At 71.3% G+C, this 53,989-nt stretch carries 61 protein-coding genes and 1 riboswitch; of the genes, 30 read left to right on the forward strand and 31 right to left on the reverse strand.

Translation table 11 applies throughout. From position 1 onward, the window contains the following. Positions 1-8: 8 nt before the first annotated feature. The 4 genes from IEX89_RS01350 to IEX89_RS01365 form a co-directional block, all read right to left on the reverse strand. Positions 9-500 carry an RDD family protein gene (locus IEX89_RS01350; RefSeq protein ID WP_188908690.1) on the reverse strand — a complete coding sequence of 164 codons (492 nt, stop codon included), beginning with the start codon at positions 498-500 and terminating at the stop codon, positions 9-11. Between the two features lie 18 nt (positions 501-518). After that, a complete protein-coding gene (locus tag IEX89_RS01355) occupies positions 519-1,757 on the reverse strand; it encodes a threonine ammonia-lyase (RefSeq protein ID WP_188908692.1) in 1,239 nt (412 codons plus the stop codon). 22 nt (positions 1,758-1,779) lie between these two features. Further along, complete coding sequence (locus IEX89_RS01360; protein ID WP_188908694.1) at positions 1,780-2,436, reverse strand: MBL fold metallo-hydrolase; 657 nt, start codon at positions 2,434-2,436, stop codon at positions 1,780-1,782. A 74-nt stretch (positions 2,437-2,510) separates the two neighbouring features. After that, complete coding sequence (locus tag IEX89_RS01365) at positions 2,511-3,035, reverse strand: winged helix DNA-binding protein (protein ID WP_244645047.1); 525 nt, start codon at positions 3,033-3,035, stop codon at positions 2,511-2,513. A 146-nt stretch (positions 3,036-3,181) separates the two neighbouring features. Between IEX89_RS01365 and IEX89_RS01370 the strand changes: the two genes are divergently transcribed. Both IEX89_RS01370 and IEX89_RS01375 read left to right on the forward strand, forming a co-directional pair. Continuing rightward, the gene (locus tag IEX89_RS01370) at positions 3,182-4,294 is read left to right on the forward strand and encodes an LLM class flavin-dependent oxidoreductase (RefSeq protein WP_210317545.1); all 1,113 of its coding nucleotides are present in this window, start codon (positions 3,182-3,184) and stop codon (positions 4,292-4,294) included. Between the two features lie 59 nt (positions 4,295-4,353). Further along, positions 4,354-4,938: a flavin reductase family protein gene (locus tag IEX89_RS01375; RefSeq protein WP_188908698.1), complete on the forward strand. Its 585-nt coding sequence runs from the start codon at positions 4,354-4,356 to the stop codon at positions 4,936-4,938. Here the strand turns inward: IEX89_RS01375 and IEX89_RS01380 are convergent. Further along, the gene (locus IEX89_RS01380; protein ID WP_188908700.1) at positions 4,904-5,680 is read right to left on the reverse strand and encodes an SDR family NAD(P)-dependent oxidoreductase; all 777 of its coding nucleotides are present in this window, start codon (positions 5,678-5,680) and stop codon (positions 4,904-4,906) included. The genes IEX89_RS01375 and IEX89_RS01380 overlap by 35 nt on opposite strands. Positions 5,681-5,961: 281 nt before the next feature. Here IEX89_RS01380 and carB point away from each other — a divergent pair, with 281 nt between their 5' ends. The 3 genes from carB to IEX89_RS01395 all read left to right on the forward strand — a co-directional run bounded on the left by carB (position 5,962) and on the right by IEX89_RS01395 (position 10,683). Continuing rightward, positions 5,962-9,438, forward strand: a complete 3,477-nt coding sequence (gene carB / locus IEX89_RS01385) for a carbamoyl-phosphate synthase large subunit (protein WP_188908709.1) — start codon at positions 5,962-5,964, stop codon at positions 9,436-9,438. A gap of 120 nt (positions 9,439-9,558) precedes the next feature. Then, positions 9,559-10,032 (forward strand): transcription elongation factor GreA, encoded by a 474-nt coding sequence (gene greA, locus IEX89_RS01390; protein ID WP_188908711.1) that lies wholly within the window; start codon positions 9,559-9,561, stop codon positions 10,030-10,032. 123 nt (positions 10,033-10,155) lie between these two features. Next, positions 10,156-10,683 carry a hypothetical protein gene (locus IEX89_RS01395; RefSeq protein WP_188908713.1) on the forward strand — a complete coding sequence of 176 codons (528 nt, stop codon included), beginning with the start codon at positions 10,156-10,158 and terminating at the stop codon, positions 10,681-10,683. Between the two features lie 2 nt (positions 10,684-10,685). On the opposite strand, the gene IEX89_RS01400 is transcribed toward IEX89_RS01395, so the two are convergent. Together IEX89_RS01400 and IEX89_RS01405 are read right to left on the reverse strand one after the other, a co-directional pair. Beyond that, entirely contained in the window at positions 10,686-11,504 is an 819-nt protein-coding gene (locus IEX89_RS01400; protein WP_188908715.1) for an SDR family oxidoreductase, read from the reverse strand. A 103-nt stretch (positions 11,505-11,607) separates the two neighbouring features. Then, the gene (locus IEX89_RS01405; RefSeq protein WP_188908717.1) at positions 11,608-12,897 is read right to left on the reverse strand and encodes a coiled-coil domain-containing protein; all 1,290 of its coding nucleotides are present in this window, start codon (positions 12,895-12,897) and stop codon (positions 11,608-11,610) included. A gap of 143 nt (positions 12,898-13,040) precedes the next feature. On the opposite strand from IEX89_RS01405, the gene IEX89_RS01410 reads away from it, so the two are divergent. Next, the gene (locus tag IEX89_RS01410) at positions 13,041-13,301 is read left to right on the forward strand and encodes a hypothetical protein (RefSeq protein ID WP_188908719.1); all 261 of its coding nucleotides are present in this window, start codon (positions 13,041-13,043) and stop codon (positions 13,299-13,301) included. On the opposite strand, the gene IEX89_RS01415 is transcribed toward IEX89_RS01410, so the two are convergent. Next, a complete protein-coding gene (locus tag IEX89_RS01415) occupies positions 13,274-14,512 on the reverse strand; it encodes an NAD(P)/FAD-dependent oxidoreductase (RefSeq protein WP_188908722.1) in 1,239 nt (412 codons plus the stop codon). The genes IEX89_RS01410 and IEX89_RS01415 overlap by 28 nt on opposite strands. A gap of 134 nt (positions 14,513-14,646) precedes the next feature. Here IEX89_RS01415 and IEX89_RS01420 point away from each other — a divergent pair, with 134 nt between their 5' ends. The 8 genes from IEX89_RS01420 (at position 14,647) to IEX89_RS01455 (ending at position 21,490) form a co-directional block, all read left to right on the forward strand. Continuing rightward, the gene (locus tag IEX89_RS01420) at positions 14,647-15,603 is read left to right on the forward strand and encodes a sodium:proton symporter (RefSeq protein WP_188908724.1); all 957 of its coding nucleotides are present in this window, start codon (positions 14,647-14,649) and stop codon (positions 15,601-15,603) included. Positions 15,604-15,714: 111 nt separating this feature from the next. Further along, on the forward strand, positions 15,715-16,353 hold the full coding sequence (locus tag IEX89_RS01425; protein ID WP_188908727.1) for an inner membrane-spanning protein YciB: 639 nt from the start codon (positions 15,715-15,717) through the stop codon (positions 16,351-16,353). 79 nt (positions 16,354-16,432) lie between these two features. Next, complete coding sequence (gene rpe, locus IEX89_RS01430; RefSeq protein WP_188908729.1) at positions 16,433-17,110, forward strand: ribulose-phosphate 3-epimerase; 678 nt, start codon at positions 16,433-16,435, stop codon at positions 17,108-17,110. A gap of 20 nt (positions 17,111-17,130) precedes the next feature. After that, the gene (locus IEX89_RS01435; protein ID WP_188908731.1) at positions 17,131-17,922 is read left to right on the forward strand and encodes a hypothetical protein; all 792 of its coding nucleotides are present in this window, start codon (positions 17,131-17,133) and stop codon (positions 17,920-17,922) included. A 75-nt stretch (positions 17,923-17,997) separates the two neighbouring features. After that, positions 17,998-18,105: riboswitch (TPP riboswitch) on the forward strand. Next, on the forward strand, positions 18,095-18,886 hold the full coding sequence (gene thiM / locus IEX89_RS01440; RefSeq protein WP_188908733.1) for a hydroxyethylthiazole kinase: 792 nt from the start codon (positions 18,095-18,097) through the stop codon (positions 18,884-18,886). It overlaps the preceding riboswitch by 11 nt. Continuing rightward, positions 18,883-19,560: a thiamine phosphate synthase gene (thiE, locus tag IEX89_RS01445; RefSeq protein ID WP_188908735.1), complete on the forward strand. Its 678-nt coding sequence runs from the start codon at positions 18,883-18,885 to the stop codon at positions 19,558-19,560. The genes thiM and thiE overlap by 4 nt, the downstream gene beginning before the upstream one ends. Before the next feature lie 36 nt (positions 19,561-19,596). Beyond that, entirely contained in the window at positions 19,597-20,406 is an 810-nt protein-coding gene (gene thiD / locus IEX89_RS01450) for a bifunctional hydroxymethylpyrimidine kinase/phosphomethylpyrimidine kinase (RefSeq protein WP_188908737.1), read from the forward strand. Then, entirely contained in the window at positions 20,393-21,490 is a 1,098-nt protein-coding gene (locus IEX89_RS01455) for a TRAP transporter substrate-binding protein (protein WP_188908739.1), read from the forward strand. Before thiD ends, IEX89_RS01455 begins: the two co-directional genes overlap by 14 nt. Before the next feature lie 4 nt (positions 21,491-21,494). On the opposite strand, the gene IEX89_RS01460 is transcribed toward IEX89_RS01455, so the two are convergent. Continuing rightward, on the reverse strand, positions 21,495-22,139 hold the full coding sequence (locus IEX89_RS01460; RefSeq protein ID WP_188908742.1) for a DUF998 domain-containing protein: 645 nt from the start codon (positions 22,137-22,139) through the stop codon (positions 21,495-21,497). A 154-nt stretch (positions 22,140-22,293) separates the two neighbouring features. Between IEX89_RS01460 and IEX89_RS01465 the strand changes: the two genes are divergently transcribed. From IEX89_RS01465 to IEX89_RS01480, 4 genes are all read left to right on the forward strand, one after another. After that, on the forward strand, positions 22,294-23,199 hold the full coding sequence (locus IEX89_RS01465; protein WP_188908744.1) for a bifunctional helix-turn-helix domain-containing protein/methylated-DNA--[protein]-cysteine S-methyltransferase: 906 nt from the start codon (positions 22,294-22,296) through the stop codon (positions 23,197-23,199). A 115-nt stretch (positions 23,200-23,314) separates the two neighbouring features. Then, a complete protein-coding gene (locus tag IEX89_RS01470; protein ID WP_188908746.1) occupies positions 23,315-23,758 on the forward strand; it encodes a YeeE/YedE family protein in 444 nt (147 codons plus the stop codon). 17 nt (positions 23,759-23,775) lie between these two features. Then, positions 23,776-24,219 carry a DUF6691 family protein gene (locus IEX89_RS01475; RefSeq protein WP_188908748.1) on the forward strand — a complete coding sequence of 148 codons (444 nt, stop codon included), beginning with the start codon at positions 23,776-23,778 and terminating at the stop codon, positions 24,217-24,219. A 16-nt stretch (positions 24,220-24,235) separates the two neighbouring features. Next, entirely contained in the window at positions 24,236-25,993 is a 1,758-nt protein-coding gene (locus IEX89_RS01480) for a SulP family inorganic anion transporter (RefSeq protein ID WP_188908750.1), read from the forward strand. 35 nt (positions 25,994-26,028) lie between these two features. Here the strand turns inward: IEX89_RS01480 and IEX89_RS01485 are convergent, their stop codons facing one another. From IEX89_RS01485 to IEX89_RS01535, 12 genes are all read right to left on the reverse strand, one after another. Further along, positions 26,029-27,579: a 2-isopropylmalate synthase gene (locus IEX89_RS01485; protein WP_188908752.1), complete on the reverse strand. Its 1,551-nt coding sequence runs from the start codon at positions 27,577-27,579 to the stop codon at positions 26,029-26,031. Positions 27,580-27,682: 103 nt separating this feature from the next. Further along, positions 27,683-27,805 carry a hypothetical protein gene (locus IEX89_RS24590; RefSeq protein WP_280513900.1) on the reverse strand — a complete coding sequence of 41 codons (123 nt, stop codon included), beginning with the start codon at positions 27,803-27,805 and terminating at the stop codon, positions 27,683-27,685. 83 nt (positions 27,806-27,888) lie between these two features. Then, complete coding sequence (locus tag IEX89_RS01490; RefSeq protein ID WP_188908754.1) at positions 27,889-28,365, reverse strand: MerR family transcriptional regulator; 477 nt, start codon at positions 28,363-28,365, stop codon at positions 27,889-27,891. A gap of 46 nt (positions 28,366-28,411) precedes the next feature. Then, positions 28,412-28,726, reverse strand: coding sequence for an integration host factor subunit alpha (locus IEX89_RS01495; protein WP_188908756.1), 315 nt, complete (start codon positions 28,724-28,726; stop codon positions 28,412-28,414). Positions 28,727-28,819: 93 nt separating this feature from the next. Further along, positions 28,820-29,797, reverse strand: a complete 978-nt coding sequence (locus IEX89_RS01500; protein ID WP_188908758.1) for a beta-ketoacyl-ACP synthase III — start codon at positions 29,795-29,797, stop codon at positions 28,820-28,822. Between the two features lie 7 nt (positions 29,798-29,804). Continuing rightward, positions 29,805-30,839, reverse strand: a complete 1,035-nt coding sequence (gene plsX, locus IEX89_RS01505; RefSeq protein ID WP_188908760.1) for a phosphate acyltransferase PlsX — start codon at positions 30,837-30,839, stop codon at positions 29,805-29,807. A 158-nt stretch (positions 30,840-30,997) separates the two neighbouring features. Beyond that, positions 30,998-31,321, reverse strand: a complete 324-nt coding sequence (locus tag IEX89_RS01510) for a type II toxin-antitoxin system RelE/ParE family toxin (protein ID WP_188908762.1) — start codon at positions 31,319-31,321, stop codon at positions 30,998-31,000. After that, complete coding sequence (locus IEX89_RS01515) at positions 31,318-31,647, reverse strand: hypothetical protein (protein WP_210317546.1); 330 nt, start codon at positions 31,645-31,647, stop codon at positions 31,318-31,320. Before IEX89_RS01515 ends, IEX89_RS01510 begins: the two co-directional genes overlap by 4 nt. Positions 31,648-31,665: 18 nt before the next feature. Continuing rightward, on the reverse strand, positions 31,666-32,829 hold the full coding sequence (gene tgt, locus IEX89_RS01520) for a tRNA guanosine(34) transglycosylase Tgt (RefSeq protein ID WP_188908764.1): 1,164 nt from the start codon (positions 32,827-32,829) through the stop codon (positions 31,666-31,668). Beyond that, positions 32,826-33,404, reverse strand: coding sequence for a hypothetical protein (locus IEX89_RS01525; protein ID WP_188908766.1), 579 nt, complete (start codon positions 33,402-33,404; stop codon positions 32,826-32,828). The genes tgt and IEX89_RS01525 overlap by 4 nt, the downstream gene beginning before the upstream one ends. Next, positions 33,401-34,495 (reverse strand): tRNA preQ1(34) S-adenosylmethionine ribosyltransferase-isomerase QueA, encoded by a 1,095-nt coding sequence (queA, locus tag IEX89_RS01530; protein WP_188908768.1) that lies wholly within the window; start codon positions 34,493-34,495, stop codon positions 33,401-33,403. Before queA ends, IEX89_RS01525 begins: the two co-directional genes overlap by 4 nt. Positions 34,496-34,624: 129 nt before the next feature. After that, positions 34,625-35,965 carry an OmpP1/FadL family transporter gene (locus IEX89_RS01535; RefSeq protein ID WP_188908770.1) on the reverse strand — a complete coding sequence of 447 codons (1,341 nt, stop codon included), beginning with the start codon at positions 35,963-35,965 and terminating at the stop codon, positions 34,625-34,627. 381 nt (positions 35,966-36,346) lie between these two features. On the opposite strand from IEX89_RS01535, the gene IEX89_RS01540 reads away from it, so the two are divergent. The 3 genes from IEX89_RS01540 to IEX89_RS01550 are packed head-to-tail and all read left to right on the forward strand — an operon-like array spanning position 36,347 to position 38,387. Beyond that, positions 36,347-37,195, forward strand: a complete 849-nt coding sequence (locus tag IEX89_RS01540; RefSeq protein WP_188908772.1) for a fumarylacetoacetate hydrolase family protein — start codon at positions 36,347-36,349, stop codon at positions 37,193-37,195. Positions 37,196-37,215: 20 nt separating this feature from the next. Continuing rightward, positions 37,216-37,758 (forward strand): metallophosphoesterase family protein, encoded by a 543-nt coding sequence (locus IEX89_RS01545; protein ID WP_188908774.1) that lies wholly within the window; start codon positions 37,216-37,218, stop codon positions 37,756-37,758. Further along, the gene (locus IEX89_RS01550) at positions 37,755-38,387 is read left to right on the forward strand and encodes a pyroglutamyl-peptidase I (RefSeq protein ID WP_188908776.1); all 633 of its coding nucleotides are present in this window, start codon (positions 37,755-37,757) and stop codon (positions 38,385-38,387) included. The genes IEX89_RS01545 and IEX89_RS01550 overlap by 4 nt, the downstream gene beginning before the upstream one ends. On the opposite strand, the gene IEX89_RS01555 is transcribed toward IEX89_RS01550, so the two are convergent. Then, positions 38,369-38,845: a PaaI family thioesterase gene (locus IEX89_RS01555; protein ID WP_188908778.1), complete on the reverse strand. Its 477-nt coding sequence runs from the start codon at positions 38,843-38,845 to the stop codon at positions 38,369-38,371. The genes IEX89_RS01550 and IEX89_RS01555 overlap by 19 nt on opposite strands. 121 nt (positions 38,846-38,966) lie before the next feature. Here IEX89_RS01555 and IEX89_RS01560 point away from each other — a divergent pair, with 121 nt between their 5' ends. Together IEX89_RS01560 and IEX89_RS01565 are read left to right on the forward strand one after the other, a co-directional pair. Next, complete coding sequence (locus IEX89_RS01560) at positions 38,967-39,779, forward strand: enoyl-CoA hydratase (protein ID WP_188908780.1); 813 nt, start codon at positions 38,967-38,969, stop codon at positions 39,777-39,779. Continuing rightward, on the forward strand, positions 39,776-40,303 hold the full coding sequence (locus IEX89_RS01565; RefSeq protein WP_188908782.1) for a CoA-binding protein: 528 nt from the start codon (positions 39,776-39,778) through the stop codon (positions 40,301-40,303). The genes IEX89_RS01560 and IEX89_RS01565 overlap by 4 nt, the downstream gene beginning before the upstream one ends. Positions 40,304-40,318: 15 nt before the next feature. Here IEX89_RS01565 and IEX89_RS01570 read toward each other — a convergent pair whose 3' ends face one another. After that, complete coding sequence (locus IEX89_RS01570; RefSeq protein ID WP_188908784.1) at positions 40,319-41,245, reverse strand: polyprenyl synthetase family protein; 927 nt, start codon at positions 41,243-41,245, stop codon at positions 40,319-40,321. Positions 41,246-41,350: 105 nt separating this feature from the next. Between IEX89_RS01570 and IEX89_RS01575 the strand changes: the two genes are divergently transcribed. Further along, positions 41,351-42,073 (forward strand): biosynthetic peptidoglycan transglycosylase, encoded by a 723-nt coding sequence (locus IEX89_RS01575; protein ID WP_373290543.1) that lies wholly within the window; start codon positions 41,351-41,353, stop codon positions 42,071-42,073. Positions 42,074-42,095: 22 nt separating this feature from the next. On the opposite strand, the gene IEX89_RS01580 is transcribed toward IEX89_RS01575, so the two are convergent. Next, complete coding sequence (locus IEX89_RS01580) at positions 42,096-42,620, reverse strand: ATP-binding protein (protein ID WP_188908788.1); 525 nt, start codon at positions 42,618-42,620, stop codon at positions 42,096-42,098. Positions 42,621-42,868: 248 nt separating this feature from the next. Here IEX89_RS01580 and leuD point away from each other — a divergent pair, with 248 nt between their 5' ends. From leuD to IEX89_RS01595, 3 genes are all read left to right on the forward strand, one after another. Next, entirely contained in the window at positions 42,869-43,471 is a 603-nt protein-coding gene (gene leuD, locus IEX89_RS01585) for a 3-isopropylmalate dehydratase small subunit (protein WP_188908791.1), read from the forward strand. Between the two features lie 112 nt (positions 43,472-43,583). Then, complete coding sequence (locus IEX89_RS01590) at positions 43,584-44,357, forward strand: enoyl-CoA hydratase (RefSeq protein ID WP_188908792.1); 774 nt, start codon at positions 43,584-43,586, stop codon at positions 44,355-44,357. A gap of 14 nt (positions 44,358-44,371) precedes the next feature. Continuing rightward, entirely contained in the window at positions 44,372-45,346 is a 975-nt protein-coding gene (locus IEX89_RS01595; RefSeq protein ID WP_188908794.1) for a threo-3-hydroxy-L-aspartate ammonia-lyase, read from the forward strand. 4 nt (positions 45,347-45,350) lie between these two features. Here the strand turns inward: IEX89_RS01595 and IEX89_RS01600 are convergent, their stop codons facing one another. From IEX89_RS01600 to IEX89_RS01630, 7 genes are read right to left on the reverse strand one after another with little or no spacing between them, the layout of a single operon-like run. Further along, on the reverse strand, positions 45,351-46,301 hold the full coding sequence (locus IEX89_RS01600; protein WP_210317547.1) for an HpcH/HpaI aldolase/citrate lyase family protein: 951 nt from the start codon (positions 46,299-46,301) through the stop codon (positions 45,351-45,353). After that, a complete protein-coding gene (locus tag IEX89_RS01605) occupies positions 46,298-47,371 on the reverse strand; it encodes a cysteine protease StiP family protein (RefSeq protein ID WP_188908797.1) in 1,074 nt (357 codons plus the stop codon). Before IEX89_RS01605 ends, IEX89_RS01600 begins: the two co-directional genes overlap by 4 nt. Further along, the gene (locus IEX89_RS01610) at positions 47,371-48,141 is read right to left on the reverse strand and encodes an HAD family hydrolase (protein WP_188908799.1); all 771 of its coding nucleotides are present in this window, start codon (positions 48,139-48,141) and stop codon (positions 47,371-47,373) included. Before IEX89_RS01610 ends, IEX89_RS01605 begins: the two co-directional genes overlap by 1 nt. Beyond that, on the reverse strand, positions 48,138-49,250 hold the full coding sequence (locus tag IEX89_RS01615) for a phosphoribosyltransferase domain-containing protein (RefSeq protein ID WP_188908801.1): 1,113 nt from the start codon (positions 49,248-49,250) through the stop codon (positions 48,138-48,140). Before IEX89_RS01615 ends, IEX89_RS01610 begins: the two co-directional genes overlap by 4 nt. 10 nt (positions 49,251-49,260) lie before the next feature. Continuing rightward, on the reverse strand, positions 49,261-49,791 hold the full coding sequence (locus IEX89_RS01620) for a DUF1523 family protein (RefSeq protein WP_188908803.1): 531 nt from the start codon (positions 49,789-49,791) through the stop codon (positions 49,261-49,263). Then, positions 49,788-50,036, reverse strand: coding sequence for a hypothetical protein (locus IEX89_RS01625; RefSeq protein ID WP_188908805.1), 249 nt, complete (start codon positions 50,034-50,036; stop codon positions 49,788-49,790). Before IEX89_RS01625 ends, IEX89_RS01620 begins: the two co-directional genes overlap by 4 nt. Continuing rightward, on the reverse strand, positions 50,033-51,115 hold the full coding sequence (locus IEX89_RS01630; RefSeq protein ID WP_188908807.1) for an ATP-grasp domain-containing protein: 1,083 nt from the start codon (positions 51,113-51,115) through the stop codon (positions 50,033-50,035). Before IEX89_RS01630 ends, IEX89_RS01625 begins: the two co-directional genes overlap by 4 nt. A 350-nt stretch (positions 51,116-51,465) precedes the next feature. On the opposite strand from IEX89_RS01630, the gene IEX89_RS01635 reads away from it, so the two are divergent. The 3 genes from IEX89_RS01635 (at position 51,466) to IEX89_RS01645 (ending at position 53,949) form a co-directional block, all read left to right on the forward strand. Continuing rightward, the gene (locus IEX89_RS01635; RefSeq protein WP_188908809.1) at positions 51,466-52,056 is read left to right on the forward strand and encodes a TerD family protein; all 591 of its coding nucleotides are present in this window, start codon (positions 51,466-51,468) and stop codon (positions 52,054-52,056) included. 74 nt (positions 52,057-52,130) lie between these two features. Next, positions 52,131-53,438 carry a TerD family protein gene (locus tag IEX89_RS01640; protein WP_188908812.1) on the forward strand — a complete coding sequence of 436 codons (1,308 nt, stop codon included), beginning with the start codon at positions 52,131-52,133 and terminating at the stop codon, positions 53,436-53,438. Positions 53,439-53,496: 58 nt separating this feature from the next. After that, complete coding sequence (locus tag IEX89_RS01645; protein ID WP_210317548.1) at positions 53,497-53,949, forward strand: tellurite resistance TerB family protein; 453 nt, start codon at positions 53,497-53,499, stop codon at positions 53,947-53,949. Positions 53,950-53,989: the final 40 nt, after the last annotated feature.

A 53,989-nucleotide genomic window follows, 5' to 3' on the forward strand; every position in this document is an offset into this window, starting at 1 on the left:
GGCGCGCGTCAGGTGGTCGCGTCGGCGCGGGTGACGATGATGTCGACGAGGAGATCGTGGCCCATCCGGCGGTCGTCGCGGGCGACGCCGACGACGACGTCGAGGAGCCACAGGAAGAACGTCGAGGTCGCGACCCAGAACAGCAGCGCGTGCACGGCGGCCGTGATGCCGTCGACGCGGCCGCTCGACTGCACGCGCGCGACGCGAAGCCCCATCATCCGCATGCCGATGGTCGCCTGGTTCGGCCCACCCACCGTCATCGCCGAATAGAGGAGGCCCACTGCCGGCACCAGGATCGCGAACAGCAGCCAGGCGAGGCCCAGCGTCAGAACGCCGAGCACCAGGATCGCCAGCGAGAACAGGATGACGAGCGCGCCGATGACGATCATGTCGAGACAGAAGGCGAAGAGGCGGCGCGAAAGCACGCCGTCCGTCGCGATGCGGATCTCGTAGCTCGGCCGCGGGGCCGGGAGGTCGGGATTGCGCTCGGTCGTGCTCATGTCGGTCGCGTCGCTCTCTCAGGGTCCGAGGTTCGAGAGGCCTCGGGGGTCGATGCGCGTCGGGGCGTAGCCCTCCCGCGCCAGCGTGGCGAGCACCTCGGAGGTGTGCGCCGCGCCCCGCGTCTCGATCGTGACGTCCACCGTCACGCCCTTGGCGGGAACATCGAGATAGAGACGACCGTGCGAAACTTCCAGGATGTTGGCGCCCAGAGCCCCCAATCGCGTTGCGATGCGCCCGAGCAGGCCCGGCCGGTCGTTCGACCAGATGCGGAAGGAGACGATGCGTTCCTCGCGCTCGAGCTCGCGCACCATGACGGAGGCGAGGATGCGCGGATCAATGTTGCCGCCGCACACGACGACCCCCGCCGCGCGTCCGTGGAAGAGCTCAGGGCGCGCCAGCATGGCGGCGATGCCGGCGGCGCCCGCGCCCTCGGCCATGATCCGCTGCGAGGTGGCGCACAGGTTCACCGCACGCTCGATCTCCGGCTCGTCGACCAGCACGATCTCGTCGACGAGGTCGCGCACGATGGGCAGCGTCAGCCCGCCGGGGCGCTTGACGGCGATACCCTCGGCGAGCGTCGCGCCGCCGACGGGCAGCGTCTCGCCGTGAATCGCGTTGCGGAAGGAGGGGTAGAGCCGCGTCTCGACGCCGACGATGCGGATCGCGGGCGCGATCGCCTTCGCGGCCACGGCCATGCCGGCCGCGAGCCCGCCGCCGCCGATGGGCACGACGAGCATCTCGAGGCCGGGCGCGTCCTCCAGCATCTCGAGGGCGATCGTCCCCTGCCCCGCGATGACGCGCGCGTCGTCGTAGGGGTGGACGAAGACGAGCGCCTCCGCCTCGGCGAGCCGCCGCGCCTCCGTCTCGGCCTCCGCGACGGTCTCGCCGGAGAGGACGACGCGTGCGCCGTGCGAGCGGGTGTTCTCCACCTTCACGAGCGGCGTGCCCTCGGGCATCACGATCGTCGCCGGCACGCCGAGCCGGGCCGCGTGGTAGGCCACCGCCTGCGCGTGGTTGCCGGCCGACATGGCGACGACGCCGCGGGCGCGCTCGTGCGCGTCGAGCGCCGCGAGGCGGTTGGCCGCCCCGCGCTCCTTGAAGGCGCCCGTGGGCTGCATCGTCTCGAGCTTCAGCCACAGCCGCGCGCCGAGACGCTCGGACAGCCGCGGGGCGGCGACGAGAGGCGTGCGCAGGACGTGGGGCGCGATGGTCTCGGCCGCCCGCCGCACGTCGTCGATGGAGACCGCGTAGGTCATGCGGGATGCGCCTTTGCACTCGTCAGCCGACGAGGAACGGGTTCGTCTGCCGCTCCTGGCCGAGCGTCGACATCGGTCCGTGGCCGCACAGGAACGCGATGTCGTCGCCCAGCGGCAGGAGCTTCGTGCGGATCGTCTCGATGAGCTGGTCGTGGTCCCCGCCCGGCAGGTCGCTACGGCCCACCGAGCCCGCGAAGACCACGTCGCCCACGAGCGCGAAGCGATCGGCTTTGGAGACGTAGGTGACGCTGCCCGGCGAATGGCCGGGGGTGTGGAGCACGTCGAAGACGATGCCGCCGACCTCGACCGTGTCACCCTCGTCGAGCCAGCGGTCCACCGTCACCGGGCGCGCCGGCGGCAGGCCGTAGGCCTGAGCGGTGCCCGTGAGCTGCTCGCCCATGAACATCGCATCCGCCGGATGCGGGCCGATCACCGGCACGTTCAGCGCGTCGCGCAGCTCCTCGACGCCGCAGACGTGGTCGACATGGCCGTGGGTGAGCAGGATCGCCTCGATCGTCGCCCCGGTCTGGCGGATCGCCTCGAGAATGTTCGGCACGTCGCCCCCGGGATCGACGACGACGCCGCGCATCGTGTCGCGCGCGAAGAGCACGGAGCAATTCTGCTGGAACGGCGTCACCGGCACGATGATCGCGCCGAGCCTCGGTTCCTGTTCGGCCATCGGGGTCTCCCGCGAGCTGGAAAGCCAGATTTGTCGCACGCCCGTCGACCGGTGACCACCCCGGGGCTGCCCCCCTACTCCTCCGGCGGGCGGCGATGCGTGGCGGCGACGCGGGCGACCTCCTCGTAGATGCCGGCGAGGAGGTTGAGCGTGCGGGTGGCCTCCGCCATGCGCTCGGAGAAGCCCGGCACGCTCTCCACCGCCGAGACGAGGAGCGCGCGACGGATGCGGGCATAGGCGTCCGTCACCTCGCGCCCGCGGTCCGTCACGGCGTAGACGACGCCGGTGCGCCCCGAGCCGGAGCGCGCCACGAGGCCCGCGCCGATGAGCTTGCGCAGGCTGTATTGGATGTTGGGCACGTCGTCGCGATTGGCGAGGCGGGCGAGCTCCTTCACCGATTTCGGCCGGTCGTTCATGCGGATCATGTGCAGGAGCGCGTTCTCCGGCCCGCTCGCGGCGAGATCGATGGCGCCCGCGAGGCATTCGGACTGCCAGCGCCCGAACGATTCGAACGTGCGCATGATCGCGAACTCGAGCTCGGTGAAGGACACCTCCTCGCGCGTGCGCGCCAGGTGCCAGCGCCGATCGAGCGCCTCCACGTCCTCGCTCCCGCTCCGCCTCTCCCGCGCCATCCGCTCCCCCGTCTCGACAGGCCGCGACGATAGCCGCCGCGACAGCTTGTTTCAAAATCGAATTTCAAATAGACTTTCTATTCTAAAATCCATCGGAAAACCGAGGGGAACACATGCCTACCAGCCACAATCCGCAGACGCGCAATCCCATGTTCGCCGAGAAGCGGTTCCTTCTGGGGACCTTCTCCTCGAACTGCTCCTCCGGCATGTCGGTCACGAAGGTGCCCGAGCGCTGGGTCAACTCGTTCGAGAACAACGTGCGCCTCGCCAAGCTGCTCGACGAGGCGGGCATCGACTTCATGCTGCCCATCGCCCGCTGGATCGGCTACGGCGGCGAGACGGACTTCCACGGCTCGGTGCTGGAGACGATGACCTGGGCGGCGGGTCTCCTCGCCCACACCAAGGACATCGCCGTCTTCGCGACGATTCACACCGCGGCGAACAATCCCGTCGTCGTCGCCAAGCAGATCGCCACCATCGACCAGATCGGCCAGGGCCGCGCCGGCCTCAACATCGTGGCCGGCTGGAACAAGCCGGAATACGAGGCGCTCGGCCTGACGCTGCCGGACGACCACGAGACACGCTACGGCTACGCGCAGGAATGGTTCGACGTCGTGCGCAAGCTCTGGCGCGAGACCGAGTATTTCGACTGGGAGGGGCGCTACTTCAAGCTCAAGCACGTGCGCGGCGACCCGCGCCCGGTCTCCGGCACGCCGCCGATCCTCAACGCCGCAGGCTCGCCGCAGGGCCGCGAGTTCGCCACGCGCAACGCCAACTTCCTGTTCACGCCCGCCATCGACCTCGCCCGCTCCAAGGACGAGATCGCCGAGCTAAAAGGGCAGGCGGCGACGCACGGGCGCGAGGTGGGCGTGCTCACCTTCTCCCACGTCATCTGCCGGCCCACCGAGGAGGAGGCGCTCGCCTATCTGCAATACACGGCGCGCGACAACGCGGATTGGGAGGCGGTGGACAACCTCGTGCGGCTCCAGTTCGCGCACGCGCATTCCTTCCCGCACGATCTCCTCGCGCTCATCCGCGACCGCTTCGCCATGGGTCACGGCGGATTTCCCCTGATCGGGACGCCGCAGCAGGTGGCGGACGGGATCACGTCGCTGGCGGAGGCGGGCTTTCGCGGGACGACGCTCTCCTTCGTCGACTACGTGGCCGAATTCCCCTACTTCCGCGACACGGTCCTGCCGATCCTCGCCGAGCGCGGCCTGCGCTGAGGGAGGCGATCCCGGGCGGCCGCGCGCCGTCCGGGCCCGCCCGACGACGGAGATCAACGATGCATTCGCCATCCCCCGCAAAGCCCGCCGCGCACGTCGAGGACAGGCGCACCTCCCCCCACGACGATCCGGCCTCGGCGCACGACTTCAAGCGCGCCATGCGCCTTCACGGTTCGCAGGTGGTCATCGTCACCGCCGGCACCGGCGAGGCGCTCACCGGCATGACCTGCACCTCGCTCTCGTCGCTGAGCGTCTCCCCGCCCGCGGTGACGCTGTGCGTGGCGACGAGCGCGTCCATCCATCCCGTCATGGCGCAGACCCGCCGTTTCGGCATCAGCGGCCTCGCCCCGCACCACGCGTGGCTGGCGGATCGATTCGCCGGGCGGGACGGGTCGAAGGGCGCGGAGCGCTTCACGCAGGGCGCATGGGAGGCGCTGTCCTCGGGCGCGCCCGTTCTCAAGGACGCGACCTTCGCGCTCGATTGCGTGGTCGATTCGATGATCCCCTGGCGCACGCACGCGATCGTCGTGGGGCGCGTGCTCGCCATCGCGGTCGCAGGTGGCGAAAGCCTCCTGCACCGCGACGGCGCCTATGCGGGAGCGGTGCCGCTCACGCCTGCATCGCCCCCGCCGCGCGGCGCATGATCGCGCGGGGCAGGAGGCGGTTGAGCTCCTTGACGAGCTTGTTCTGCGCGCCGGGCGTCGAGACGGCGTGGCCGGCGCGGTAGGCCTCGACGCCCGCCTTGGCGACCTTGGTCGCGTCCATGCGCCCGCTGCGGAACAGGCGCGAGCCCTCCATGCCGGCGCGCGCGCCGAACTCGCTCTCGGTGGCGCCGGGGCACAAAGCCGTGACGGTCACGCCGAAGGGCTTGGCCTCCTCGTGCAGCGCCTCCGACAGCGAGAGCACGTAGGCCTTCGTGGCGTAGTACACCGCCATGTGCGGCCCCGCCTGGAAGGCGGCCAGCGAGGCGACGTTGAGGATGCCGCCCTGCCCGCGGCCGATCATGTCGGGCAGGAACAGGCGCGAGAGGCGGGTGAGGTTCGTGACGTTGAGCTCGATCATCGCCACCTGCTCGTCGAGCCCCAGATCGACGAAGTCGCCCCGCAGGCCGAAGCCCGCATTGTTGACCAGCGTGTGGACGACGATTCCCTTGTCGGCGACGGCGCGGTGGAGCGCCTCGGGGGCGTCGGCGCGGCCGAGATCGAGCTCGATCACCTCGACGAAGCCGCGATCGGCGCTCGTCAGCTCGCGCGCGAGCGCCTCCAGCTTCTCGCGCCGGCGTGCCACGAGGACGAGATTGTGCCCGATCTTCGAGAATTGACGGGCGATCTCCGCCCCGATCCCGCTCGAAGCTCCCGTGACGATGGTCCAGCGCGTGTTCGGCATCGGCTCGTCTCTCCATGAATTCGCGGCGCTGCGGGAAAGCTAGACCCTGGCGGCGCGCCTGCCAATGCGACGCGTGATGGAGCGGTTCCGCTTCGCCGGCGAAAGAGCCGCTGGACGGGTGCCGTCCACGCCCTTCCCTCCCGCGGGAACTCGGTCTATAGACCCCCCGAACAAATGCGATCCCGGCCGTTCGCACGGCCGGGCCGCTCGGCACGAGGCTCACGTGTTCGCGCGCGGGCCTCTTTTTACGTGCGGGCGGCCCCATCGAGCACGAGACCGCCATGCCCAGACGCACCGATATCTCCTCGATCCTCATCATCGGCGCGGGACCGATCATCATCGGCCAGGCCTGCGAGTTCGACTATTCCGGCACGCAGGCGGTCAAGGCGCTCAAGGAGGAGGGTTACCGGATCATCCTGGTCAACTCCAATCCCGCCACCATCATGACAGATCCGGAACTCGCGGATCGCACCTATGTCGAGCCGATCACCCCCGAGGTGGTCGCCAAGATCATCGAGAAGGAGCGCCCCGACGCGCTGCTGCCGACGATGGGCGGGCAGACGGCGCTCAATTGCGCGCTGTCGCTCGAGCAGATGGGCGTGCTCGAGAAGTACGGCGTCCAGATGATCGGCGCCAAGGCGGAGGCCATCGACAAGGCGGAGGACCGCCAGCTCTTCCGCGAGGCCATGGCCAAGATCGGCCTGGAGACGCCCTCCTCGCGCCTCGCCAACGCGTCCTCGCTCAAGAAGCGCCACAAGGACCAGTACAAGGCCGAGCTCGCGCGCATCGAGGCCATGGACGTCGATGCCGACGAGAAGGCGCGTCTGACGGCCGAGTTCGAGCGCACCTGGCAGGCGGGCGAGATCGAGCGGCGCAAGCGCACGATCGAGTACGCGCTGGGCGAGGCCTTGATGGCGCTCGCCGAGATCGGCCTGCCGGCGATCATCCGTCCGTCCTTCACGCTCGGCGGCACCGGCGGCGGCATCGCCTACAATCGCGAGGAATTCCTCGACATCGTCGAGCGCGGCCTCGACGCCTCCCCCACCGGCGAGGTGCTCATCGAGGAGAGCGTGCTCGGCTGGAAGGAATACGAGATGGAGGTCGTCCGCGACCGCGCGGACAATTGCATCATCGTCTGCTCCATCGAGAACATCGACCCGATGGGCGTGCATACGGGCGATTCGATCACGGTGGCGCCGGCGCTGACGCTCACCGACAAGGAATACCAGATCATGCGCGACGCCTCGATCGCGGTACTCCGCGAGATCGGCGTCGAGACCGGCGGGTCGAACGTGCAGTTCGCCATCAACCCGGCGAACGGGCGCATGGTCGTCATCGAGATGAACCCGCGCGTGTCGCGCTCCTCCGCGCTCGCCTCCAAGGCGACGGGCTTCCCCATCGCCAAGGTCGCGGCGAAGCTCGCGGTGGGCTACACGCTCGACGAGATCGCCAACGACATCACCGGCGGCGCGACGCCCGCGGCCTTCGAGCCGACGATCGACTACGTCGTCACCAAGATCCCGCGCTTCGCCTTCGAGAAGTTCCCCGGCGCCGAGCCGATCCTCACCACCGCCATGAAGTCGGTGGGCGAGGCCATGGCCATCGGCCGCTCCTTCCCCGAGAGCCTGCAGAAGGCGCTGCGCTCGCTCGAGACGGGGCTCACCGGCCTCGACGAGATCGAGATCGAGGGCATCGGCAAGGGCGACGACTGGAACGCGGTGAAGGCCGCGCTCGGCACGCCGACGCCGGACCGCCTGCTCAAGGTCGCGCAGGCGTTCCGCATGGGCGCCTCCGTGGAGGACGTGCACGCCTCCTGCAAGATCGACCCTTGGTTCCTCGAGCACATCGAGGCGATCGTCGCGACGGAGGGCAAGATCAAGTCGCTGGGCCTGCCCACGACGCCCGGCGCCTTCCGCCGGCTCAAGGCCATGGGCTTCTCCGACGCGCGCCTCGCGGTCCTCGCGAACGTCGAGGAGGCGGAGGTCAAGGCCAAGCGCCGCGCGCTCGGCGTGCGCCCGGTCTTCAAGCGCATCGACACCTGCGCGGCGGAGTTCGCCTCTCCGACGGCCTACATGTACTCGACCTACGAGATGCCCTTCGGCGGCGTCCTCGCCGACGAGGCGCTGCCGTCGACGCGCGACAAGGTCGTCATCCTCGGCGGCGGCCCCAACCGGATCGGCCAGGGCATCGAGTTCGACTATTGCTGCTGCCATGCCTGTTTCGCGCTCGGCGACGCCGGGTACGAGACGATCATGATCAACTGCAATCCCGAGACCGTCTCGACCGACTACGACACGTCCGACCGGCTCTATTTCGAGCCCCTGACCGCCGAGGACGTGCTCGAGATCATCGACACGGAGCGCGAGGCCGGGCGTCTCCACGGCGTCATCGTGCAGTTCGGCGGGCAGACGCCGCTCAAGCTCGCCCGCGCGCTCGAGGACGCGGACGTGCCGATCCTGGGCACCTCCCCCGACATGATCGACCTCGCCGAGGACCGCGACCGCTTCAAGCGCCTGCTGGACAAGCTCGGGCTCAAGCAGCCCAAGAACGGCATCGCCTATTCCGTCGAGCAGGCGCGCCTCGTGGCGCAGGATCTCGGCCTGCCCTTCGTGGTGCGCCCCTCCTACGTGCTCGGCGGGCGCGCCATGGCGATCATCCGCGACGAGAGCCAGTTCGAGGACTACCTCCTGGGCACCCTCCCCTCGCTGATCCCCTCGGACGTGAAGGCGCGCTACCCCAACGACAAGACGGGGCAGATCAACACGGTGCTGGGCAAGAACCCGCTCCTGTTCGACCGCTACCTGACGGACGCGACCGAGATCGACGTGGATGCCCTGTGCGACGGCAAGAGCGTGTTCGTCGCCGGCATCATGGAGCACATCGAGGAGGCGGGCATCCATTCGGGCGATTCGGCCTGCACGCTCCCGCCCCGTACGCTCTCGGACGAGACCGTGGCCGAGCTCGAGCGCCAGACGAAAGCGCTCGCGCTGGCGCTCGACGTGGGCGGCCTGATGAACGTCCAGTACGCGCTCAAGGACGGCGCGATCTACGTGCTCGAGGTCAATCCGCGCGCCTCGCGCACGGTGCCCTTCGTGGCGAAGGTCATCGGGCAGCCGATCGCCAAGATCGCCTCGCGCATCATGGCGGGCGAGGCGCTCGACAGCTTCGGGCTCGGCGAGCGCGCGGCGCCGCGCGACCACATCGCCGTGAAGGAGGCCGTGTTCCCCTTCGCGCGTTTCCCCGGCGTCGACGTGCTGCTCGGCCCGGAGATGCGCTCGACGGGCGAGGTCATCGGCCTCGACCGCTCCTTCGGCATCGCTTTCCTGAAGAGCCAGCTCGGCTCGGGCACGATGCTGCCCAAGGTCGGCACGGTGTTCGTGTCCGTGCGCGACGAGGACAAGGCCGGCATCCTTCCCGCCGTGCGCATGCTGGCGGAGCGCGGCTTCACCATCCTCGCGACCTCCGGCACGCAGCGCTTCCTGGAGGGCGAGGGCGTCAAGGCCAAGCGCATCAACAAGGTGCTCGAAGGCCGGCCGCACATCGTCGATTCCATCAAGAACGGCGACGTCCACCTCGTCTTCAACACGACGGGGGGCGCGAGCGCGCTCTCCGATTCGCGCTCCCTGCGCCGGGCGGCCCTCTTGCATAAGGTGCCGTACTACACCACTCTCGCAGGAGCGATCGCAGCCGCGGAAGGCATCCAGGCCTATCTCGGCGGCGATCTCGAAGTGCGGGCGCTCCAGGACTACTTCGCCTGAAGCGCGACGCGCGCACCGTCGAGACGGCGCGCGGCTCCCGCCCCATTCCCAACCGCCTCAGCGCGGAGCGTCGTCAGCGCCGCTCCGCGCTCCGGCTTTTTCGCGTCGGTGAGACAGAAAATGGACAAGGTCCCGATCACGGCCCCGGGGTTCAAGAAGCTCGAAGAGGAGCTCAAGCAGCGCCAGCAGGTCGAGCGCCAACGGATCATCCAGGCGATCTCGGAGGCGCGCGCGCTGGGCGACCTGTCCGAGAACGCCGAGTACCACGCGGCGAAAGAGGCGCAGTCCCACAACGAGGGCCGCATCCTCGAGCTCGAGAGCCTGATCTCCCGCGCCGAGGTGATCGAGCCCGCCAAGCTCACCGGTGACAGGGTGAAGTTCGGCGCCACGGTGAAGCTCATCGACGAGGACACCGAGGAAGAGAAGACCTACCAGATCGTCGGCGAGCCCGAGGCGGATGTCCATTCCGGTCGCGTCTCCATCGGCTCCCCCATCGCCCGCGCCCTCATCGGCAAGACGGTTGGCGACACGGTCGAGGTCCACACCCCCGGCGGCGGCAAGTCGTACGAGGTGATGAGCGTCGAGTTCCGCTGACGAGTTCCGCTCAGCAGAGCCGCTCGAACCCCGCGCCCGCCGCGGGGTTCTCCTCCCGTACGCACGCGCCGCGCCTGTGAGACGCGCCGGCACCGTGAAACGTCGATTCGGGAGGAGATCGTCATGCGAACCGGTATGAAGAGAGGCACCCACCCGCTCGCGACGCTCGTCGCCGCGTTCGCGCTCCTCGTCGGCATGCTCGTCCTCCCGGCCGCGGCGCAGCCCGCTCCCGCCATCGGCGAGATCCGTGTCGACGTCTCGCCTCTGCGCGCGAAGGGCGTGGGCAATTACGCGGACCTGCTGCAGGAGCGCCTGTCGCGGGCGCTGGAGGCGACCTTCGCCGACCGCCGCGCCCGTGGCGGCGCGCGCCTCGTCGTGACGCTGGAGAGCTTCCTGCTCACGGGCTACGGCTCGGGCGAGAGCGACGACAGGCTCTTCGGCTTCGGCTTTCCCGGCGGCGGCTCGCTGTCCGCCGACGAATTGTCCGGCACCGCGACGCTGACCGCAGGCGGGCAGGTCATCGCCCGCGAGCCCCTGCGCGTCGCGCTCCCGCCGGATCAGGCCGGTCCTTGGTATTCCGAGAGCTTCGAATTGCGCCGCGCGGCCAACCTCGCCGACGCCTATGCGAGCTGGCTCGCACGTCGGCTCTGATTTCACCCACCCTCCCGAAACGACGGGTAGAGCGCCATGCCGCCGTCGACGACGATGGTCTCGCCCGTGACGTAGTCGCTCGCGTCCGAGGCGAGCCAGAGCGCCGCCTGCGCGACGTCCCGCGGCTCGCCGACCCGGCCGTAGGGGATCTTCTCGAGGAGCGAGCGCTCGGCCTGCGGGTCGTCCCAGGCCGACGTGTTGATGTTGGTCTTGATGGCGCCGGGCGCGATGCCGTTCACGCGGATCTTCTCGTGGGCGTATTCCTGCGCGAGCGACTGCATCATCAGCATGATGCCGCCCTTCGAGGCGGCGTAGTTCACACGCCCGGCCCAGGGGATGAACTGGTGGACGGACGAGATCGAGACGATCTTGCCCAGCGACGGGCAGGTCTCCGGCACCATGCCCCGGCTGCGGAACTCGCGGATCGCCTCGCGGCAGCACAGGAACTGGCCCGTCAGGTTCACGTCGATGACCTTCGACCAATCGTCGAGGCTCATCTCGTGCGCGGGCGCGTCGCGCTGGAGCCCGGCATTGGCGACGAGGATGTGCACCGTGCCGTAGGCGTCGCGCGCCGCGTCGAAGAGGCGGGCGACGTCGTCTTCCTTAGAGACGTCCGCCTGAACGCTGACCGCCTCGCCGCCGCCCTGCCGCAGCTCGTCGACGACGGCGCGGGCGCCCTCCTCGTTCCTGCGGTAATTGGCGACGACGTTCGCGCCCGCCTCGCCGAGCAGCCGGGCGATGCCCGCGCCGATGCCGGAGGAGGCGCCGGTGACCACGGCCGTCTGGCCGCGGAGGTCGAAGAGGTCCGTGATCGCGTTCATGCCGTCTCCCGCGCGCTGGTGTCGCGCGGACAACGGCGCAGGCGCCCCTCGCGTTCGCTCGGCGGATCGACGCGGGCCGCGAGCGGGCTTCCAGTCGCGCGCTCTATTGGAAGGAGGGCACGACCCGGATCACGCGCGCGCCGTCTGGCCGCATCTCGGTGCGCGGGAGCGTCCGCACGGCGGGCGCGCGAGCTGGCTCGGCGCGGAGCGGCTCCGTGCGGACCGGCTCGGCGGCGCGAGCAGGGGCCGGCGCGGGAGCCGGCGCGCGCGGCGGAGCGGGCACGGGAACCGGCGGCGGGGCGGCCGCCGCGGCCTCGGCGGCGTCCGTCAGCTCGGCGAGGCGCGTCTCGGCGTCGGCGATCTCGGCGCGCAGCGCATCGAGACGCCGCTGCGCCTCCTGCGCTTCGAGCGCGCGCGCATCGGCGTCGAGCGCAGCCGCGCGAGCCGCGGCCGTTGCGGCATCGGCCTCGTCGGCGCGCGAGCGCGCATCGCGCGCGGCCTCGCGCAGCGCGTCGAGCTCGCCCGCGAGCGCGTCGCGACGCTCCTGCAGGGCCGTGAGCTCGCTGCCGAGCGCGTCCCGGCGCTCCTCGGCGGCCGCGAGCGCCGTCTCGGCGGCCTCGATCCGGTCGCGCAGAGCCTGCTCGGCACGTTCCGCGGCCGCGAGCTCGGCGAGGGCGTCGTCGCGGGCCGCGACCGCGCGGGCCTCGGCCGATCGCGCATCCTCTTCGGAGGCCACCGCGTCGGCCTGCGCCGCGCGCGCGGCCTCGGCCTCGGCGGCGAGCGCCTCGGTGCGCTCGCGGGCGGCGTCGCGGGCCTGGCGCGCTTCGGCGACCTGACGCTCCAGCCGCACGATGTCGTCGCGCAGGACGAGGACGCGGTCCTCGAGCGCCCGCACCGCCTGCTCGCGGGCGCGGCGCTCGGCCTCGCCGGCGGCGACCGCGTCGGCGCTCGCCTGCGCCATGCGCGACAGGTCCGCCTGCGCCACGCGGCGCTCCTCGTCGAGGCGCGCGATCTCGGCTTCGAGCGCGTCCCGGGCGCCTGTCGCCAGCTCGGAGGCCTGCGCTTCCGCGAGACGCAGCACGCCGCCGGTCTCGCGCGGCTCGGCGAAGGTGTCAGCGACCTCCCCGGGCGTGGGTACCAGGATCGGCGCCGTCGCGACACCCGCGAGGTCCCGCATGGGCGCGAGCGCGTCGCGCAGCATGGCGTTCTCGGCCTCGAGCCGCTCCATGGCGGTCGCGGCGGCGGTGCGGTGGCCGGCATCGAGCCACAGCGCATAGAAGGCCGCGCCCCAGCCGAGCGCGGCGAAGGCGGCGAGCACGAGCATCACCGGGCGGTTTCCACCGCCGGCCTCCCAGCCTGCCGCCGTGCGGCCCGTCGCCTTCATGCGCGCCATCGCTCGCCTCGGTCCTTCATGCACCGACTCTCGCCCGCATCGCCTCTTGTTCCGCGGCATCGATACGGCGCATCTAAGAAAGGAATGTTTAGCGTCGGGTTCAAGTCGGGAGGGCGCGTATGGCGCGGGTCGCGAGAAAACGCATGAACCAGACCTGGCGCGAGGCCATCGCGGCGCAGGCCGGCGAGCGAGCCGAGGCGGTGCTCGCCGCCTTCGATTCGGCGCTGGCCGACGGCCGGCCCGAGCACGTCGCCGCCTACGAGGCGCTGGACGCACACGGGCTTCTCGCCGTCGTGGATCTCCCGGGAGACCCGTCGAGCTCCCCCGCGCAAGCGGAGGAAGCGCAGATCCTGCCGGACGAGGACGACGTTCCGCCTCAGAATCGGTCCGCGCGGAACCAGTAGGGATCGGCGCAGGGCACGGCCCCGGTCATCAGCTCGGCGAGCAGCCGGCCGGTGACGGGACCCAGCGTGAAGCCGTGGTGGTTGTGCCCGAAGGCGAACCAGAGGCCCGGATGCTTCGGCGCGGGGCCGATGACGGGGCGCATGTCCGGCAGGCAGGGCCTGGCGCCGAGCCAGGGCTGCGCGTCGACGCGGGTGCCGAGCGGGAAGATCTCCCGCGCGAGCGGCTCGGCGCGGTCGACCTGCACGGGCGTGGGCGCGGCGTCGCGCGGCGCGAACTCGGCGCCCGTCGTCAGCCGCACGCCCTGCGTCATGGGCGCGAGCACGAAGCCGGCGTCCGTGTCGAAGACCGGGTGGTTGAGCACCGCGTTGCCCTGCGGCTTGTAGTGCATGTGGTAGCCGCGCTTGACCGCGAGCGGGATGGCGTAGCCCAGCGGCTTGAACACGTCGTCCGACCAGGGCCCGAGCGCGACGACCGCCTCCGCGGCGTCGAGCCGCCCGCCCTCCGTCGTCACCGAGAAACCGCCGCGCTCGACCGTGAAGGAGCGCGCGTCCCCGTGCACGAAGCGCCCGCCCCTCTGCACGAAGAGCCGCGCGTAGCCCTTCGCCACGGCGCCGGGATCGGGCACGGTGGCGGGGTCGAGCCAGTGGATGCCGCCGATGATCACGTCGGAGAGGTGCGGCTCGCGGGCGTGCACCTCCGCCTGGTCGAGCACGTCGTACTTGATGCCGAAGGGCTTCGTCGCCTCCGCTTCCAGAAGCGCCTTGTCGAAGGTGCGCTTGGAGCGAAAGCCCTTGATCCAGCCCGTCTTGCGCAGGAGCGGCGCGAGCCCGGCCTCGCGGATGAGCCGCTCGTGCTCGCTCACGCACAGCTCGATGAGCGGCAGCATCGCCCGCGTCGCCTCGGCGAGGCCGCGCTTCGAGGAATTGCGCCAATAGCGGGCGAGCCAGGGCGCGATTCGCGGCAGGTAGCCGAGATGGTAGTGCGCCTCCGTCGAGCGGTTGAGCCCGTAGCGCACGAGCTTGGCGGGATCGCGCGGGAAGGCGTAGGGCACGATGGAGGCGCGCTCGATCAGCCCGGCATTGCCGTAGCTCGTCTCCTCGCCGGCGTCCCGCCGATCGACGAGGACGACGGAGCGCCCCCGCTCCTGGAGGTGGAGCGCGATGGACACGCCCACGATGCCCGCTCCGAGGACCACCACATCCGCACGCATGGATCTCGTACCTTTACCCGTGTTCTTGGCGCCTCGACCGGGTTAAGCCAAAACGGCCGCGCCCGCCATGCGCGAAGCTGCGCATGCGCCGCGCAGGCGAAGGCGGGCGCGCGGCCGACAGGAGCTTCCCACCCGTGCGTTCCGTCCTCGACCCCCTCGCGCTGATCGGGCGCTACGGCACGCAGGGCTTCGCGCTCTCGATCTTCATCGGGCTCGCTTTGCCGCAATTCGCGGCCGCCGCGCGCCCGCTGCTCGGCGCGACGATCTTCGCCTTCCTCGCCATCACCTTCGCGCGGGTCGATCTCGCGGCGCTGCGCGCGCTCGTGCGCCGCCCCGCGCCGATCGGGCTCGCCGGCCTGTGGCTGCTCGCGGCGCCGCCGGCGATCGTGGTCGCGATCTTCGCGGTCGTCGGCCGCGAGGCGCTGGGTCCCGGCCTCGCGCTCGGGCTCGCCCTCTATGCCGCAGCACCGCCGATCATGTCCTCGCCCGCGGTGGCGATGATGCTCAACCTCCCGCCGACGCTCCTCGTCGCGGTGGTCCTGGTGACGACCATGCTCGCGCCGCTCGTCGCGCCGCCGCTGGTCGAAGCCGTCGCCGGCGCCGCGGTGCCCCTCGACGCGGGCGCGCTCGTCACGCGCCTCGCCCTCCTCATCGGCGGGGCGCTGGCGCTCGCGATCGTGCTGCGCCTCACGCTCGGCATGGAGCGCATCCGGCGCAACAAGGCGCGCTTCGACGGGCTCGGCGTCGTGTTCTACGCGATCTTCGCCATCGCCGCGATGGACGGCGTTCTCGCCGCCATGGTGGAGCGCCCCGCCCTCGTGGCGACGATCCTCGCCATCGTCTTCGGCCTCTCCGCCGCGGGCTTCGCCAGCGCCATGCTGATCCTGCGCCCCCTGCCCCCGGCGGAGCGATTCGTCATGGGCTACGCCACGGGCCAGCGCAACATCGGCCTCCTCGTCGCCGCGCTCGGCGCCGCCACGCCCGAGACGACCTTCCTGTTCTTCGCGCTGGCCCAATTCCCCATCTACCTCATGCCGCAGATCGTGAAGCCGATGGCGCGGCGGTTCGTGGTGGAGGAGCGTGCGGGGTGAGGCTTCGCCGCCGTGTCGCCGTCGAAAACGCGGGCGGCGATGCTACTGTCCGGATACACGCGTGCCGTCTGCCCAATGTACCGTTCGCCGCATGGCGCGGGGTGACGGGTCATGGCACGAAAGCAGACGCACCGCACGCGGTCTGTGGGCGACGACGAGACGAGCGGGAAGGTGGGCGGCATGGACAAGCGGCTGATGGTGGAGCTGATCCCCGGCCCGGCCTTCCTGATCGGGCATCTCCTCGGCGGCATTTTCGTCGGCGCCGGGCTCGCGACCCTGGCGACCGCGCTCGCCATCGCCCTTCGCTGGCGCTGGGACCGGACGCTGCCGCTGATGGCGATCTCCATCTTCGGGCTGACGATCGTGCTTCTGACCATCGGCCTCGTCCTGGACGACACGACCTACGTGAAGGTCAGCAACACCGTCGGCTCCCTCGCCTTCGCGGCGATCGTCGCCGGCGGGATGCTGCTCAGGCCGAGCCTGCTGCGCCGGACGCTCGGCTACACCATCCACATGACCGACGCGGGCTGGCGCACGCTCCATCTCGCCTGGATCGCGCTGTCCGTCGCCCGCGCCGCGGCCAACGAGGTCGTCTGGCGCGGCTTCTCCGACGACGTCTGGGCGGTCTACAACGGCGTGTCCGACATCGCCTGGATCGGGCTCTTCTTCGTCGTCACCTCGATGGTGGCGAACCGCTACTGGGACGAGGCCGCGCGGAGTCGGAGGCGCGCCGAGCCTGCGGAACCGTGAAGCCTGTGCGGAGCACCGCGACGCGATCGACGCGCACGCACAGTTGCGCCGCACCCTCCCGCATGCTAGCGGCCCTCACATGACGACGCGCGACCTCCTCATCGCCCCCTCCATCCTCTCCGCGGATTTCGGCGCGCTGCGCGCCGACGTCGCCGCTGCGGCCGAGGCCGGTGGGGACTGGATCCACATCGACGTGATGGACGGGCACTTCGTGCCCAACATCTCCTTCGGCCCCATCGTCGTGCAGGCGATCCGCCCGGCGACGCCGAAGGTGTTCGACGTGCACCTGATGATCGCCCCGACGGACCCCTATCTCGCCGCCTTCGCGGAGGCGGGAGCCGACGTGATCACGGTCCACGTCGAGGCGGGGCCGCACGTGCACCGCTCGCTCCAGGCGATCCGCGCGCTGGGCAAGAAGGCGGGCGTCGCGCTCAATCCCGGCACGCCGGCGGAGGCGATCGCGCCCCTTCTGGACGACGTCGACCTCGTCCTCGCCATGACGGTCAATCCCGGCTTCGGCGGGCAGGCCTTCATCGCTCCCGTCGTCGAGAAGATCCGCCGCATCGCCGCGCTCGTGGGCGATCGGCCGATCGACATCGAGGTGGACGGCGGCGTGACGCCGCAGACGGCGCCGCTCGTCGTGGAGGCGGGCGCCAACGTCCTCGTCGCCGGCTCGGCCGCCTTCAAGGGCGGTCAGTCGGCCTATGCCGGCAACATCGCCGCGATCCGTCGAGCCGCCGAAGGCGCGCGCGGGTGAAAGCGCAGGCGGAACGCGCCTTGCCGACGGCTCTGTGGCGGGCGCTGGCGCTCGGCGCGCTCGCCGGCTTCGTCGTCTTCCTCCGCATCGTCGAGCGCGGCGAGGCCTTGTCTCCCCGGACCTGGCTCGTCGTCGCGATCTTCGCCGCGTCCGGCGCTTTGGCGGCGTTCACGGTCTCGCTCCTCGCGGGACGCTTCGCGCCGAACGCGCCGCGCCTCGCGCTGGGGGCCGCGACGGGGCTCGTTCTGGTGCCCTGCACGGTGTTCGCCTTCTTCGCCTTCGACCGCAACGCCGGCGACATCCTCTGGTCGCTTCGCGAATACGGCCTCCTCGACACGCTGGGCCACGCGATGATCGGGCTCACGATCGACGCCGCCGGCGCCTTCTCGGTGACGGCGCGGCCCTATCTCCTGCCCTGGCCGATCGTCGCGCTCGGTCTCGGCGCCGCGGCGGCCTTCGCGCCCGGCCGGCGGCGCGCGGCGCTCGCGGGTATCGCCGTCGCCGTGCTGGCCGGCTTCGGCGTCGACGCGGCGCGAGCGCAGGGGAGCGGCGCCGAGCCCGACGCCTGGTCGCGCGAGAAGTGCGCGCGCTACGCCACGGCCTGGGAGGAGGCCACGACGCGCATGGGGCGCGAGGGGCTCTCCGCCGAGTTCGTCACGCGCCACGACGCCTTCGTCGCCTCGGGGTGCCTCGCCGATGCCGACGTCTGCCCGCGCTCGGAGGCGGAGCTCGCCATGGCGAACGTGCTCGTGATCCTCGCCATGAACGCAGGGATGGCGAGCACCTTCCCGCCCTTCGCCTGCCGCGGCTGACCCGCGCCCGCGCGCATACCCGCCCCGCGAGCGCACACCTTGCGAAGCCGGGGGGCGCGAGTTACGTCACCACCCATTGGTCTCACGGGGTGCCCGATCGCGGGCTGAGAGGCGCGGACCCGCGCCAACCCATCGAACCTGATCCGGCTCGCACCGGCGGAGGGAACGAGACATGGTCGACGACGCGCCACCGCGCGCAAATCATCCCGATACGCTCCCGCGCCTCGCCGCGCGTCTCCTGGAGGAGACCCGCGCCCGGCATCCGCGCGTCCACGCGCTGACGAACGCCGCCGCGCAGGCCTTCACCGCCAACCTCCTCCTCGCCGCGGGCGCCATCCCGTCGCTGACCGTCGCCGCCGAGGAGGCGGAGCATTTCGCTCGCCGCGCGGACGCCGTCCTCGTCAACCTCGGCACGCTCGACGCGGAACGCCGCGCCGGCATCCCCGTGGCGGTCGCGGCGGCGCGCGAGGCCGGACGCCCGCTCGTCCTCGACCCGGTCTTCGTCGAGGCGTCCCCGCCCCGCCTCGCGTTCGCCCGCGCGCTCCTCGCCGAGCGCCCCGCCATCGTGCGGCTCAATCCCGGCGAGCTGCGCGCCCTCGCGGGCGCCGCGCCCGGGCCCGCGGTCGCCGCCGGCTTCGCTCGCGAGACCGGCGCCGTCGTCGCGCTCACGGGCGAGGTCGACGTCGTCACCGATGGCGACCGCACGATCCGCATCGCCAACGGCCATTCGCTGATGGCCGCGATCACCGCCATGGGCTGTGCGGGCTCGGCGCTCCTCGCCGCCTTCGCCGCGCTCCACGAAGATCACTCGGAGGCCGCAGCCGCGGCGCTCCTCGTGCTCGGCGTCGCCGGCGAGATCGCCGGCGCCCGCGCCGCCGGCCCCGGCAGCTTCCCCGCCGCCTACCTCGATGCGCTTCATGCGCTCGACGAGGCGGCGCTCTCAGACCTCGCGAGGATCTCGTGAACCGCGTCGACCGAACCCCCGTGGATCTGCGCCTCTACGCCATCGTCGGCCTGCCCGACACCGATGGGCGCGACCTCGTCGATCTCGTCGGCCGCGCCGTCGCGGGCGGCGCGACGCTGGTGCAGCTGCGCGAGAAGCAGGCGGACACCCGCAGGCTCGTCGAGCTCGCCCGCGCGCTCGCAAAGACGCTCGCGGGAACGGGCGTGCCGCTCCTCGTCAACGACCGGGTCGACGTCGCGCTGGCGGCGCAGGTCGACGGCGTGCATCTCGGGCAGAGCGACATGGACCCGCACGACGCGCGCCGGCTGCTGGGGCCGGACGCGATCATCGGCTGGACCCTGAAGACGCCCGTCCACGCCCGCGCGCTCGCCGACGTCCCCGTCGATTACGGCTGCATCGGCGGCGTCTTCGCCACCACCTCGAAGGACAATCCCGAGCCGCCCATCGGCCTCGCCGGGCTCGCGGAGACCGTCGCCGCCGGGCGCGCGGCCGTGCCCGGCATGCCGCTGGGCGCCATCGCCGGCATCGACGAGACCAACGCCCGCGCCGTGATCGGCTCCGGTGCGGACGGGATCGCGGTCATCTCCGCGATCTTCCGCCGGAAGGACCCGACCGCCTCCGCCCGCGGCCTGCGCCGCCTCGTCGACGAGGCGCTCGCGGCCCGCGGGGCCTGACGCATCGCGCGCACGATACCGAAAGAGAGGATCCTCATGGGACTCGACAAGGCGGCCATCGCCGTCACCATCGCAGGCTCGGATTCCGGCGGCGGCGCCGGCATCCAGGCCGACCTCAAGACCTTCTCGGCGCTGGGCGTCTACGGCGCGAGCGTGATCTGCGCGCTCACCGCCCAGAACACCCGCGGCGTGCAGGACATCCACGACGTGCCGGCGGACTTCGTCGCGGCCCAGATCGACAGCGTCTTCTCCGACCTCGCGGTGGACGCCGTGAAGATCGGCATGCTGTCGCGCCCGGCCGTCATCGAGGTCGTCGCCGCCGGCCTCGCGCGCCATCGCGTCGAGACGATCGTGCTCGATCCGGTGATGGTGGCGGCCTCGGGGGACAAGCTCCTCTCCGACGACGCCGTCGAGACCCTGCGCACGGTGCTCCTGCCCCGGGCCCTGCTGCTGACGCCGAACCTGCCCGAAGCCGCCGTTCTCCTCGGCGAGCCGGTCGCGCAGGACGAGGAGACGATGCGTGCCCAGGGCGAGCGGCTCCTCGCGCTCGGGCCGCGGGCGGTGCTCGTCAAGGGCGGGCACGGCACGGGGCCGGAGAGCGTCGATCTCCTGGTGACGCGCGACGGCGTCACCCGCCTCGCGGCGCCACGGATCGAGACGCGCAACACCCACGGGACGGGCTGCACGCTGTCCTCCGCCATCGCCGCCGGGCTCGCCTCCGGCGCGCCTCTGGAGGATGCGGTCGCGGCCGCGAAGAACTACCTGAGCGCCGCCATCGCCGCGGCGGACAGCCTCGAGATCGGGAGCGGGCACGGGCCCGTGCATCATTTCCATGCCGCATGGTGACGATCCCACCCGCCGCGCCGCCCTCGCGAGCGGCGTCCTCGGCCTCGCCGGCGGCGCGCTCGCCGCGCCGCGCATCGCGCGGGCGCAGGCCGCGCCGATCCGCTGGCGCCTCGTGACCTCCTGGCCCCGCGGCCAGGCGGGGCCCGGCGTCACGGCGCAGCGCATCGTCGATCGCATCAACGCCATGGCCGGCGGGCGGCTCGTCGTCACGCTGTTCGCCGCGGGCGAGATCGTGCCGGCCTTCTCCGTCCTCGACGCCGTCTCGAACGGCACCGTCGAGGCCGGCCACAGCGCGGCGCTCTACTGGCAGGGTCGCATCCCCGCCGCCGCCTTCTTCACGACGGTACCCTTCGGGCTGGGGCCCATCGAGCACCAGGCGTGGCTCTCGCTCGGCGGCGGGCAGGCCTTGTGGGACGCGCTCTACGGCGAATGGGGCGTGAAGCCCTTCCTCGCCGGCAATACCGGGCCGTGCATGGGCGGCTTCTTCCGCTCACCCGTCGAGACGCCCTCCGACATCGCGGGCCTGCGCATCCGCGTCGCGGGGCTCGGCGCGAGCGTCTACGCGCGGCTGGGCGCGACGCCGGTGACGATCCCCGCGGGCGACACCTACACCGCGCTCGAGCGCGGCACGGTGGACGCCGTCGAGTTCCTGGCGCCGGCGACGGATCACGAGCTCGGCCTCCACCAGGTGGCGCCGCTCTACTACGCGCCGGGCTTCAACAAGCCCAACGGCGCGAGCGAGCTCCTCGTCAACGCGGACGCGCTCGCGGCCTTGCCCGAGGACCTTCGCGCCATCGTCGCCGAGGCGGCGGAGGCGGAGCACGCGCTCGCGCTGGCCGACGCCCATCGCCGCAACGCGACGGCGTTGCGCGCCATGCTGTCGGAGGCGGACGTGCAGCTGGTGGGCTTTCCCGAGGAGGTCGTCGTCGCCGCCGAGGAGGCGGCGCGGGCGGAGATCGACGCCATCGCGGCATCGTCGGACCTCGCCGGTCGGATCGTCGCGAGCTATCGCGCGGCACGCGAGGAGATGGCGCCCTGGTCGCGGCTGGAGGCGGACATGGCGCGCTCGCTGGCGCGGGTGTGAGGCGTCACGTCAGCCCCACCCGCCCGCGCCCGCCGGCGACGAGCCGCGCCATCGCGAGGACCCAGACCAGGACGAGGAGCGCGAGCCCGCGCTCGAAGGCGCCATCCCAGCCGGGGGGAACGAAGAAGTAGATCGGGGCCCCGACGATCCACGCCGCCGCGACGGCGAGGTCGAAGGCACCCATCCGGCGCGAGCGCGCGAAGAGCCCGCGGGCGAGAAGGAGCGTCGCGAGCCCGAAGAGGACGCCCAGCGTGTAGACGAGCTCGATGTGGAAGACGAACCCGCCCCGGTCGCGGTCCCCGTACTCGTCGTGAAGCGCGATGATCGCGACGACCACCGCGAGAAGCGCGACCATGACGACGCCGCCGGACCAGAGCCGCGGATCGCCGCGCGGCCCCTCCCCGACCCGCCGCAGGCCGAAGGCGAGCGCGAGGAGGCCGATGGCGAAGGCGACGAGCCCCGTGTCCTGGATCCAGGAGAGGCGCCCGGCGGCGAGGTCGCTGATCGAATCGCGAATCGGGCCGTAGCCCGGCGCGAGCAGCGAGCCAACGATGTCGGTCGTCACGAGAACGAGCGCGCCGAGCGTCGCGATCCCCGCCGCGAGCCGGGCCGAGCCCTCGTCCGTCCGTCGCACGCGCGCATGAGCCATGTCGCCCCCTCGTTCCTCGGCTGTCGCCGATCCGCATGACGCACCCCAACGCGACGCTCGCCGGCTCGTTTCGTCGCCGCCCCGGGATCGTCGCTTTCGGGTGTCGCGGCGTCGCGCGCCGCCCTATCCTGCGCGGCATCGAAGGAGTTCGCCCATGCTCGAGATCGCCCGCACACTGGACCCGCAGACGTCGCGCGCCCTCGAGGACGCGCCGACGCCGATGAGCGCCTGCGCTGACTACGACGTGGTGCGCCGGATCATCGCCTTCATCTCGGAGAACTGGCGCGACCAGCCTTCGCTGGAATCGATCGCGGACCATGTGGGGCTCTCGACGAGCCACGTGCACCACCTCTTCCGGCGCTGGGCCGGGCTCTCGCCCAAGGCCTTCCTGCAGGCGGTGACGCTCGATCACGCCAAGCGGCTCCTCGACGCGGAGGCGAGCCTGCTCGACGCGACGCTCGAGCTCGGGCTCTCCGGGCCCGCGCGGCTGCACGACCTCTTCGTCACTCACGAGGCAATGACGCCGGGCGACTACAAGGCCAAGGGCGCGGGGCTCGTCCTCTCCTACGGCTACCACCCCTCCCCCTTCGGCGAGGCGATCGTGGTGGCGACGCCCCGCGGCCTCGCTGGGCTCGGCTTCGTCGACGACGCCGACCGCGACGGCGCGCTCGCGGACATGCGCCGGCGCTGGCCGAACGCCGACTTCGTGCGCGACGACGCCGCCACCTCGTCCTATCCCGCGCGCGTCTTCGAGCCGGAGCGCTGGCGCCCCGACCAGCCCCTCGACATCGTCCTCATCGGCACGGATTTCGAGGTGCGCGTCTGGCGCACGCTGCTCGGCATCCCCTTCGGCCGCGCGACGACCTATTCCGCCGTCGCCGAGAAGATCGGGAGCCCCAAGGCCGCCCGCGCCGTCGGCGCGGCGGTGGGGCGCAACCCGATCTCCTTCGTCGTGCCCTGCCACCGCGTCGTCGGGCGCTCGGGCGCGCTGACGGGCTATCATTGGGGCCTCACGCGCAAGCAGGCGATCCTCGGCTGGGAGGCGGGACGCATGGCGTGAGCCACATCGTTAGGCTTGACTAAATTAGTTATCACTCATATTAAAGCGGCAGGAGGCGCCGCTCGCTTGCAGGCACGCCTCACCCGAGATCGTCCCCCGTCCCGGAGCCGTCGCCTTGCCTCCCGTCACGACAGATTTCACGCCGCTCGCCGCGCTCGCCGGCGGCGCCCTCATCGGCCTCTCCTCCGTCCTCCTCATGCTCTTCCTCGGGCGCATCGCCGGGATCATCGGCGTCGTCGCCCGGGCGATCAGCGCCGTGTCTGTCCCTTCCGCGGACCGCAACTGGCGCTTCGCCTTCATCGCCGGGCTCCTCGCGGCGTCACCGGCCATGTGGCTCGCCACCGGCGAGGCGGTCGCGCAGACCGTCTCCGACGACCTGCCGCTGATGGCCGTCGCGGGGCTTCTGGTGGGCTTCGGCTCGGCGCTGGGCTCGGGCTGCACGTCCGGGCACGGCGTGTGCGGGCTCGCACGGCTCTCGCCGCGCTCCCTCGTGTCCGTCCTCACCTTCATGGCGGCGGCGATCGCCACCGTGTTCCTCGTGCGCCACGTCGTCGGCTGAAGACCGGGAGACCTCTCATGCGCAGCCTCGTCGGCTTCCTCGCGGGCCTCCTCTTCGGGATCGGCCTCGTCGTCTCGGGCATGGCGGACCCCGCCAAGGTGCTCGACTTCCTCGATCTCTTCGGCACGTGGGACCCGAGCCTCGCCTTCGTCATGGGCGGCGCGGTTCTCGTCACCTTCCTCGGCTTTCGCCTCGTGCTGCGCCGCCGCGCGCCTGTGCTGATGGAGCGGTTCGATCTGCCGGGCACGCGCCTCGTCGACGGGCGCCTGCTGACGGGCGCGGTGGTGTTCGGAGTCGGCTGGGGGCTCGGCGGCTTCTGCCCCGGGCCCGCCATCACCGCGCTGCCGCTGATGGCACCGGGCACGCTCGTCTTCGTGCCGATGATGATCCTCGGGCTTTGGGCCGGCGTGAAGGTGCGCGAGGCTCGCGCCGCAACCGGCGCCGCCCTCCCCGGGCGCTGAGCGCGAAGGAGAGGTCATGACCCGCACCGGCCTGTCGCGATACGTGCCGATCCTCGACTGGGGACGGCGCTACGACACGCGGACCTTCACGAGCGATCTCGTGGCGGCCGCGATCGTGACCATCATGCTGATCCCGCAATCGCTCGCTTATGCGCTGCTGGCGGGCCTGCCGCCGGTCGTGGGGCTCTACGCCTCGATCCTGCCGCTCGTCGCCTACGCGGTCTTCGGCACGAGCCGCGCGCTCGCCGTGGGACCCGTGGCGGTGGTCTCGCTGCTCACGGCGGCCGCCCTCTCCGAGGTCGCGACGCCGGGGAGCGCTGAATACGTCGTGGCCGCCGCGGCTTTGGCATTGATGTCCGGCGCCATGCTGATCGCGCTCGGCATCTTCCGCCTGGGCTTCATCGCCAACCTGCTCTCCCACCCGGTGATCTCCGGCTTCATCACCGCGTCCGGGCTGATCATCGCGGCCTCGCAGCTCAAGCACCTCCTCGGCGTCTCGGCGGGCGGGCATACGCTCCTCGAGGTCGGCACGGCGCTCGTCGCGGCGCTGCCGCAGACGAACCCCTGGACGCTCGCCATCGGCGCGAGCGCCACCGCCTTCCTGTTCTGGGTGCGCTCCGGCCTGAAGCCGGCGTTGCGCCGGCTCGGCCTGTCGGACTACGCGGCGGGCCTCGTCGCGCGTGCCGGGCCGGTGATCGCGGTCGCGGCGAGCATCCTCTCCGTCGTCGTGCTCTCGCTCGACGAGAAGGGCGTCGCCATCGTCGGCGACGTACCCGCCGGTCTGCCGCCGCTCGCGCTGCCCGTGGTGGAGACGAGCCTCCTCGTCTCGCTGATCGCGCCGGCGCTCCTCATCTCCGTCATCGGCTTCGTCGAATCGGTCTCGGTGGCGCAGACGCTCGCCGCCAAGCGCCGCCAATCCATCGTGCCGAACCAGGAGCTGATCGGGCTGGGCGCGGCGAACGTCGCCTCCGCCTTCTCCGGCGGCTACCCGGTGACCGGCGGCTTCGCGCGCTCGGTGGTTAATTTCGACGCGGGCGCCGAGACGCCGGCGGCGGGCGCCTTCACGGCGATCGGCATCGCGCTGGCCTCGCTCTTCCTGACGCCGCTCCTCCACTACCTCCCGATCGCGACCTTGGCGGCGACGATCGTCGTCGCCGTGCTCAGCCTCGTGGACCTCGGCGCCTTGAAGCGCGCCTGGACCTATTCGCGGCACGACTTCGCGCCGATGCTGGCGACGATCCTCGTCACCCTCGGCTTCGGCGTGGAGGCCGGAATTCTCACCGGCGTCGCCCTGTCGATCGCGCTTCTTCTGTGGCGCACCTCGCGCCCGCACATCGCCATCGTCGGCCAGGTGCCGGGCACGGAGCATTTCCGCAACGTCAAGCGCCATCGGGTCGTGACGGACGAGCGTGTGCTCTCGCTGCGCATCGACGAGAGCCTGAACTTCGCCAATGCCCGCGCCACCGAGGAATTCGTGCTGGAGGAGGTCGCCGGGCGCCCCGCGCTGGCGCACGTCGTCCTCCAATGCACGGCGATCAACGAGATCGACATGAGCGCGCTCGAGAGCCTCGAGCTGATCATGCACCGGCTCGAGGCGCAGGGCATCGCCCTCCACCTCTCCGAGGTGAAGGGCCCGGTGATGGACCGCCTCGCCCGCTCGCATTTCGTCGAGCACCTGACGGGCGCGGTCTACCTCACCCAGCACCAGGCGATGAGCGCGCTCTCGCCCGCGCTGACGCGCGCGGCGACACGGGGCGAGAGCGTGGCCGCCTGAGGCGGCGGGAGCGGGCGTTCACTCCGCCCCGGCGATCACTCGGCCGCGGCGTGCTGGGCGTGGAGCCCCTCGCCGCGGGCGATGATCTTGTTGAGCGCGGCGAGATACGCCTTCGCCGAAGCCACCAGCGTATCCGGGTCCGCGCCGCGGCCGGTGACGGAGCGTCCGCCGGAGTTCAGGCGCACGGAGACTTCCGCCTGCGCGTCCGTTCCCTCGGTCACGGCGTGGACCTGGTAGAGCTCCAGCGTCGCCTCGTGCGGGGCGAGCGCGTGGATGGCGTTGAAGACGGCGTCGACCGGCCCGTTGCCGTCGGCCTCCTCGGTCTGGACGCGACCCTCGATCTCGAGCTTCATCGTCGCGCGCTGCGGCCCGCGGGTGCCCGCGATGACGGAGAGCGAGACGAGCTTGATGCGGTCGTGTGCGGTGGCCAGACGCTCGTCGACGAGCGCCTCGATGTCCTCGTCGTAGACGTGCTTCTTGCGGTCGGCGAGCGCCTTGAACCGGTCGAAGGCGTCCTGCAGCTCGTTGTCGGAGAGCTTGTAGCCCAGCTCCGCGAGCTTGGAGCGGAAGGCGTTGCGGCCCGAATGCTTGCCCATGACGAGCGAGGTCTTGGTGACGCCCACGCTCTCGGGGGTCATGATCTCGTAGGTCTGTGTGTGCTTGAGCATGCCGTCCTGGTGGATGCCGCTCTCGTGCGCGAAGGCATTGCGGCCGACGATGGCCTTGTTGTACTGCACCGGGAACGAGGTCGCGTTGGCGACGACCTTGGAGGCGCGGGTCAACATCGTCGTGTCGATGCCGGTCTCGTAGGGGAAGGCGTCGGCGCGGGTCTTGATCGCCATCACGATCTCCTCCAGCGCCGCGTTGCCCGCGCGCTCGCCGATGCCGTTGATCGTGCACTCGATCTGCCGCGCGCCGCCGTTGACGCCCGCGAGCGTGTTCGCCACCGCCATGCCGAGGTCGTTGTGGCAATGGACCGAGAAGATCGCCTTGTCGGCGTTCGGCACCCGCCCGCGTACGGTCTCGAACAGCGTGCGGTATTCCTCGGGCGTGGTGTAGCCCACGGTGTCGGGGATGTTGATCGTCGTGGCGCCGGCCTTGATGGCGGCCTCGACGCAGCGGCACAGGAAGTCCATCTCGGTACGCGTGCCGTCCTCGGCCGACCACTCGACGTCGTCGACGAGGTTTCGCGCGCGCGTCACCTGGTCGATGACCAGCGCCAGCACGTCGTCGGGCTCCTTCTGGAGCTTGTACTTCATGTGGACGGGCGAGGTGGAGATGAAGGTGTGGATGCGCGGGCGCACCGCGTGGCGCACGGCCTCGCCGGCACGCTCGATGTCCTTGGGATTGGCGCGCGACAGGCCGGCGACGACGGCGCGCTTCACCCGGCGGGCGATCTCGGACACGGCCTCGAAATCGCCGATGGAGGCGATGGGGAAGCCCGCCTCGATGATGTCGACGCCCATCTCGTCGAGGAGCTCGGCGACCTCGAGCTTCTCCTCCAGCGTCATGGTCGCGCCGGGGCACTGCTCGCCGTCGCGCAAGGTGGTGTCGAAGATCAGGACGCGGTTCTGGTCGTTGGACATGGTCGTTCTCTGCTGTCTCGTCTGATCGGATCTTCGGCGCACGCGGGCGCCGGCTCGTCGTCTCGATCACCCCTGAGAGCCCAGGCGCGCGCCCGGACGGCCCTCAGGGGCTGATAAGGAGCAGAAGGCCGAGGTCGAGGGAACGCGACAGAGGACGCGCGAGCGCCAGCGCGCCGGTGGCCGGCGCGGCGATGGGGCTGTTGCGATGGGAGCCGGCCGTGGCCAAGGCTCTCTCCTCGTCTCGATCGACGCCGCGAAGGCGGCGGGGCGCACGTCTTGTACAAGGGCGCGGGCTTCCCCGCAACCCCGTTACGCGCCGTCCGCCGGCTCGCGCAAAGCGGACAGCAGCCGCTCGCATTCCATCAGCTCGTCGAGCGCGCCGCGCAGCGTGCGCGCGGCTTCGTCGGAGAGGAGCGTGTCGCGCTCGTCGCTGGCGAAGGCCGCCTCCTCCGCCGAATCGGCACCGCGCTCGGCCTCGGCACCGTCCCCGGTGAGCGAGGGCTCGACCTTGGCCTCGCCCCGACCGACGGCGGCGGCGAAGCGCACGCCCTCGGTCTTGAGGATGCGCTGCACGCCCTTGATCGTGTAGCCCTCGCCGTAGAGGAGATGGCGGATGCCGCGCAGGAGATCGACGTCCTCGGGCCGGTAGAAGCGCCGGCCGCCGCCGCGCTTGAGCGGCTTGATCTGCGCGAACTTCGTCTCCCAGAAGCGCAGCACGTGCTGGGGCACGTCGAGATCCTCGGCGACCTCGCTGATGGTGCGGAAGGCGTCCGGTCCCTTGTCCATGCGGCCCCTCCCCTGCGCGTCCCTGCTGCGCGCGAGCGCGAGGATATCAGTCCTCGCCGTCCTTCACGACCTCGCCGTTGATGCGGCCCTTGAGGACGTTGGAGGGCTTGAAGACCATGACGCGCCGCGGCTCGATGGGCACCTGCACGCCGGTCTTGGGATTGCGGCCCATCCGCTCGCCCTTCTCGCGCACGACGAAGGACCCGAACGAGGAGAGCTTCACGGTCTCGCCGCGCTCCAGGCAATCACAGATCTCGGCGAGGACCGATTCGACGAGCTCGGCCGATTCCGTTCGTGACAGACCGACGCGCTGGTACACCGCCTCGCACAGATCCGCGCGCGTCACCGTCCGTCCCGCCATCGATGAGCCCCCTCCTCGCCCGCTCGCGTCGTCGAACGCTAGGCCGTGCCGCGAGCCGAATCAACAGCGCGCGGGATGGAAATCGGATGTATGCTACCAGCGGATGAGGGCGCTGCCCCACGTGAATCCACCGCCGATAGCTTCGAGCATCACCAGGTCGCCGTCCATGATCCGCCCGTCCTTGCGCGCCACGTCGAGGGCGAGCGGGATCGAGGCCGCGGACGTGTTGCCGTGGCGGTCCACCGTGACGACCACCTTCTCGCGGGCGATGCCCAGCTTGTCCGCGGAGGCGTCGATGATGCGCTTGTTGGCCTGGTGGGGCACGAACCAGGAGAGCTCCTGCGCGCTCGTCCCCGTCGCCTCGAAGGCGGCCTCGACCACGTCCGTCACCATGCCCACCGCGAAGCGGAAGACGTCGCGGCCTTCCATGCGCAGATGGCCCGTCGTGCCCGTGGAGCCGGGCCCGCCGTCGACGTAGAGCTTGTCGCGATAGCGTCCGTCGGAGCGCAGCTGCGTCGTGAGCACGCCGCGATCGGCGCTCGTGCCCTGCCCCTCCTGCGCCTCGAGCACGATGGCGCCGGCGCCGTCGCCGAAGAGCACGCAGGTCGTGCGGTCCGTCCAGTCGAGGATGCGCGAGAAGGTCTCCGCGCCGATCACCAGCGCGCGACGCGCCGAGCCGGTGGCGAGGAACTTGTCGGCGACGGCGACCGCGTAGACGAAGCCGGTGCACACCGCCTGCACGTCGAAGGCCGCGCCGTGATGCATGCCGAGCCCGGCCTGGATCATCGTCGCGGTGGAGGGGAAGGTGTGGTCGGGTGTCGAGGTGGCGCACACGATCAAGTCGATGTCGTCGGCGCTCATGCCGGCATCGGCGAGCGCGGCCTTCGCCGCGGCGAGGCCCAGCGTCGAGGTGGTCTCGCCCTCGGCGGCGATGTGGCGAGCGCGGATGCCCGTGCGCTGCACGATCCACTCGTCCGAGGTCTCGACGATTCCCTCGAGATCGGCGTTCGGCACCATCTTCGGCGGAAGATAGGAGCCGCAGCCCCTCACCACGGAACGCAGCTTCATCATTCGGTCCTCACGCCGGCGGCACCGCCGGCGATTCTTCGAGCATGTCCCTGATCGTACGCATCAGGTCGAAATGCGCCATGTCGTAGGCGATGTCGATCGCCGACGCGACGCCCTTCGCGTCCGCGCCCCCGTGGCTCTTGATGACGACGCCCTCGAGGCCGAGGAACACGCCGCCATTGGCCCGGCTCGGGTCCATCTTGGCGCGCAGCGCGTCGAACGCGCTCTTGGCGAAGAGGTAACCGATCTTCGCCATCAGGGTTCGGCTCATGGCGCCGCGCAGGTACTCGCCGAGCTGCTTGGCCGTGCCCTCGGCGGTCTTGAGCGCGATGTTGCCGGTGAAGCCCTCGGTGACGACGACATCCACCGTGCCCTTGCCGATGTCGTCGCCTTCCACGAAGCCGTGATAAGTCAGGTGCGGGAAGTTCGCCTCCCGCAGCATGCGCGAGGCCTCCTTCACCGCCTCGATCCCCTTGATCTCCTCGCGGCCCACGTTGAGAAGCCCGACCAGCGGCCGGTCGAGGTCGAACACGATCCGCGCCATGGCCGCGCCGAGCACGGCGAGGTTCACGTAGTGGCTCGCATCCGCGCCGATCGAAGCGCCGACGTCGAGCACGATCGACTCGCCCCGCGTCGTGGGCCAGATCGCGGCGATCGCCGGGCGGTCCACCTGCGGCATGGTCTTGAGGCAGAACATCGACATCGCCATCAGCGCGCCGGTATTGCCCGCGGACACGCAGACCTGCGCGTCGCCGTCGCGAACCGCCTGCAGCGCCAGCCACATGGAGGACTTGTAGCGCCCCACCCGCAGCGCCTGGCTCGGCTTGTCGTCCATCTTCACCGAGACGGCGGCGTGGCGCAGCTCCGTCGCCTCCCTGAGCTTGGGATGCGCGTCGAGGATCGGGCGCACGACCGCCTCGTCCCCGTGCATGACGAAGCGCATGCCGGGATGACGCTCCAGCGCGAGCGCGGCCCCGGGAACCACCACGGAAGGGCCGTGGTCGCCGCCCATGGCGTCGAGCGAGATCCGGATCGTCTTCGTCATCGTCAACGGGCGCGTCGTCTCGCGTGAGGGCGTGGGGGAAGCCGGGCCGCCTCGTCGCGGAGCCCGGTCGAGGAGCCCGGACCATAGCGACCCGTTCCGTCGCCGCAACCGAAATCTCCGGCAGCGCTCGGGAACGCCCGCAGGTGAGCTGCCCCGGATCAGTGCCTGCGTCGATCTCGGACGCGCGCTTCCCAATCGAAGCCGCCGTAGGACACGATGTGGACGAAGACCTCGCCCTGCGCGTCGTCCACGCTGAAGGCGATCGAGCCGCGCAGGCCAGCCCCGATGACGCGCAGGCCCGAAAAGAGCTCGTTCCTGACGGTACCGCGGTGCGGCGTGTCGGCGAGCGCGAAGGTCGCTTGACGCAGCTCGCGGAGGATCAGCTTCGTGGTCGCCGCGCCAGCGTGCGGCTTCATGCTGCGCTCGATAGCGCGGAAGTCGTCAGCGACCCGCGGATGGAGCCGAACCTCGTAACGCTTCACTCGTCATCCAGCCCGAGCTCGGCGGAGATCGCGGCGAACGCCTCGTCCGCGTCCACGTATTCCTCCAGAGGCGTCGCCATTCGCTCGCGAATGACGTCCGCCATCGCGGCGAGCATGAGCCGACGTTCCTCTTCCGCTCGCATCATGTCCTCGACCGCGGCCGCGACACCGGCGCTCGCCGTCGCGAAGACGCCGCTCTCCACCTGCTCCATCAGGAACCGGTGATGGCGCTCGGTGAAGCTCAATGTCGTCTTGATCGTCATCTTGCGCTCCGATGGTATGACTAATTCATACCGCAAACGCCCGTCGGCGGCAAGGCGATCCAAGCCCCACGCTTTCAGACCTCACGCGTCCACACCCCCCTCCGCGACCGGCTCCGCCCCCTCGTCCGTCGCGCCCTTCTCCCAGCCCTCCTTCGTCTCCGCGACGAAGTCCTCGAGCCGCTTCTCGCGGATGGCCTTGCGCAGTCCCGCCATCAGCTCCTGGTAATAGGCGAGGTTGTTCCAGGTCAGCAGCATCATGGCGAGGATCTCGTTGGAACGGACGAGATGGTGCAGGTAGGCGCGGGAATAGGCGTTGGCCGCCTCGCACTTGGAGCCCTTGTCGAGGGGGCGGGTGTCCTCGGCGTGCTTGGCGTTCTTGAGGTTGAGCCGGCCGTGGCGGGTGAAGGCCATGCCGTGGCGCCCGGCACGCGTGGGCATCACGCAGTCGAACATGTCGACCCCGCGCCGCACCGCCTCGACGATGTCGTCGGGCGTGCCGACCCCCATGAGGTAGCGCGGCTTCGTCGCAGGCAGATGGGGCTCCACCGCCTCGATCATGGCGAGCATGACGTCCTGCGGCTCGCCCACCGCCAGCCCGCCGATGGCGTAGCCCTTCAGGTCGAGATCGACGAGCGCGCGCGCGCTCTCCACGCGCAGCCGCTCCACCGCCCCGCCCTGCACGATGCCGAACATGGCCTTGCCCGGCTGCTCGCCGAAGGCGACGCGGCAGCGCTCCGCCCAGCGCAGGCTGAGCCGCATCGCCTTCTCGACCGCCTCGTCCGTGTTGGGCAGCTTCACGCACTCGTCGAGCTGCATCTGGATGTCGGAGCCGAGCAGCCCCTGGATCTCGATGGCGCGCTCGGGCGTGAGCCGATGCATCGAGCCGTCGACGTGGGACTGGAAGGTCACGCCGTCCTCGTCGAGCTTGCGCAGGCCGGCGAGCGACATGACCTGGAAGCCGCCCGAATCGGTGAGGATCGGGTAGGGCCAGTTCATGAAGGCGTGCAGCCCGCCGAGCCGCGCGATGCGCTCCGCGCCCGGCCGCAGCATCAGGTGATAGACGTTGCCGAGCACGACGTCGGCGCCGAGCGCCTTCACCTGATCGGGATACATGGCCTTCACGGTCGCCGCGGTGCCCACCGGCATGAAGGCCGGCGTGCGGATGACGCCGCGGGGCATGCGGATCTCGCCGGAGCGGGCGGCGCCGTCCTGGGCGGCGACGGTGAAGACGAATTCCTCGCTCATGCTGGTCCTTTCGCCACCTTGAACAGATGCGCCGGCAGGCGCGTCATCACGAAGATCGCCACGGGCAGCGCCTCGCGCGCCTCGCGCTCGAGGCGGGCCTCGTGATCGTGCGCGCGACCGTCGGCGCCGGCCGCCGGGACGCGCGCGTCGAGATCGGCACCGAGCGCCCGCACCGCGGCGATGGTCGCACGCAGCTTCGGGACGAGGAAGCCGATCGGCGTGTCGAGATCGCGCAGCCGCTCGATCTTCTCCTCGAGCGTGCCGCGCCAGCGCCCGCCGAGCACCCGATGCGCCAGGGTGACGTGGCGCTCGACGACGCTGCCGGCGAGGAGGATGCAGCTCATGTGCCGGCCCGTCACGTAGGCCGAGACGAGCTCGCGATAGGCCGTGCGGTCGTAGGTGCCGAGCGTCGACGGAGGCACGCCGATCGTCGCGGCGACCCAGGCCCGGCGACGCAGCACCGCCTCCTCGTCGCTCGGCTCCGTGGCGAGCGCGTAATGCAGGTCGAGATCGCGGCTCGCGTCCGCCTCGTCGCCGGCGGGCGCGCCGAACAGGTCCGTCTCTGCCGCCGTCACGATCGCCCCGGCTCCGAGCCGGCGTCGTGTGCGCGAAGCAGCAGGCTCGAATCGCCGAAGGAATAGAACCGATAGCCCTCTCGGATCGCGTGCGCGTAGGCGCCGCGCATCGTGTCGATGCCGGCGAAGGCGCAGACGAGCATCATCAGGGTCGAGCGCGGCAGGTGGAAGTTCGTCATCAGCGCGTCCACGGCGCGGAAGCGGAAGCCCGGCGTGATGAAGATGTCCGTATCGCCCGAAAACGGCGGGATCGTGCCGTCTTCCGCGACCGCGCTCTCGAGAAGCCGCAGCGAGGTGGTGCCGACCGCCACGATCCGCGAGCCGCGCGCCCGCGCGGCGTTGAGCGCGTCCGCCGTCTGCGCCGTGATCGTCCCCCATTCGGCATGCATGCGGTGCTCGGTCGTGTCCTGCGCCTTCACCGGCAGGAAGGTGCCCGCACCCACGTGCAGCGTGACGAAATGCCGAGCGATTCCGCGCGCTTCCAGGCGGCGGAAGAGATCGTCCGTGAAGTGGAGCCCGGCGGTGGGTGCGGCCACGGCCCCGGCCTCGCGGGCGTAGATCGTCTGGTAGTCGGATGCGTCGCGGTCGTCCGCCGCCCGCTTGCCGGCGATGTAGGGCGGCAGCGGCATCTCGCCGAGGCGCACGACGGCCATGTCGAGATCGGGCCCGGCGAGCGCGAAATCGAGGACGACGTCGCCGCCCTCGCCCTTCTCGACGACGCGCGCCTCCAGCGTGCCGACCTCCGCCCCCTCCTCCCCGAAGACGAGCGTGTCGCCGGGCACGAGCTTCTTCGCGGGCCGGGCGAAGGCGCGCCAGCGGCCGGCGCCCTCGCGCTTGTGCAGCAGGATCTCGAGGCCGGCCACCGCCTCGCCGCGCGTGCGGCGGGCGTGAAGGCGCGCCGGGATGACCTTGGTGTCGTTGAGGACGAGGACGTCGCCGGGCTCCAGCAGGTCGGGGAGGTCGCGCACGGTTCGGTCGGCGAGGTCCTCGCCCGGACGCACTACGAGAAGACGCGCGGCGTCCCGCGGCTCGGCGGGGCGCAGGGCGATGCGGTCTTCGGGGAGCTCGAAGTCGAATTCGTCGACGCGCATGGGGCCTCTCGCGCGGTGGCCTCGCCGGGAGCGGGAACCCGGGAGGTCACCCGGGGCGGCGTCTTGTGACGCCGCCCGTCCGCGCGGTCAAGCCGGCACGCCCGGCGCTCTCTCGGCTACGAGCCGGTCTCAGGGCTTGTAGACGCCGCCGGGCACGGCCGAGGCCGCCTGCGGGCGGTCCCAGCGATAGGTCAGCGACACCGAGAAGATGTCGACCGACGGCTCGGCGGAGGCGACGTATTGCAGCTGCTGGAAGGACGGGTTGTTCGACGCCGCCGTCAGCGTCACCGGCGCCTCCTCCACGAAGAGGTGCGCGTAGGACGCGTCGAAGCGCAGCTGCTCGGTGAACTGATAGCCGACGCCGGCGGAGAGCCAGAGGCGGTCGTTGTCCGAAATGATGACCGTGCGCACGCGGTCCGACACCGCCGACCACTCGTAGGCGACGCCCGCGCGGAGCGTCAGGCGGTCGTTCCACTTGTACTCCGCGCCGGCGGACAGGTAGACGCTGTCGTCGTACTCGAAGTTGAGGAAGTTCTGCACCGTGCCGTTGGCGAGGCGGATCGGGATGTTGTCGAACACGCTCCAGTTCGTCCACTCGCCGCCGAGATGCACGGTCCAGCGATCGTTCAGCACCTGCGAGTAACCGACCGTGATCGAATCGGGCAGCTGCAGGCGCGCGCTCACCGGGATCGGGATGCCCGCCGTCGGGCCGACGCCGGCGGTGAGCGTGCCGGAGAGGTCGTGCTCGATGGTCGAGCGGTAGCTGATGCCGAAGGTCGCGCCCTCCCACGGCGTCAGAACGGCGCCGACGCGGAAGCCGAGCGCGAAGTCGTCGCCCTCGAGCGACGTCGAGGGGACGCTCGCGATCGTGGTCGGGATCGGCGTCAGCGCGCGCTTGAGGCCGATGTCGATGTACTGGAACTGCACCGCGGCGCCCAGCGACAGCATGTCGTTCACCCGCCAGCCGATCGTCGGCGAGAAGTTGAGCGTACGGATCGAGGCGGAGCGATTGTAGAAGGTCGCGAGGGAGTTCTGCGTCTCGGGCTTCGAGCTCAGGCCGTAGGGCGCGCCCGTGGTCCAGCCGAGGTAGAGGTCGCCGACCTGGAAGTTCGTGTAGGAGGCCGGCACGAAGGCGCCGTTGCCGCCGATGTTCCCCGTGCCCGCCGGAAGGCCGAGCAGCCGCGCCGTGCCGAGCGTGACGGGGTCCGTCACGTCGTATTCCGCCTGCGGCAGGATGTAGGTGGCGTTGAACTGCGAGTTGCGGCCCGGGAAGAGCGTGATCGCCGCCGGGTTCCAGGCCATGGAGCCCAGGCCGATGCCGCCCGAGGCGCCGCCGGCGAAGGACAGGCCGAGACCCTGGGCGCTCTGGCCCGACCGCAGCGAGAAGGAGCTGGCGTTCGCGCTGGTCGCGGCGACGAGAGCAGCCGCGGACACCGTGGCGAGGACGAGGGCCGAGCGAAGCGATGCCATGGTCGTTTCCTGTTTTGCGGGCGAGCCCGATTCGTTCATAGATGAACCATCTTCGACCGCGGGATCGGGCCTTGCAACCGGCCCGATGGCGTCCGCCACCGAGCGTAACCGTGAGCACGCCACCTCACGGCAAAGCGAAGACGGCTTAATTTGCTAAACGTCTGAGCAGCTTGTGCCCATGCGCTGAGCGCGGATGCGAGGTTCCCGCCTAGGACGATGATCCCGCTCGCCTTTTTTCCGTGCCCTCTTTGCCGCGTTCTGTTGCGCGCTCGCCACAGATCGGGCACGGCCGGGACGGCGGCACGTCCGCGCGTGCGCATCCGCGCGGTTGCCACGGCGCGCCCGGATCGCCATTCTCCGCCCCGCATCCAGGAGGACGACATGAAGCTGGTACGGTTCGGCGCGCCGGGCGAGGAACGCCCGGGTCTCATCGACGCGCACGGCGCGATCCGCGATCTCTCCGGCGAGATCCCCGACGTCTCCGGGCCCTGCCTCTCGGCGAAGTCGCTCACCCGCCTCGCGACGCTCGATCCGGAAAGCCTGCCGAAGGCGCCGGACGGCGTGCGGCTCGGCCCCTGCATCGGCGACGTCGGCCACTTCATCGCGGTGGGCCTCAACTACGCCGACCACGCCGCCGAGACCGGTGCCGCCATCCCCGCCGAGCCGATCCTGTTCTCGAAGGCGCCATCCTGCATCGTCGGGGCGAACGACGCGATCGAGCTGCCCAAGGGCTCGCAGAAGACCGACTGGGAGGCCGAGCTCGCCATCGTCATCGGCCGCCGTGCGAGCTACGTCGCCGCCAACGAGGCGCTGGACTACGTCGCCGGCTATTGCGTCTGCAACGACGTCTCCGAGCGCGAATTCCAGATGGAGCGCGGCGGCCAGTGGATGAAGGGCAAGTCCGCGCCCACCTTCGGCCCCCTCGGCCCCTGGCTCGTCACCGCCGACGAGGTGGGCGATCCGCAGGAGCTGGGAATTTTCCTCGACGTGAACGGCGAGCGGATGCAGACCGGCTCGACGCGCACGATGATCTTCTCCTGCGCGCAGCTCGTCTCCTACATCTCCCACTTCATGATCCTGGAGCCGGGCGACGTCATCACCACCGGCACGCCGCCGGGCGTCGGGCTCGGCATGAAGCCGCCGCGCTACCTGAAGGCGGGCGACGTCGTGCGGCTCGGCATCGAGAAGCTCGGCGAGCAGCAGCAGGTCGTGCGCGCCTTCCCCGGCTGATCGCGGCCGGGTGCGGGTCGATGACCGTCTACTTCACCGCGGACACGCACTTCTCCGATCCACGCGTCCTCGCCATCGACCGCCGTCCCTTCGCCTCGCTGGAGGAGCACGACGCGGCACTCGTCGCCCTTTGGCGGGAGACGGTTCGGGACGACGACGTCGTCTGGCATCTCGGCGACTTCGCCCGAGACCGGCCGGCCGGCCGCGCGGCGGAGATCCTCGCGAGGCTGCCGGGCGAGAAGCACCTGATCCTCGGCAACAACGATCCGCAGAGCGTCGCGACGGCGCCCGGCTGGGCGAGCGTCGGGCACTACGCGGAGATCGCGGTCGACGGCCAGCGGCTCGTCCTGTGCCATTACCCGTTCCGGACCTGGCACGACGGCTCGAAGGGCGTCGTGAACCTGCACGGCCATTCGCACGGGCGGCTGACGCCGATCCCACGGCAATACGACGTCGGGGTCGACGTCTGGGACCACCGGCCGGTGACGCTCGAGACGATTCGCGCGCGTCGCCGCCGCGGGCCGCCGGTGAAGCCGCCGGCACGCGCGAGGAAGACACCGTGACCCGCCTCCTGATCACCGGCTTCGGGCCCTTCCCCGGCGTCCCGCGCAACCCCACGGAGCGGCTCGCCCGCCGCCTCGCCGCCGATCCGCGCTGGCGGCGACGGGGCGTGGAGGCGCGCGCGCTCGTCCTGCCGACCACGTGGCGCGCGGTGGACGAGATCCTCCTTCCCGCGATCCGAGAGACCCGCCCCGACGCCGTCCTCATGCTCGGCGTCGCCGCGCGGCGGCGGGCGATCACGATCGAGACCCGGGCGGTGAACCGGGTCGGGCGCCTCCTGCCGGACGCGTCCGGCGGCCTGCCGGCGCGCCTCGCCTATCGGCTGGGCGAGCCGTTCGTGCGGCGCGCGCGCATCGGCGTGCCCCAGCTGCTTCACGCCATGAACGCGGCGGCGCCCGGTACGACGCGGCTCTCTCGCAATGCGGGGCGCTACCTCTGCAACGCCTCGTCCTACGCGGCGCTCGCCGAAAGCGGTCCGCGCGCGCTCGTCTTCGTCCACGTTCCGCTGCCGCGCGACCCGGCCCGCGCCACGTCCGCGCGCCCGAGCGAGGCGCAGACCCGCCGCGCGCTGGCCGCCGCGACGGCGATGGTGGCGCGGGCGGGCAGAAGGGCTCACCCCGGCAGCGCGTAGGTGCCTGTCGCGTGGCAGACGGGCTCGCCTCCCCCCGCGGCGGACGTGATGGTCACCTCGCCGACCGCGAGCCGGCGGCCGAGCTTCAGGAGGCGGGTGTCGGCGATCAGCGCCGCCTGAGGCGGCTTGCGCAGGAAGTTGAAGGAGAGGCTCGTCGTCACCGCGAGCGCCACCGGGCCGACATTGGCCAGAACCGCGACGTAGAGCGCGAGGTCGGCCAGCGTCATCATCGAGGGGCCCGACAGCGTGCCACCGGGGCGGACGTGGCGGGGATGGAAGTCGAGGCGCATGCGGGCGCTGAGCTCGCCGACCGCCTCCACGTGCCAGATCCGGCCGTCGAGATAGATCTCGGGAAACTCGCGCTCGAGGAAGGCCTCGACCTCCTCGCGGCTCATCACCGGGCGAGCGGGCCCCGAGCGCCGGGCCACGCCCTCGCGGATTGAAGCCGGCTCGCTCATCGGGCACTCTCCCCTCGCTCGGCGGGTCTCGCGCCCGCTCGCACGGCATCCAGCCCTCGCCGCGAGCGAAGATCAAGCCCGCGGCGACGAGATCGAGCGCACCCGCGCCTGGAGGAGAGCCATGAACGCGATTTCCGCCCTCGACGTCCCGCCGCTGCGCCGAAGCGACGCCGACGGCGTGGCGACCCTCGTCCTCGATCGCCCCAGCGCCCGCAACGCGCTCTGCGACGCGACGATCGCGCTCCTGCACGAGACGCTCGACGCCATCGCGGCCGATCGCGCGGTGCGCTGCGTGGTGCTCGCGGCCGAGGGTCCGGCCTTCTGCGCCGGGCACGACCTCAAGGAGATGACCGCGCGCCGCGCCGATCCCGATCGCGGGCAGGCCTATTTCGAGGACCTGATGCGGCGCTGCTCGGCGATGATGCAGGCGATCGTCGCCCTGCCTCAGCCGGTTATCGCGGCCGTCGAGGGCGTCGCCACCGCCGCCGGCTGCCAGCTCGTGGCCACCTGCGATCTCGCGGTCGCCGGCGAGAATGCCCGCTTCGCGACGCCGGGCGTGCATATCGGGCTCTTCTGCTCGACGCCGATGGTGGCCCTCTCGCGCAACCTCTCGCGCAAGCACGCCATGGAGATGCTGCTCACCGGCGAGCCGACCTCCGCCGCGGAGGCGCACCGCATGGGCCTCGTCAACCGCGTCGTGCCCGCAGGCACGGCGCTCGAAACGGCGCAGGCCTTCGCCCGCTCCATCGCCGGCCGCTCGACGCTGACCATCGCCACCGGCAAGCGCGCCTTCTACGCCCAGGCGGAGATGGGCCTCGCCGAGGCCTACGACTACGCCGCGCGGGTGATGGCGCAGAACATGATGGCGCGCGACGCCGAAGAGGGTATCAACGCCTTCGTCGAGAAGCGCCCGCCCCTCTGGGAAGACAGATGAACCACGACACCTATCCGGACGCGTACATTCGCGAGATCCTCACCACGACGAAGTCCATCGCGCTCGTCGGCGCCTCGAACAACCCGGCGCGGCCGAGCTGGATCGTGATGAAGTACCTGCTCGGCCGCGGCTTCGAGGTGATCCCGATCAATCCCGGCCAGGCCGGGGGCGAGATCCTGGGCCAGAGGGTCTACGCCTCGCTGGCCGATCTCGACCGGCCCGTGGACATGGTGGAAATCTTCCGCAATTCCGCCGCCGCCGGCCCCGTCGTCGACGAGGCGCTGGCGCTCGAGCCCAAGCCGCGAACGATCTGGATGCAGCTCTCGGTGCGCAACGACGAGGCCGCCGCGCGCGCCGAAGCCGCGGGTGTGAACGTCGTGATGAATCGCTGCCCGAAGATCGAGTTCGGCCGCCTGTCGGGCGAGATCTCCTGGCAGGGCGTGAACTCGCGGGTTCTTTCGGCCAAGAAGCCCACCCGCGCGGCGACCGGCGTGCAGAAGCTCACGCTCGGCTCCAAGCGCTGACGAGGAAGCGCCTCGTCAGGCTTTTCGCGCCACCGTGAACCGCGCCGCCTCCACGAGCACGCCGGCGCGCTCGCCGAAGGGCGCGAGCGCGGCCTGCGCCTCGGCGACGAGCCGGTCGCACTCGGCGCGCGCGGCCTCCATGCCGAGCGTGTCGACGAGGGTCCCCTTCCCGCGCTCGGCGTCCTTGCCCACGGCCTTGCCGAGCGCCTCCGCCGTCGCCTCGCGATCGAGGATGTCGTCGGCGATCTGGAAGGCGGCGCCCAGCGCTCGCCCGTAGGCGAGGAGACGCGCACGGTCCTCGGCGGACGCGCCGGCGGCGATGGCGCCGGCCTCCGCCGCGAAGGCGAGGAGCGCGCCGGTCTTCATGGCCTGCAGCCGGCGGATCTCGGCCTCGCTGAGCGTGCGCGGGCCGTAGCGTCCCTCCGCGGCGAGGTCGAGCATCTGCCCGCCGACCATCCCCGCGAGCCCGGAGGCGCGGGCGAGCCCGGCGACGAGCGCGGCGCGGATCGCGGGCGATGCGTCCGCGCCCTCCTGCGTCGCGACCTCGAAGGCCAGCGTGAGGAGCGCGTCCCCCACGAGGATCGCGGTCGCGTCGTCGAAGGCCTTGTGGACGGTGGGCTTTCCGCGGCGCATGTCGTCGTCGTCCATCGCCGGCAAGTCGTCGTGGACGAGCGAATAGCAATGGACGAGCTCGACCGCGAGCCCGGCCCGCAGGCCGGCCTCGTCGGGCCCGCCGAGGAGACGCGTCGCCTCCAGCGCGAGGAAGGGCCGCAGGCGCTTGCCGCCGGCGAGCGCCGCGTGCCGCATGGCCGCCATCAGGCGCTCGGGCCGCGCGATCTCGCCGGGGCGCGCCGTATCGTCGAGAAGCGCTTCGAGCCGCTGCTCGATGGTCGCGGCGGCCGCACGCAGGCGTGCGTCGAACGGGGTCTGCATATGCGACATGGTGCTCGAAACCTCGCGGAGAAGCGAGGTTCGGCTTGCAGCACGGACGCGGCCGGGTCAAGTACGAGGCCGGGCGAGGATCTCTGGTCGAGGACGATGGAGCCGATGAGCCGACGCGCCGAGACGACGGACGTGCCGCCGCCGCAGCGCCGCGGGCTCGCGCGACGCGTGGCGCGCGGCCTCTTTCGCCTCGCCTGGCGGTCGTCGGCGCTCGTCGCCCTCGCGCTCCTCGTGCTCACCCTGATCGGGATGGCGATCACCCCGGTCTCGACGCTGATGATCGGCCGCTGGGCGACGCTCGAGCCCGTCACGCGCATGGTCGTGCCGCTGGGATCCGTGTCGCCGCACGTGGCACGGATGGTGATCGCCTCGGAGGATTCGCGCTATTGCAGCCATCGGGGCGTGGATTTCGACGCGCTCTTCGCCGTGATCGAGGCCGGCGCCGAGCGCGGCGCCTCCACCATCGCCATGCAGACGGCCAAGAACGTCTTCCTGTGGCCGGAACGCTCCTACGTGCGAAAAGCGATCGAGATCCCGCTCGCGCTGTGGATCGATCTCGTCTGGGGCAAGAGGCGGGTGATGGAGGTCTACCTCAACGTCGCCGAATGGGGCGAGGGCGTCTTTGGCATCGAGGCGGCGGCGCAGGCGCATTTCGGCAAGAGCGCCGCCGAGCTCGGCCGCCGCGAGGCCGCTCTTCTGGCCACCGCCCTCCCCAACCCGCTGGGTCGCGATCCCGGTGCGCCGTCGGGCGGGCACGCGCGGCTGGCGGAGAACCTGATGGCCCGCGAGCGGGGCTCGGGCGAGATCTTCGGGTGCCTCGACGACTAACGCGCGCTCCGGCGTGGGGCGCTCACCGATGCCGAGCGCCCTCCGCGGCGAGGAAACGCGCCACGTCGTCGGGCGAGGCGAGGCGCACGACGGGCTCGTCCGGGTCCGGGAACTGGAAGCGGGAGACGTGATCGTCGAAGACGGCGTCGGAGAGCGCCATCCGCTCGCGCGTGACGTCGTTGGCCCGCCGCCGCGCCTGGATCTCGTCGAGCGGCGTCTCCACCAGCAGCACCCGGAAATCGGCCCCGTGGCGCGCCGCCACTGCCGCGCAGCGCTCGCGCAGGAAACGGAAGGCGAAGGTGTCGTCGACGATGGCCGAGCGCCCGGCCGAGAGGTGGCCGTCGAGCCGCTCCATGGCGATGTGGCTCGTGCGCTCCCACTCGTCGTCGTCGACGACGTTGCCGCCGTCGAAGCCCCGCTCGTCGTTGATGGCGTCGAGCGAGATCAGGGCGATGGAGAACGTCTCGGCGAGCCGTCGCGCGAGGGTGGACTTGCCGGAGAAGGCGAGGCCGCACATGGCATAGGCGATCGGCGTGTCACGCGTCATGTCGGCTCCCGCAGGTCCAGCGTCGCGCAGCGATATACGTGGAGCGACGCGCGAGGTCGACATCTCCGTCCGGGAGCGGGCGCCATGCCGCGGCAGCGGGCCGGCCGCACTCCGGAGGCGGGGTTCCGGCGTTCCCGAGAGGCTTTCCCTTCCCGTGCCCGGCTGCTAGAGAACCCGCTCACGTTCACGCCTCGCGAAGACGAGAGCCCGCACGCCTCGCGAAGACAAGAGCCTGGAAGTACGAAGCCATGCAGCCCTTCACGGTTCTCACCGGCGTCGCCGCGCCGCTCCGGATCATCAACGTCGACACCGACATGATCATCCCGAAGAACTACCTCAAGACCATCAAGCGCACGGGCCTCGGCAAGGGGCTCTTCGCGGAGATGCGCTTCACGCCGGACGGCGAGGAGATCCCGGGCTTCGTCTTGAACCAGCCGGCCTATCGCAAGGCGCAGATCCTGGTCGCCGGCGACAATTTCGGCTGCGGCTCCTCGCGCGAGCACGCGCCGTGGGCGCTGCTCGACTACGGCATCCGCTGCGTGATCTCCACGTCCTTCGCGGACATCTTCTACAACAATTGCTTCAAGAACGGCATCCTGCCGATCGTGGTCTCGCCGCAGGAGCTGGTGTCGCTGTTCGAGGACGCCGAGCGCGGCGCCAACGCCACCGTGACGGTCGACCTCGAGTTGCAGGAGATCCGCGGTCCCGACGGCGGCGTGATCCGCTTCGAGATCGACCCCTTCCGCAAGCACTGCCTGCTCAACGGCCTCGACGATATCGGCCTGACGCTCGAGAAGGCGGCCTCCATCGAGGCCTTCGAGCAGAAGCTCGCCGACCGCCCCTGGGCGTGAGGGACGCGCCCGGGGCTCGTCTCCGGGCCGCCGAGCCCGGCGTCGCGTCATGGGCCTTGCCGCCTCCTGCGCTCGGGGCTACCGATGTGGCAACGACAGGAGGAGGCGCCCCATGACCTACGAGACCATCCTCACGGAGACCCGCGGCAAGGTCGGGCTCGTGACCCTCAACCGTCCGCAGGCGCTCAACGCGCTGAACTCCACGCTCGTCGCGGAGCTGAACGAGGCCCTCGACGGCTACGAGCGCGACCCCGGCATCGGCTGCGTCGTGATCACGGGCTCGGAGAAGGCCTTCGCGGCGGGCGCCGACATCAAGGAGATGTCGGGCCTCTCCTACCCGCAAACCTATCTCGACGACTTCATCACCGCCTGGGACAAGGTGGCGGCGCGGCGCAAGCCCATCGTCGCCGCGGTGTCCGGCTTCGCGCTCGGCGGCGGCTGCGAGCTCGCGATGATGTGCGACTTCATCCTCGCCTCCGACACCGCGAAGTTCGGCCAGCCCGAGATCAAGCTCGGCGTCATGCCGGGCGCCGGCGGCACGCAGCGCCTCACCCGCATCGTCGGCAAGGCCAAGGCCATGGAGATGTGCCTGACGGGCCGCATGATGGACGCGGCCGAGGCCGAGCGCTCCGGCCTCGTCTCGCGCATCGTCCCCGCCGACCAGCTGGTGGACGAGGCGCTGAAGGTCGCCGCCACCATCGCCGACATGTCGCTCCCCATCGCGCTGATGACGAAGGAGAGCGTCAACCGCGCCTACGAGACCACGCTCGCGGAGGGCATCCGCTTCGAGCGCCGGGTCTTCCACGCCATGTTCGCCACCGCCGACCAGAAGGAGGGCATGCAGGCCTTCGTCGAGAAGCGGCCCGCGAAGTTCGCCAACGAGTGAGCCGGAACCGCATCATGGACCAGCCGACGACGCAGCGCCTCCCCACCTACGCCGACGTGGAGGAGGCCGCGGGCCGCCTCGACGGCGTCGCCCACCGCACGCCGGTGATGACCTCGCGCACGGCGAACGCGCGCACGGGCGCCGAGCTGTTCTTCAAGATGGAGAACCTGCAGCGCACGGGCGCCTTCAAGTTCCGTGGCGCCTACAATTCCATCGCGGCACTCGACGCAGATGCGCGGGCGCGCGGCGTCGTCGCCTTCTCCTCGGGCAATCATGCGCAGGCGATCGCCCATGCGGGCGCGCTGCTCGGCGCACCTACCGTCATCGTGATGCCCACCGACGCGCCGACGATCAAGGTGACGGCGACGCGCGAGTATGGTGCGGAGGTCGTGCTCTACGACCGCTTCACCGAGGATCGCGAGGCGATCGGTCGGCGCCTCGCTGCCGAGCGCGGGCTCGCGCTGATCCCGCCCTTCGACCATCCCGACGTCATCGCCGGCCAGGGCACCGCGACGAAGGAGCTGATCGAGGAGGTCGGCCACCTCGACCGAATCTACGTCTGCCTCGGCGGCGGCGGGCTCACGTCCGGCGCCTGCCTCGCTGCCGGCGCCCTCGCCCCGGGCTGCGCGGTCTACGGGGTCGAGCCGGAGGCGGGCGACGACGTGCGCCGCTCGCTCGAGGCCGGACGGATCGTTCAGATCCCCGTGCCGAAGACGATCGCGGACGGCGCGCAGACGACGGCGCCGGGCGCCCTCACGTTCCCGCTCCTGCAGGCGAACGTCGCGGGCGTCGTCACGGTCTCCGACGCGGCGCTCGTGGAGACGATGCGCTTCTTCGCCGAGCGCATGAAGCAGGTCGTCGAGCCCACGGGTTGCCTCGCCGCCGCGGCCGCCTTCGCCGCCGACGACCTCGCCGGAAAGCGCGTCGGAATCGTGGTGTCGGGCGGCAACGTCGATCTCGCCCGCTTCGCGGCGCTGATCGCCGGCTGAGCCGTCAGCCGGTCGCGTCCGCCGCCCACGCCTCGTCCGCCGTGCCGTAGAGACCGGCGCGGGCCACGATGCGGCGCGCCCAGGCGCGATGCACGGAGGGCTCGCACATGGCGCCCGCGTGCTGGAAGACAGCGCGCGCGTCCTCGGCGAGGATCGCGCGGGCGCTGGCGAGGTCGTCGGCCGCGACGGCGTAGGCGGCGTGGATCGTCGCCACCTGCATCGGATGAATCGCGGTCTTGCCGCTCAGCCCGAAGGAGACGTCTCGCGCCGCCTCGCGGGCGAGGGTCGCGGGGTCGCGCACGACGTCGTAGACGGGCGCCGTGAGCGCGAAGCCCGCAGGCACCATCAGCCCGACGAGCTGGGCTACGAGGGGCCCCAGCGGGCCCTCGTAGAGCGTCTCGCCCGCGACGCGGCGCAGACCGAGGCACCCGAGGAGGTCGTTGCCGCCGATCCGCAGCGCCAGCACGCGCCCGGCGGCCTCGGCGACGAGCTCGTCGCGCAGGTCGCGCATGGCGAGCGGATCGAAGACCTCCGGGGTCTCCAAGGTCGGCATCAGCAGGAGGTCGCGCCCGGCGAGCGCCTCCACCCAGGCGGTGACCTCGCCGGGCCGGACCTTGGGCGCGACGAGCCCGGTGAGCCGCTCCGCCCCGCGGATCTGCGCGATCTCGCGAGCCATGGCGAGGGAGCGCGGGCGCACGAACAGGAGCGGCGCGCCATGGGGCGTTTCCGGCACGCGGTCGAGATCGGCCAGGAGGCGGCGCAGGTTCGCGAGCGCGTCGCCGATCTCGCGCTCGGCGACGGCATCCTCCAAGCAGAGCACGATGGAGCGCAGGCCTCCGAGCTTGGCGCCGAGCGCCACCTCGCGGATGTCGGGGCGCGTGGCGGGCATGTAGAGCGTGGCGCCGAGCGCCAGGGGATCGATGGGAGGCGTGCGGTCCTGCATGGTCGTCGTCACGACACCCTCCTGATCAAGGTCAGCGCTCGGTAGGGCGCGATGCGCGCGCCCGCCTCTTCCAGAGGCACGCCGCGCTCGCGTGCGAGATGAACGAGCGCCGCGCAATCGGGGTCCGCCGCGGATGCGACGAAGATTCGCTCGGGCACGCGCCGCAGCACGGCGCGCGTCGCCTCGGCGATGCCGGGCTTGATGCGATTGCGATTGTCGACGCCGAACCGCACCGCGATGGCCTCGACGACCTCTCGCGACGCCGCCCGGCGCGCGGCGCGGCCGGGATCCTCGGGCCGGATCGGCGCGGCGTCGGCGAGCGCGGGTGCGACCAGCGCCCAGAGCGTCTCGACGTGCGCGCGCGTGACGTCGTAGGGCGCCAGATGGTCCCAGACCCGGCAGCCGTGGAAGTCGCCCGGCCCGACCGCCTCGTTGAGGATCGTACGCGACACGAGCCCCGAAACGGTGGCGCCGAGAATTCCCGAGGGGATCAGCCAGTCCTCGCCCGACGCCGAGAGCCAGGCGCAGCCGCACGGATCGGCGAGCGTGACGAGGCGCGGCGCGTAGTCCGGCCGATCGGCCAGCGTGCGCGACAGCTCGCCCGCTATTGCGCCCTTGCCCGTCCAGCCGTCGACGAAGACCGCGCCCTCGCTCGGCCGGCGCGACGCGACATGGTCGAGCGCGAGGGCGTCGATGCCACGGTCGCGGATGATGGACACGCCCGCATGCTCAACGTCCCGACCGAGCGCTTCGAGCGCTCGCTTCAGCAGCACGCCGAGCGGCGCGCCGGCGCGCACCAGGCTCAACAGCGTGATCGGCCCGGGGACGGCCTCGGCGAGGCCCTTGGCGAGCCCCGCGATCTCGCGGGCCGCCCGCGGCGCATGCCGCGCGAGCGCATCCGCGTAGATGGCGCGGTACTCGTCGGAGGGCGGGTCCTCGCGGCCGATCATCTCGGAATAATGCCGCGCGCCGGATTGGATCGCCCGCTCCTTCTCCTCGGTGGGCGTCTCGTCGATGGCGAGCGGGGTGAGCAGGAAGGCGATGTCGCCCGCCTCGAACGAGCCCGAAAAGCCGCCGAGCATCAATCCGCTCCCTCGCCCGCCGGGCGCCCGTCCAGCGCGCGGGCGAGCTGGCTGCCGGCCGGAAGCCCGAGGAAGTCGCAGGCCGCGAGGAACGGCAGATCGGTGAGGCTGTCGCCGAAGCCGAGCGCGGGCCGCGTCTCCTCGACGGCGCGCAGGCGCCCCAGCAGGAACTCGACCGCGCGACGCTTGGAGAGCACGGGCGGCAGGAGCCCGAGATTGTTGCCGTTGCGATGCACGGTCCAGCCGGCGAGGTCGAAGCCCGTCGTCAGCGCATCGACGACCTCGCCGAGCCGCTCGCCCTCGCCGTCGTTCTGCTTGAAGACGGCATAGGTGGACAGCCCGTCCTCGACGACGATCCAGGAGCGCACGTCGAGCGCGGTGTTCTCCGCCGCCGCGCGCCCGAGCGCGAGGAGCGCATCGAGCGTCTCCTCGTAGGCGCCGAGGTCGGCCGCCATGATCTCCGCCCAGGTCGGATCGACAGTCCCGTCCGCATCGAGGATCACGGCGCCGTTCGAGAGGATGGCGTGCGAGGCGAAGGGAATGGCGACGCGCCCGTAGGACTCGCGCGAGCGGGCCGTCACGGGGATCGTCTCGGCGGTGGCGACGATCCAGTCGACGAAAGCCTTCTGGCGGCGCGTCATCATCGAGTGCGCGCCGTTCGTCGCCTGCGCACCCAGCGTGAGATGCGCCTGCGGCTCGTCCGGCGGGCACTTGCGCAGGGTCTGGAACAGCGTGTCGTCGAGATCGACGAAGACGATCGGGCGGCTCATGCTCGGATTTCTCCGTCCTCGAGGATCTCGGCGTCGAGCGCGGCGACGAGCGCCGGATCGAGCGCGGCGCGCCCGGTCTCGACGCACACGAGAACCCGATCGTAGGGCGCGCGCGTGACGTTGTAGAGAAAGTTGGGGATGCCCAGGCCGTAATTGTCGCCGAAGGCGAGTGCCGTCTCGACGGCGTGCCCGATCGCAATGGGCGAGCGGGTGACCGCGGAGAAGCGCACGTCGGCACCCGCCGCCTCCAGCGCCTCGGCGAGGAGGAAGGGCGGGAACACGAACTCCCCCGTGCCGAGCACCAGGATGCGCTCTCCCGGCCGCGGCGCGACCGCCTCGATCCGCGCCGGGCGATGGTCGAGGACGCCAAGGCGTCCCCAGTCCCGCGTCGGGTCCGGCGAATGAGCGCCGCGGGCGGTGACGTCGACGGCGGGCATCTCGGGCGCCGGCGCGCCCTCCAGGGGCTCGTATCGGTACGCGCCTTCGAGCAGCGTGACGTTCCGGGCCCCGATGGCCTCGGCGGCGCGTCCCGCGGACCAGTCGGTCAGAGTCACCATCACGATCCGCTCCGGCGCGAGCCCGGCCCGCCGGAAGGCGGCGGCGAGGTTGGCGAAGGTGCGCCCCGTCGAGGCCTCGTCGTCGACGAGGACGAGGCTCTTCGCCCCGTGCGCGAGGGCAGCGATCCGCTCGTCCGTCGGCTCGTGGATCAGGTGGCGGGTGGCGTGGCTGTGCTCCTCCTCGAAGGTCAGCCAGAGCGGCGAGCCAAGCGGATGGCGCGTCGTCGCGAGATAGACGGCGTCGTCGCGCCCCGTGCGGCGCACGTAATCCTGGTGGACGCCCGCGCCGAGAGCAATGGCGGTCTCGGCCATGCCGACGACGAGGACCGGCCCCGGCAGGTCCGCGGGGATGCCGGCGGCGAGATCGCGGGTCGTCGCGCGCATGATCGCGGGCGCCACGGGGACGTGACGCCCGAGCACCTTCGAGACGAAGAGGAAGGCGCGCTTGGGATTGCGCCGCTCGGCGAAGCCGAACAGCGCGTGCGGGTCGTAGGCCGCACGCGCCACTTCCACCGCGATCGTCCCGGTCGTCAGCCGAGCCTCGAGCCGCATCTCGAGACGATCAGAGCGACGCGGTGCGGCGACGCCGCCAGCGCGCGATGGAGATCCAGACCCAGGCGACGAGGCCGGCGAGGATCAGGAGGAAGACGATGTTGAACCACGGGATCGGCGTGTATCCGGGCTCGACGCGCTCCACGGAGACGGCGTTCGGGAACCAGGAGAACATCGGCACGCGCCAGCCGTAATGGGTGACGAGCGCGGTGGCGCGATCCTCCGCCAGCTCCTGCGCGCGGGCCTGGACGTTGGCGGAATCGAACTTGAAGAACCAGGGGAAGCCCCAGCCCGTGTCCTCGTTGTAATAGACGCGCACGTCGTTGTCGTCGGGGTCCACGGCCTGGATGACGTAGACGTCGCGCGTGATCTGCGGCTGCCCGCTCGTCGCCTCCCCGGTATCCACACGGCGGATCTCGGTCCCGACGATGCGCACCACGTCGTAGCCCGGGAGATTGTAGTGGAGGAACGCGCCCACCGGCACGAGCACGATCAGGAGCACGAGCGCCTTGACCAGAGCTCCGCGAAATCTGTCCTTCATCCGTAAACTCCGACCAAGATGAGAATGCCGATCAAGAGGAGCGGGACGCCCACCAGCTGGATCCAGAGGCGGCGTCCCGTGGCGTGCCGCCATTGCGCGATGTCGTGTTCCAGATCGCGACCGTCAAGCTGGTCGGAGAGCCGCGCCGCGCGACGGCGGCGGATCTCGCCGAGCATGAGCACGAGCTCCCGCACCAGGGTGAGGAAGCCCGCGAGGACCAGGAAGACGACGAGCCAGCGCGTCACGCCGCCTGCTCCTGCGCCGGCGGGCCGGCCGCGAGCCGCGCGGACGTGCGCGGCAGGAAGACCGGCTCGTCGACGATCCGCACCGCGCGGGGCTCCTCGACCCCGAACGCGTCGCGGGGCGCCGCGACGCCGAGCAGCGTCGCCGCCGCGATGGCGGGGAGGTTCACGCCGGCGGCCGCGCTGTAGCCGATGCCGCCGGAATAGCGCGTGTTGACCTCGAGCACCTTCGGCCGGCCGCGCGCGTCCGCACGGGTCTGCACGTTGACGAGGCCGTCGAGGCGAAGCTCCGCCACGACCGCGGCCGCGAGATCCACCTCCGGCCCGCGGGTCGTCACGACCTGGAAGGCTCCCGTCTTGCGACGCGCCGCGGCGGCGACGAGGCGGCCCTCGTCGCACACGACGTCCACGGAATACTCGTCCCCGGGCAGGTATTCCATCGCGACCAGCCGTCCCTTCTCCCGCGCCTGGGCGTATCCTGACACGAAGACGCCCGGATGAACCACCCTGCGATCCGGGTCCTCCAGATGCGCGAAGGCGTCGGCGTTCGGATCGAGCCGCCAGAAGCCGCGGCCGTAGACGCCCGACGCCGGCTTCACGCACACGCCGCCCTCGGCGCCCTCGAGCGAGGCGAGCGCATGGGCGAGCCCCGCCTCGTCGACGACGGCGATGGTCTCGGGCACCGGCAGGCCCGCCTCGCGCAGGCGCGCCGCGAAGACGTCCTTGCGCTCGCACGTCTCCAGCGCCTCGCGGCTCGTCGCCCCGCAGGCGACGCGGATGCCGGCGGCGGCGAAGGTCTCGCGCGCCTCGACGAGGGCCGTGCGGTTGCGCATGGCGAGGATCGCGCCGACGCCGAGGCTGCGGGCGCGATCGAGGAGCCATTCGGCGTGAGGCGCGCCTTCGGCCCGCGGATCGGGCCGCGCGGGCTCGACGAGCGCCTCGTCGGCACCCTCGAGGATGTCCTCGCGGTCGTCGCAATGGGAGGCGAGGACGCGCAGATCGGCGTGGGAGAAGGCGGCGCGCGCGAGCCGGACCACGGCGCGCTGGCTCGCGTGGCCTTGGGTGAACAGGATCGTCTTCATGACGACATGAGCCCGTCATCGAGAGGGAGCATGAGCGTGAGCGGGCGCGCGGATGCGCGCTCGCCGATTCGCCACCGGATGGCTCGACGCGTACGCTCGACGGGCGACGCGCGCTCTCGGAGCGCTCGGCGATTCGGACGGGGCGAAACGAGAAGGGCGAAAACACGTGCGCGCGACGGTATTTCGACGTAACGTCTCGCGCTAGTGTTTCCGAGCTCGGCGGCTTGACAGAATTCCTTACCGCAACCACTTAGACGCGCAAGGGAATTTTGCTGGGTATCTGCTGGAACGATCCCGCACGAACGGGATCGACGGCTCCATCACCACCAACGCGCATCAGGGAGGCACGCATGGCGATCTCGTTGTCCAAGGGCCAGACCATCTCGCTCGCCAAGGAGAGCGCCGGTCTCTCGAAGGTGAAGATGGGGCTCGGCTGGGATCCCGTGAAGAAGAAGGGCGGCTTCCTGTCCGGCCTGCTCGGCGGGGGCGGCGGCGGCGACATCGACCTCGACGCGTCCTGCCTGATGTTCGACGCCGGCAAGCAGCATCTCGACACCGTCTGGTTCCGCCAGCTGAAGTCCAACGACGGCGCCATCGTCCATTCCGGCGACAACCTGACCGGCGCAGGCGACGGCGACGACGAGACCATCGCGGTCGAGCTCGAGCGCCTGCCGGCGGCCGTGCAGACGCTGGTCTTCACCGTGAACTCGTTCCGCGGCCAGACCTTCAACGAGGTCGAGAACGCCTTCTGCCGCCTCGTCGACGAGCGCGCCGGCAAGGAGATCGCGCGCTTCACGCTGACCGAGCAGGGCGCCCACACCGGCGTCGTCATGGCCGTCGTCAGCCGTGCCTCGGGCGAGTGGACGATGAAGGCGATCGGCGCTCCCGCAAACGGGCGCACGGCCCAGGATCTTGCGGGCGCGGCGGCCGCGCATATCTGAGACGCAACCGCGCGACGGCCGAGCTCGGGCATGCCCGGGCTCGGCGCGGACGCGACAGACGAGGGGGTGACACCGTGACCGAGCTCACGAAGGGCGCGAACGCGCCGGTCGACGCCAGCCAGCCCGTGGTGCGCGTACGCTTCGCGCCGTCAGGGGCGGTTCCCGAGATCGACGTCTCCGCCTTTCTGCTTCAGGGCACGGGCAAGGTCTCGGGCGATGCGGACATGGTCTTCTACGGCCAGCCGGACGGGCCCGGGCACGCGGTGCGCCTCACGTCGCAGAACGCCCCCGTCGAGGGCGGCGCGAAGGAGACGACCTTCGCGGTCGCCTTCGGCTCCATGCCCACGGGCGTCGAGAAGGTCGCGGTGACGGCGACGATCCACGACGGCGCCAAGCGGGGCGTCTCGTTCTCGAACCTCGCGACGCTCGAGATCGCCGTCCTCGATGGCGGCGCGCCGAAGGTGACCTACCGCGTCGAGACCGCCGGGATGAGCGAGACGGCGCTCGTGCTCGGCGAGCTCTACCTGCGCAATGGGCAATGGAAGTTCCGGGCCGTGGGCCAAGGCTTCGCCGGCGGGCTCAAGCCGCTGGCCGAGAGCTTCGGCGTGTCGGTCGACGACGAGCCCGAGCCGGCCCCGCCGCCACCTCCTCCGCCCCCTGCCCCGAGCGCGCGCCCGCCGAGCGTGCCGCGCGTGGGCGGCTCGCCCGCGCCGGTGCCGCCGACGCCTCCCGCTCCCCCGGCCCCCGCGCCGTCCGCGATCAACCTCTCCAAGGTGACGCTGACGAAGGAGCGCAAGTCGATCGACCTCGCCAAGAAGCCCGCCGCCGGCGGCGGCTACGGCGAGGTGCGCATCAACCTCAACTGGAACAGGTCGCAGGGCCAGCCGCAGGGCGGCGGCTTCTTCGGCTTCGGCAAGCCCAAGGGCGTCGACCTCGATCTCGGCTGCCTGTTCGAGCTCGCCGACGGCCGCAAGGGCGCCGTGCAGGCGCTGGGCGACTCGTTCGGCTATTTCGACGGCCCGCCCTTCGTGCAGCTCTCCGCCGACGATCGTACGGGCCAGAGCCAGGACGGCGAATGGCTGCGCATCAACGGCGCGCAATGGGACCAGCTCAAGCGCGTGCTCGTCTACGCCTTCATCTACGAAGGCGCGCCCAACTGGGCGGCGACGGACGGCGTCGTCACCGTCTACGCCCCCGAGCAGCCGCCCATCGAGGTGCGTCTCGACGAAGGCGCGAGCAACATGGGCATGTGCGCCGTGACGCTCATCGAGAACGTGGGCGGGCAGATGCGCGTCTCGCGCGAGGTCCGCTACTTCCAGAACCACAAGCCGATGGACGAAGCGTTCGGCTGGGGGATGCGCTGGACGCGCGGTTCGAAGTAGGATCCCGCGCCCCGAACCGACGCACGAACACGAACACGAAGAGGGAAGGACCACGACCATGGTGCTCGACTGGCTCAAGACGAACGTGACCAAGGCCCGCGAGGCGCTGCAGACCGAGGTCGGCCGCTTCAAGAACCGCGAGTTCATGGAGGCCGTGGTCTCCGGCTGCGCCCTCGTCGCCGCCGCGGACGGGGACATCTCCTCGTCCGAGAAGCAGAAGATGATCAAGTACATCGAGAACTCGGAGGAGCTGAAGGTCTTCAAGCTCGAGGAGGTGATCGCCTTCTTCAAGAAGATCACCGACAAGTTCGAGTTCGACGCCGAGATCGGCAAGGCCGAGGCGCTCAAGCACGTGGGCGCGCTGCGCAACAAGCCCGACGCCGCGCGCATCATGGTGCGCGTGTGCATCGCCATCGGCGCCTCCGACGGCAATTTCGACGACAGCGAGAAGGCGGTCATCCGCACGATCTGCCGCGAGCTGACGCTCGACCCGGCGGATTTCGACCTCTGATCTCCCTGCCGCGCGCGCTCCAACGCGCGAGCGGCCGACC

Origin of the sequence: Salinarimonas ramus, from assembly GCF_014645695.1 — a bacterium.
Taxonomy (GTDB): domain Bacteria; phylum Pseudomonadota; class Alphaproteobacteria; order Rhizobiales; family Beijerinckiaceae; genus Salinarimonas; species Salinarimonas ramus.

Coding starts and splice junctions, on each gene's coding strand:
- IEX89_RS01350 (WP_188908690.1), bottom strand. CDS start 500: ATGAGCACGACCGAGCGCAATCCCGACCTCCCGGCCCCGCGGCCGAGC.
- IEX89_RS01355 (WP_188908692.1), bottom strand. CDS start 1,757: ATGACCTACGCGGTCTCCATCGACGACGTGCGGCGGGCGGCCGAGACC.
- IEX89_RS01360 (WP_188908694.1), bottom strand. CDS start 2,436: ATGGCCGAACAGGAACCGAGGCTCGGCGCGATCATCGTGCCGGTGACG.
- IEX89_RS01370 (WP_210317545.1), top strand. CDS start 3,182: ATGCCTACCAGCCACAATCCGCAGACGCGCAATCCCATGTTCGCCGAG.
- IEX89_RS01375 (WP_188908698.1), top strand. CDS start 4,354: ATGCATTCGCCATCCCCCGCAAAGCCCGCCGCGCACGTCGAGGACAGG.
- IEX89_RS01380 (WP_188908700.1), bottom strand. CDS start 5,680: ATGCCGAACACGCGCTGGACCATCGTCACGGGAGCTTCGAGCGGGATC.
- carB (WP_188908709.1), top strand. CDS start 5,962: ATGCCCAGACGCACCGATATCTCCTCGATCCTCATCATCGGCGCGGGA.
- greA (WP_188908711.1), top strand. CDS start 9,559: ATGGACAAGGTCCCGATCACGGCCCCGGGGTTCAAGAAGCTCGAAGAG.
- IEX89_RS01395 (WP_188908713.1), top strand. CDS start 10,156: ATGCGAACCGGTATGAAGAGAGGCACCCACCCGCTCGCGACGCTCGTC.
- IEX89_RS01400 (WP_188908715.1), bottom strand. CDS start 11,504: ATGAACGCGATCACGGACCTCTTCGACCTCCGCGGCCAGACGGCCGTG.
- IEX89_RS01405 (WP_188908717.1), bottom strand. CDS start 12,897: ATGGCGCGCATGAAGGCGACGGGCCGCACGGCGGCAGGCTGGGAGGCC.
- IEX89_RS01410 (WP_188908719.1), top strand. CDS start 13,041: ATGAACCAGACCTGGCGCGAGGCCATCGCGGCGCAGGCCGGCGAGCGA.
- IEX89_RS01415 (WP_188908722.1), bottom strand. CDS start 14,512: ATGCGTGCGGATGTGGTGGTCCTCGGAGCGGGCATCGTGGGCGTGTCC.
- IEX89_RS01425 (WP_188908727.1), top strand. CDS start 15,715: ATGGCACGAAAGCAGACGCACCGCACGCGGTCTGTGGGCGACGACGAG.
- rpe (WP_188908729.1), top strand. CDS start 16,433: ATGACGACGCGCGACCTCCTCATCGCCCCCTCCATCCTCTCCGCGGAT.
- thiM (WP_188908733.1), top strand. CDS start 18,095: ATGGTCGACGACGCGCCACCGCGCGCAAATCATCCCGATACGCTCCCG.
- thiD (WP_188908737.1), top strand. CDS start 19,597: ATGGGACTCGACAAGGCGGCCATCGCCGTCACCATCGCAGGCTCGGAT.
- IEX89_RS01455 (WP_188908739.1), top strand. CDS start 20,393: ATGCCGCATGGTGACGATCCCACCCGCCGCGCCGCCCTCGCGAGCGGC.
- IEX89_RS01460 (WP_188908742.1), bottom strand. CDS start 22,139: ATGGCTCATGCGCGCGTGCGACGGACGGACGAGGGCTCGGCCCGGCTC.
- IEX89_RS01465 (WP_188908744.1), top strand. CDS start 22,294: ATGCTCGAGATCGCCCGCACACTGGACCCGCAGACGTCGCGCGCCCTC.
- IEX89_RS01475 (WP_188908748.1), top strand. CDS start 23,776: ATGCGCAGCCTCGTCGGCTTCCTCGCGGGCCTCCTCTTCGGGATCGGC.
- IEX89_RS01480 (WP_188908750.1), top strand. CDS start 24,236: ATGACCCGCACCGGCCTGTCGCGATACGTGCCGATCCTCGACTGGGGA.
- IEX89_RS01485 (WP_188908752.1), bottom strand. CDS start 27,579: ATGTCCAACGACCAGAACCGCGTCCTGATCTTCGACACCACCTTGCGC.
- IEX89_RS01490 (WP_188908754.1), bottom strand. CDS start 28,365: ATGGACAAGGGACCGGACGCCTTCCGCACCATCAGCGAGGTCGCCGAG.
- IEX89_RS01495 (WP_188908756.1), bottom strand. CDS start 28,726: ATGGCGGGACGGACGGTGACGCGCGCGGATCTGTGCGAGGCGGTGTAC.
- IEX89_RS01500 (WP_188908758.1), bottom strand. CDS start 29,797: ATGATGAAGCTGCGTTCCGTGGTGAGGGGCTGCGGCTCCTATCTTCCG.
- plsX (WP_188908760.1), bottom strand. CDS start 30,839: ATGACGAAGACGATCCGGATCTCGCTCGACGCCATGGGCGGCGACCAC.
- tgt (WP_188908764.1), bottom strand. CDS start 32,829: ATGAGCGAGGAATTCGTCTTCACCGTCGCCGCCCAGGACGGCGCCGCC.
- queA (WP_188908768.1), bottom strand. CDS start 34,495: ATGCGCGTCGACGAATTCGACTTCGAGCTCCCCGAAGACCGCATCGCC.
- IEX89_RS01535 (WP_188908770.1), bottom strand. CDS start 35,965: ATGGCATCGCTTCGCTCGGCCCTCGTCCTCGCCACGGTGTCCGCGGCT.
- IEX89_RS01540 (WP_188908772.1), top strand. CDS start 36,347: ATGAAGCTGGTACGGTTCGGCGCGCCGGGCGAGGAACGCCCGGGTCTC.
- IEX89_RS01545 (WP_188908774.1), top strand. CDS start 37,216: ATGACCGTCTACTTCACCGCGGACACGCACTTCTCCGATCCACGCGTC.
- IEX89_RS01555 (WP_188908778.1), bottom strand. CDS start 38,845: ATGAGCGAGCCGGCTTCAATCCGCGAGGGCGTGGCCCGGCGCTCGGGG.
- IEX89_RS01560 (WP_188908780.1), top strand. CDS start 38,967: ATGAACGCGATTTCCGCCCTCGACGTCCCGCCGCTGCGCCGAAGCGAC.
- IEX89_RS01565 (WP_188908782.1), top strand. CDS start 39,776: ATGAACCACGACACCTATCCGGACGCGTACATTCGCGAGATCCTCACC.
- IEX89_RS01570 (WP_188908784.1), bottom strand. CDS start 41,245: ATGTCGCATATGCAGACCCCGTTCGACGCACGCCTGCGTGCGGCCGCC.
- IEX89_RS01575 (WP_373290543.1), top strand. CDS start 41,351: ATGAGCCGACGCGCCGAGACGACGGACGTGCCGCCGCCGCAGCGCCGC.
- IEX89_RS01580 (WP_188908788.1), bottom strand. CDS start 42,620: ATGACGCGTGACACGCCGATCGCCTATGCCATGTGCGGCCTCGCCTTC.
- leuD (WP_188908791.1), top strand. CDS start 42,869: ATGCAGCCCTTCACGGTTCTCACCGGCGTCGCCGCGCCGCTCCGGATC.
- IEX89_RS01590 (WP_188908792.1), top strand. CDS start 43,584: ATGACCTACGAGACCATCCTCACGGAGACCCGCGGCAAGGTCGGGCTC.
- IEX89_RS01595 (WP_188908794.1), top strand. CDS start 44,372: ATGGACCAGCCGACGACGCAGCGCCTCCCCACCTACGCCGACGTGGAG.
- IEX89_RS01605 (WP_188908797.1), bottom strand. CDS start 47,371: ATGCTCGGCGGCTTTTCGGGCTCGTTCGAGGCGGGCGACATCGCCTTC.
- IEX89_RS01610 (WP_188908799.1), bottom strand. CDS start 48,141: ATGAGCCGCCCGATCGTCTTCGTCGATCTCGACGACACGCTGTTCCAG.
- IEX89_RS01615 (WP_188908801.1), bottom strand. CDS start 49,250: ATGCGGCTCGAGGCTCGGCTGACGACCGGGACGATCGCGGTGGAAGTG.
- IEX89_RS01620 (WP_188908803.1), bottom strand. CDS start 49,791: ATGAAGGACAGATTTCGCGGAGCTCTGGTCAAGGCGCTCGTGCTCCTG.
- IEX89_RS01630 (WP_188908807.1), bottom strand. CDS start 51,115: ATGAAGACGATCCTGTTCACCCAAGGCCACGCGAGCCAGCGCGCCGTG.
- IEX89_RS01635 (WP_188908809.1), top strand. CDS start 51,466: ATGGCGATCTCGTTGTCCAAGGGCCAGACCATCTCGCTCGCCAAGGAG.
- IEX89_RS01645 (WP_210317548.1), top strand. CDS start 53,497: ATGGTGCTCGACTGGCTCAAGACGAACGTGACCAAGGCCCGCGAGGCG.